This is a genomic window from Bradyrhizobium sp. Arg816 (assembly GCF_029989365.1).
Classification (GTDB): Bacteria; Pseudomonadota; Alphaproteobacteria; order Rhizobiales; family Xanthobacteraceae; genus Bradyrhizobium.
Genome location: NZ_JAPRAQ010000002.1, coordinates 1 through 55,644, shown reverse-complemented (window position 1 = coordinate 55,644; position 55,644 = coordinate 1). Strand labels below are relative to the sequence as shown.

Sequence of the window (55,644 nt, the reverse complement as noted above, 5' to 3'; positions counted from 1 at the left end):
GAACAGCTTGAAGTTGGTCTCGGGATCGGGCTCCGCGGCGAACATTGCACCGTCGATGCCGAAAGCCTCGACCTCGAACGGCTCGGCGACAACAGTCTCGTCCGGCAGCATGTGCCCACCGCTTGCCTTGCCGTCCGCCTCCGTCCAGAGCCCGTGGCAATGAAAGAACGGCGCGCCATCGCGCATACCGAGCGTCATGCTGGCGAGTTTCGTCCGCGTCACGCCGCTGGGGCGAAAAGTGTCACTGTAGAACGCTGCGTTCTCACCTGTCTTCGACAGCGCCGGCATCACATATGCGAATGGTCCGAGCGCAGCGCCGCCAAAATTCAGCACGCCACTGGCAAACCCCTCTGCCGCAAAACCACGCCGCGCGGCTTCGAGCAGCGGCAGGCCCGCTTCGAGCCTAAACGAGAACGCGCGCCCCCTCGCCTCGACCCATTGGATGCGTTCGGGGACAGGCGCGCCCGGCTGCTTGATACTTCGCATCGCGTATGCTCAGCCCGCCTGCTTGTTGTCGAGATCGAGCAGCCCGCGCGCCTCGAGCTCTTCGCGCACCATGCGCTTCGGGATCTTGCCATAGCCGGACTTCGGCAAGGCTTCCCAGAAGAAGAACCGCTTCGGCATCTTGTAGCGCGGCACCTTCGGCAGGAGGAACGCAGCCATCTCCGCTTCGCTCACCGGCTTCTCGCCTTCGCGCGCGACGCAGACGGCGACGCCGACCTCGCCCCAGGTCGCATCGGGCACGCCGAGCACGGCGACCTCGCCGACCGCGGGATGCGTCAAGATCTTCTCCTCGATCTCGCGCGGATAGATGTTGGAGCCCCCGGAGATGTACATGTCGGAGGCGCGTCCCGTGATGTAGACGAACCCCTCCTCGTCCATGTGCCCGAGGTCACCGGTGCGGAACCAGCCGTTGCGGAACGCCTTCGCATTGGCCTCGGGGTTGTCGTAGTAGCCGGCAAGCACGGCAGGCCCGATCACGCAGATCTCGCCGCTCTGATTGGCGGCCAGCTCGCGGCCCTCGTCGTCCTGGATCGAGACCTGCATGGCCGTGCGCTCGAAGCCGCAGGTGCCGATCTTCGCATAAGGCCCGTCCTCGGGATCATGCAGCGCCGCCGGCAGCACGGTGATGTTGCCGGTGACCTCGCCGAGGCCAAAATACTGCACGATGACCTTGCCGAGCTTCTTCAGCGCGGCCTTCTGGTCCTCGCGGTACATCGGCGCGCCGGCGTAGATCACGTGACGCAGCGAGGAATGATCGTATTTGCTGGCGGCGGGATGCTCGACCATCATCTTCAGGATCGTCGGCACCGTGAAGAGATTGCTGACCCGATGCGCCTCGATCAGGCGAAACGCCTCGTCGATGTCGAATTTCTCCGTCGGCAGCAGCACGGTGCGCACGCCGCGCGCGGTCTGCACCAGCTGATGGACGCCGGCGCCATGCGACAGCGGCGCCACCACCAGCGATGCGTCGGCTTCCGTGACGCCGGGGGTGAGATCGGCGAGGTGATTGGTGACGACAAAACCCATCTGGCCGTGGGTCAGCACCGCGGCCTTGGAGCGGCCTGTGGTGCCGGAGGTGAAGAAGAACCAGCAGGGATCGTCGTGCTCGACGGCGACGTTCGCAACGCTTGCACCAGCCTGCGAGGCGATGGCTTCCGCCACCGAGCGCTCGCCGAACGAGCCCTTGCCGTCGACGCTCCAGGTGAACTCCAGCGCACCGCCCTTCACGGCTGCAGCGTGCTCGGGAAAATCGACATGGCACAGGAACGCCTTCGCGCCGGAGGCCTGCGCGAGATAGGTGACCTCATCCGGCATCAGGCGGAAATTGGTGGGCACCCAGACCGCAGCGAGTCGGAACGCGGCGAACATCGAGAAGAACATCTCGTCGCCGTTCTTGGAATGGACGAGGATGCGGTCGCCCTTGGCGATGCCGCGCGCGGCGAGTGCAGCGGCCAGCGCCGACACCTGCGCATCAATCTCGCGCCAGGTCCAGGATTTGTCCCCCCAGACGAAGCCGGGACGCGACCCATGCCGCCGCGCATTCTGGGTCAGCATGTGAGCGAGATTCATGACGCGGCGGGACATGCGCAGGGGCTGCATCGGGCTTCCTCTTCGACGGCGGACGGCGCACGAGCCGCCCGCTCCTTGCAGCCCATTTATCGCGATCCGAGCAACCGTCGCAAGGCGGCCCGGCGCAGGTCGTCATGCCGGCTGCTTGTCCCGTTCACGATCCGGTCACGATCAAATCACGGACTGTGGCCGCAAATCATCGTTGTTTCGTCAACAGGAGGATGATTTGCCAGTCAGCAACTCAGTTATCGATCTGTCGCATCACAACGGAACGCGACTTCGCTTCGACAAGGCACAGGCCGACGGGATCATCGGCGTGATCCAGAAGGCGACACAGGGCGAGGCCTATGCCGATCCGACCTTCAAGAAGAACAGGGATGCCGCCCTCGAAGCGCAACTCCTGTTCGGCGCGTATCATTTCGGCACCGGCGCCAACGGCGTCTCGCAGGCCGAGCATTTCCTCGAAGTCGTCGAACCCGACGCCAGCACGGTGGTCGTGCTCGACTTCGAGGACAATCCGACCGGCACCAGCATGACGCTGGAGGAGGCCCGCGCGTTCGTCACCCACGTCCACGACAAGCTCGGCCGCTGGCCGGGCTTCTACAGCGGTCATACCATCAAGCGTGCCCTGGGAACGACAGTCGATCCCATTCTCAAGAACTGCTGGTTCTGGCTCGCGCAGTACGGGCCGACGCCGGTCGTCCCGCCATGCTGGAGCACGTGGACGATGTGGCAGTACACTGACGGCGGGGTCGGACCTCAGCCGCACGACGTCGACGGCATCGGTCGTTGCGACCGCGAAAACTACAACGGCACCGCAACCCAATTGAAGAGCTGGTGGGGAAAATAGCGGTAACGCCCGGCTATTGCGGCTGCTTGAACGCAAACGGCGTCGCCGTGATGGCCTTCTGCTTCCAGCAGGCCTGCGCACCGAAACCGCCGCAATACCTGCCGTGCAGATCGAAGCGAATGGTGCGCGCCGCGCCACGCTTCATCGGCGGCGGCAAAATCTTGTAGCTGCGGACATAGCCGTCGAACACGGGGCGCACGCTGCCATCGGGCAGAGTCACCAGGACGTTCATGACGCAGCCGCCGGTTCCGCAATAGGCGGTCTCGCGCTCCCCGCATTTGGTGTCGCGGAAATCGACGATGTAATCCTCACGGCCGTCCCCGGTCAGGTCGATCTTGCGCACGGTGTCCGGGGCGAAGGTCACCAGGCCGCCATCCTGGCTGTCGCATTCCTCATTGGCGTAGCGCAACGCCTTCTGCACGGCGGGCGGATAGTCGGCCGGATTGAACGGTTTTGCATCATCGGCGCGCGCAGCGGCGGCGAGCAGTGTGAGCAGGAGGGCCAGATATCGCATTCGCGTTTGTCGCCGGCGTAGCCGCAACCGTTCAGGGAATTTTAAACATGATCGGCGCAACTTCGCTCAGTTCTCGCGTACAGAGTGCCGCATCATGGTCAAAGCGCCCGCCTTCCTCCTGTTGTCGCTGGCGCTCGCCGGATGTGCCGTGGCGCCTCAGGCGCACCTCTCCGCAGACCCCGCCTTCAAGCCTGCGCGCTATGCCTGGGATGGCGCCGGCGAGGATCCCAACCAGCCACGTTCCGGGGCTCCGCGTGCCACGCGCGCCGACGCTGGCTCCGAGCGCAACAGGTCGCAAGCCGGACTTCAGCCCTATTCGAAGGAATGGTGGCAGGCCCAGGACGGCATCGAGGCCGAGCAGGACGCCAGGGTCACCCGCTCCCTCGTCATCTGCCAGGGTTGCCTCCGCCCGCAGCCGCAATCTGAAGATTCCAGGCTCGCCAAAGCGACCGATTGAACCGAACGGCCGCTCCATCGGTCTACAGAGATACGCGCTGACGCCGGCCGGTCCGGCCCTGCGGTCGCACATCATTATCTCAGAGACATTTCATGTTCACCCGTCGGACCTTCGTCGCCGCCTCTCTGCTTGCCGCCGCCTCCCCGGCATTCGCCGTGATGCCTGTCTCCAGCGATCCCGTCGCGATCCTGACCGCCATCTACACCCGCGCAGCCAAGGGCAAAGGCGATGGCGGCGGCGCCTTCATCATCGAGAACAAGGCGGCCAAGACAAAATATCTCTCCAAGGCGCTGGTCGCGCTGTGGGCCAAGGCGGATGCGCATACGCCGAAGGGCGATGTCGGACCGGTCGATTTCGATCCCGTCACCAACTCGCAGGAACCGGACGTGAAATCCTTCAAGGTTGACGCGGAGAAGATGGAGGCCGACAAGGCGACGATCGCGGTGACCATCAACGGCCACCGCAACGACCGCAAACCCGCCGACCAGATCGTGCGTTATGACTTCGTGCGCGAGGCCAATAGCTGGCGGATCGACGACATCAAGGGCTCGTCCGACGGCGAGGCTTGGTCGATCCGCAAGATGCTGACGGACTCGTTGAAGACCTGACGGGAGATACCATGAGCGACGTCATCGATAACAAGGCCGATCATCGCTTCGAGCTGGAGGCGGAGGGCCATCTCGCGACCGAACACTACAAGCTCGACGGCAACGTCATCACCTTCGAGCATACCGACGTGCCGAAGGAGCTCGGCGGCAAGGGCGTCGGCTCGAAGCTGGTGCAAGGCGCGCTCGATCAGGTCCGCGCGGCCGGCTTGAAGCTGATCCCGCAATGTCCGTTCGTGAAGGCATGGATCGAAAAACATCCTGAGTATGCGGATTTGGTGAAGAGTTAGGCGAGCGCAGGCCCACCGAGCGCGCGGCGGGCCTGCTCAAATCTACCGCCTATTGCCCATGCTTCAGCATATCCTGGTCACTCAGATCCCAGTCCTGCCACAGCTGGAGCACGCCGAGGATTACCGCCACCGCTCCCAGAGTCGTGTGGTAGATCCGGAGAAAACCTTCGCCGGAATAACCGAACACATAGGGCGAGACGATGAGCCAGAGCCCGACCAGGATCGTCGCCACCTCCTGCCAGCGCTGCAACGCGACATATTCGAGCTGGCTGAGGCCGAATACGACGAGGCCGATCGCGACGGTGTTCAGGACCATCACCTGGTATTCGACGACCGGCGCGTGATCCTGGATGGGGAACCACGGCGACGCGACGATCAGCGCGCCGAGCAGCATCCCGCACCAATCTTCCCACGTTCGATGAGTATTGAAGAAACTAAAGTCCGACATCGTACCCTCCTACAAAAGAGGCATACGTCGGCGGCTGGCAATCATCATACTCCGAACGTCTAGCGACCCTGCCGGCCGCATTCGGGCGTATGTCCTGAAACAACACCTGGGGAACCGGGTGCACGATTGCAAGACTGACCAATGTTTTTTGCAAGCGAAACAACGAGCCAATCATGGCTCACGCGTTAGCGCCCCGAGCTTCTGCAGTGCATCATGGGCGGACGGCAGCCCTGGACGCAATTCCAGCGCCTTCCGGAAATCAGCAATCGCGCCCTGCCTGTCGCCGAGGCGCAGCCTGGCCTGGCCGCGGTTGTTCCAGGAGAACACGTCGGAGGGATCGTATTGCAGCGCCTTGTCGTGGTCGGCGATGGCACGATCATAGTCGCGCTTGAAGCTGTAGACGCGGCCGCGATTGTTGCAGGCGCAGGCATAGCCGGGATCGAGCAGAACCGACTCATCGAGATCGGACAATGCGGCGTCGAGTTCGCGTTTCTCGGTGAGCCCATGGCCGCGATTGCAATAGGCGCCGGCGAGCCTCTGCCCGCTTTCGCTCCTGGTATCAATCACGTTCGAGCAGGCTTTGATGCGCGCGTCCGGCGTGCTGGCCAGCCCGACGCAGGCCTCCAGGCCGGACCGCCTTCGGCCGCAGCCGATACCGGCGCGGTCGAGGCGAGCGCCGCAAGCAGCGCATCAAGGCTGAGCGGGACACGCATTTTCCGGATATCTCCCCTGCGACAACCTCCCTTGGTCGCACCTTGGCAAGGGCCGGTTCAGGCGCCTAGATCAGAGAACACGCAGCGCTTCGAAGGGATCTGGCATGGCGGTACGGGACAACAAGGACAGGAGTCGCTTCGAGCTCGATGCGGGCAACGAAATCGCCTTCGCCAATTACCGGCTGACGCCGTCGGCCGTGATCATCACCCATACCGAGACGCCGCGCGCGCTACGCGGCCGCGGCATTGCATCCGAGTTGGTCAAGGGCGCGCTGGACTTGATCCGCCGTGACGGCAAGAAGGTGATCGCCGGCTGCGGCTTCGTCGTCGACTATCTCGACAGGCATCCGGAGGAGGCAGACCTCGTCGCCTGAACGCAAAAGGGGCCCGCGAGATCGCGGGCCCCTGGCTTACGACCGAGCAATCGGTCAGTGCTTGATCTCCGGCGGCAGCTTGCCGCCATTGGCGGCGAGCTTGGACATCACCTGCTTGTGCAGCCAGACGTTCATGCTCGCGGAATCGTTGGTGTCGCCGCTGTAGCCTAGCTCCTTGGCGAGATCCTTGCGCGCAGCGAGGCTGGAATCGATGTCGAGCGCCTTCATCAGGTCGACGATCGAGGTGCGCCACTCGAGCTTCTCGCCCTTGTGGGCGGCGACCGCCGCATCGACGATCGAAGCAACGTCCACTGTCGACGCGGGCGCGGCAGCAGGCGCCGATCCGCCCGGCGCGGCGCCGGCGGGCGCGCTGCCCGACGGTGCGCTGCCCGACGGTGCACTGCCTGCGGGCGCGGCTGAAGCCGGATGGCTGCCGAAGATCGCGCCCATGATTTTCCCGAAAATGCTCATGTCTTCTCCCCGAAAAGGATCCGTTGGAAGGGCCTTGAGTGCCACTTATAGACGAAGTTACTGCGTTGCGCCCGCGAAGTTCTGCGAACTGACAACCAGCATCAGCTTATCTGCGGCGAAATGACGACCGAATGACATCGTTGAAGTTGCGGTGCGGCATCGAATCTCAACCAAGCGTGTGGGACAGGACTCGGAAATGGGCGTAGGCTCCAGCTTCAGCTCGCGATGACGTCCGGAATTCGCGTCTGGCCGGAATCGCGAAACTCAGAAAAGCGGCCGCTTGCGCCGTTGCCGGCGCCGAATTCGGCCGCATGGCAAGGGAGCTAGCGACCATGGCCACACTCTACCCGGGCAATGTCCCCACTGTGGCCCAGACCGCGGATGCGGCTGGACCGGTGATCCGAACCATCCAACTGTCCGATCTGCACGACGCGCTCAGGCGCGGCTGGGAAGATTTCAAGGCGGTGCCGAGCCACGCCATCATCCTCTGCGTGATCTATCCTGTGCTGGGCCTCGTGCTCGCCCGCGCGGTGATGGGCTATTCGGTGCTGCCGCTGTTGTTCCCGCTGGCGGCAGGCTTCGCGCTGATCGGCCCGTTCGCCGCGCTCGGTCTCTATGAGCTCTCCAGCCGGCGCGAACGTTATGAGGAGGCCAGCGCCTGGGATGCCATGGAGGTGCTGCGCTCGCCTTCGTTCGGCGCCATGCTCGGTCTCGGCACACTGCTGCTCGCTCTGTTCGTGACCTGGGTTGCGACCGCTCAGGCGATCTATGTCGCGGCGTTCGGCTATGAGGGCGCGACCGGGATCTCGGATTTCATGACGCGCGTGCTGACAACCCAGCAAGGCTGGTGGCTGATCGTGGTTGGCTGCGGCACCGGCTTCCTGTTTGCGCTTGCCGCGCTCTGCATCAGCGCGGTGTCGTTCCCCTTGATGCTCGACCGCCATGCCGGCGCGTTCGAGGCGATGGTGACGTCGCTGCGCGTCGTCGCCAAGAACCCGGTGCCGATGGCGGCCTGGGGCCTGATCGTCGCGGTGCTGCTGGCGCTCGGCACGATCCCGGCGTTCATTGGCCTTGCCGTGGTGATCCCCCTGCTCGGCCATGCCACATGGCACCTCTACCGCAAGGTGATCGTCTCGGAGCCCGGTGCACGTCCGGTGCCGCCCCCACCGCATCGCCCGCGCAAGCCGGCCGCCGACTTCCCCGCCAACCTCTTCCCTTGGCGGAATCGGACGGACGCCTGACGATATCGTGACATGCGATCCTGCCCGGGCTCGGCTCGGGCAGGATTCCATGCTGTCATACGCCTTGCTTTGGCCGCGGTTACAATCGAAATTGCGCCCGCCGGTCAGATCACTTCACGGAATCCATTTCATCTGATGACCCCGACGATTTCTCGTCTCGCTCTCGCAGCCTTCGCCCTCTCCGCGTCAATCCTAACCGCCCAGCCAGCCCTCGCCGCTGTTGCCTGCGGCTCGGGCAATTTCGACGCCTGGCTCGCGGACTTCAAAGCCGACGCCACGGCCAAGGGCGTCTCGCAGCAGGCCGTTGCCGCCGGGCTTGCCGGCGTGACGCTCGATCAGAGCGTGCTTAACCGGGACCGCTCGCAAAAAGTCTTCACCCAGACCTTCGAGGAGTTCTCCGGCCGCATGGTGCCGCCGCGCATGCAGCGCGGCTCCAACATGATGAAGCAGTACGGCTCGGTGCTGTCCCGCATCGAACAGACCTACGGCGTGCCGGGCGAGGTGCTGGTCGCGATCTGGGGTCTCGAGACCGATTTCGGCGTCAACATCGGCAAGTTCGCCACCATCCGCTCGCTGGCAACGCTGGCCTATGATTGCCGCCGCTCCGACCAGTTTCGTGCCGAGCTCTTGGATGCGCTGCGCATCGTCCAGCGCGGCGACCTCGCCCCCGCCGACATGAAGGGCGCATGGGCCGGCGAGCTCGGCCAGACCCAGTTCATGCCGTCGTCCTGGATGAAATACGCCGTCGATTTCGACGGCAATGGCAAGCGCGACCTCTTGCACAACGCACCCGACGTGCTCGCCTCCACCGCCAATTATCTCGCCGGCTACGGCTGGCAGCGCGGCAAGGATTGGCAGCCGGGCAGTCCGAATTTTGCGGTGTTGCAGCAGTGGAACAAGAGCGAAGTCTACTCCAAGACCGTCGCCTATTTCGCAACCCAGCTCGCACGCGCCCCTTAAATAGCGCCCGCCAGGACGCGTAGGGCCGATCGCCCGGCGATCGGCCCTCTCTTGGTGCGTTTACTTACCCATCGTGGCGTTCATCGCCTTGTTCAGGTGCGCGCCGCACACACCCATTTTGCCGTTGAGCAGCGCGTCCTGCGCAGCCGCGATTTCCTTCTGCGCCACGAACTTGCTGTCGCCGTCGGCCATGGCCTCGATCGCGGTCTCCGTCTTCTCCAGATTGGCCGAGCTGCAGCCGCCCATGGCATGCTTGGCGGCCTGGGCCGGCGCGACGGCGAACGCGACGGCGGCAATTGCGATAACCCCGAGTAACTTCGTCATGATGTTACTTTCCTTCTCTTTTTCTTGGGACAGAACCAGCGACATTGCCGGAATCTGCGGCATGACTTTCCTCCGGGCGCGGCAACTTGCCGCAATAAATTCCTCGCGAGAATTGCGTGATGTTGCGTGCGGCGCAGAGGCACCATGCGAAATTTCTGATTTTCATTACACCCTTGTAATGAACGCCACACGTTCGGCGTGTGTGCGCCGCACCAAAGAGGCGGTTGCGGTCTGGAACGAGGCAGGATGAGTTTCGGCAGGGCTCCTCGCCCGGTCTGGTGATCCGCCAACCAGAGCGAGTCGGAGCCGTCGCCCGGTATCTTCAAAAGTATGAACTAACATTCATCTTTATGATTCCATCACCATGCGATTCGTGCATGCGAGACTTGGGTACAGGCGCTGACTGATCGCCTTGCGAGCGCTTGGAACGCGACCTATTTCCACCTTGCCGCAAACGCGAATGCTTGCAGTAAACCCGTGAATTCACGGTGATTTATGGCAAACAATTCCCCATTCCGCCTACCCTTTGGGCGGGAGTGCTCTCGGGTTAATCGTCCGTTACCAACGCTATGCACCACGCGCTTAGCTGCATCGCAACATCGGAACTTTCGCACTGCACCACTCTCACCTATATTCATTTCAACGATGAGGCTCGGGCAAGGGCTGAATCGAACTACAGGAGACTACCAATGCTGCTCTCGCTCATCCGCATGATCCAGGCTTTCCGGGACTATCAGCGCAATGTTGCCGAGCTGTCCCAGCTCAGCGATCGCGAACTGGCCGACATCGGCCTCGATCGCTCGGACATCCCGCGCGTTGCCGCCGGTCAGTATCAGGGCTGATATCGTTCAGCCCTTCACCGGACGAACCGATAGCGCCCGCCTCGTGCGGGCGTTGTCGTTTCTGATGGCAGAAAACTCCATTTCGGCGATTCCACTGACCGCCGAAAAGCGCTACCTGTCCGCCCCATGACAGGACCCCAATCCAACATTGTGCACGTGATCGGCGCCGGCCTTGCCGGTTCCGAAGCCGCCTGGCAGGTGGCCAAATCCGGCATGCCCGTGGTGCTGCACGAGATGCGGCCGGACCGCATGACCGAGGCGCACCGCACCGATGGGCTCGCCGAGCTCGTCTGCTCCAATTCGTTCCGCTCGGACGACGCCGCCAACAACGCCGTCGGCCTGCTGCACGCCGAAATGCGCCGGCTCGGCTCGCTAATCATGCGTGCGGCCGATGCCAACCAAGTGCCCGCCGGCGGCGCGCTCGCGGTGGACCGCGATGGCTTCTCGGCGGCCGTCACCAAGGCGCTCAACGACCACCCCCTGATCGAGATCGCCCGCGGCGAGGTTTCAGGCCTGCCGCCGGGCGACTGGAGCAACGTCATCGTTGCGACCGGCCCCCTCACCTCCGCGCCACTCGCCGACGCCATTCGCGAGCTCACCGACGAGAACGCGCTCGCTTTCTTCGACGCGATCGCGCCGATCGTGCATCGCGAGTCCATCGACATGTCAGTGGCCTGGTTCCAGTCGCGCTATGACAAGGTCGGCCCCGGCGGCACCGGCGCCGACTACATCAACTGCCCCATGACCAAGGAGCAGTATGACGGCTTCGTCGCCGCGCTGATCGCAGGCGAGAAGACCGAGTTCAAGGAATGGGAGACCAACACGCCCTATTTCGACGGCTGCCTGCCGATCGAGGTGATGGCGGAGCGCGGCCCCGAGACGTTGCGCCACGGCCCGATGAAGCCGGTCGGCCTCACCAACCCGCACGATCCCGCCACGAAGGCCTACGCGATCGTGCAGCTGCGCCAGGACAACAAGCTCGGCACGCTCTACAACATCGTCGGATTCCAGACGAAGCTGAAATACGGCGAACAGCAGCGCATCTTCCGCAGCATTCCGGGGCTGGAGAAGGCCGAATTCGCCCGCCTCGGCGGCCTGCATCGCAACACCTTCCTCAACTCGCCAAAGCTGCTCGACGGCCAACTGCGCCTGCGCGCGCAGCCGCGGCTGCGCTTCGCCGGTCAGATGACCGGCTGCGAGGGCTATGTGGAATCCGCCAGCGTCGGCCTGATCGCCGGTCTCTATGCGGCAGCGGATGCGCGCGGCGAGACACTGGCGAGCCCGCCGGCTACGACGGCACTGGGATCGCTGCTCGGTCACATCACCGGCGGCCATATCGAAACCATCGAGCCCGGTGCGCGCTCGTTCCAGCCGATGAACATCAATTTCGGCCTGTTCCCGCCGCTTGCGAATGCTCCAACGAAGAAGCCCGACGGCACCCGCCTGCGCGGCAACGAGAAGACGGTGGCCAAGAAGCAGGCGATGAGCGCGCTGGCGCTCGCCGATCTCGATCGCTGGATCGCCGATCACCTGCGCATCGCCGCAGCCGCGTGAGTTTTCGATGAGTCTTCCCAAAGACGACGCCGCGACCCTGTCGGCGCGCTGGACCGAGGGCGTGCTGCTCAAGCGCGACGTGTTCTCAACCGTCGAGCGCGGCCGCTTCCGCGGCGACAGCGGCGAGGTCGATGCCGTGCTGCGCCGGCTCGACGAAGTGCCGTGGTGGTCGTTTCCCCTGGCGCGCCACCTGTTCGCGCGTGAGAAGCACGCGCTGGCGCTGGCCAAAGGCCTCAATGTCGGCCCCGATTTGCTGTGGGCCGGTCGCCGGGCGCTCGTGCGCGGCTTTGTCGACGGCGTCGCGCTGCATCTGGCCAAGCCGCATGGCGACCTCGCCTATTTCCGCTCGGCCAAGGCGGCGCTACGCCGGCTGCGCCGCGCCGGAATCTGCCACAACGATCTCGCCAAGGAGCAGAACTGGCTGGTCGGCCGCGACGGCCGCGCCTACGTGACCGACTTCCAGCTCGCGGCCTGCTTCAACCGACGTGGCCGGCTCTACCGCATCCTCGCCTACGAGGACCTGCGGCATCTGCTCAAGCACAAGCGCTCCTATGCACCCGAGGCGCTGACGCCGCGCGAGCGAAAAATCCTGGCGAAGAAATCATTCGCCGCCAGCCTGTGGCTCGCGACCGGCAAGAAGGTGTACCGTGCGATCACGCGCGGCCTGTTCAACTTCACCGACCGCGAGGGCGGCGGCCGCCGGCTGGTCAACGACGCGCCGGTGCTGGCCGAGCTGATCCGCAAGAACCCGGCCGTGCGCGACACCGCCATCGTCGCCTTCGCCGACCGCCGCTCCGGCGTCGGGCTCTATGCCTTCGTCGAGGCCGATCAGGCCACGCTTGAAGGCGAGCTTCGGAGCGAGCTTTCGGCCGCCAAGGGTCCAAAGCCGCCGGAGCACATTCAGGTCGTACACGCGCTGCCCCGCGATACCAGCGGCAAGCCGCGGACCGAGATCCTGCAACTGGTCGCCATGAACCAGCTCGACCTGATCGAGCCGATGATGAAGAACGACCAGGACCGCGCCTTCCTCAAGGACATCCTGGAACAGCGGAAGAACCTGCGGGACCGTTTCAACTTCGAGGCGGACCTGCCGGCGAGCTGAGGGGTTGCTCGCGCCTTGAAGCGTCCACATTGGCGATAGAGAAGCGATCGGATCATTCGGGCGGCGGGTCATGGGCATTCGGGGGATGATGATGCATCGTGTGATTGGCAGCGTGACCGCTGGCCTTCTGCTGCTCGCAGCCGCGCCCGCGATGGCCGAGTCCCCCGCCGAACAGATCTCCAGCTTCCGCCTCAAGCACGGCGAAGTCCGCGTCGTCCGCGATTCAACCCTCGACCGCATCGCCATGGACCAGGCCCGCGCGATGGCGGCGAAGGACGACCTCAGCCACGACGCGCTCGGCCCGTTCAACCGGCGCGTCGCACCGGCCGGCGCGGGCCGCGCGGCCGAGAACATCGCTTACGGCTACGACAATTTCGAGAAGACGCTCGGACAGTGGATCGACTCGTCCGGGCATCGCAAGAACCTGCTGCTGCACAACGCCTCCCGCGTCGGTATCGCGAGCGCCAGAAATGCCAGCGGCAAGCGGACCTATTGGGCCATGGTGATCGCGGGCGACTACGAGCCGAAGGGCAAGGGCAAAGGCAAGAAGGACGGGGAGCCGTTGGTTGCCGTGAAGCGCGAGGCCGCGCCCGCCAGCAAGCCGAAATCCAGCAGCTGCCACGTCAAGCTGCTCGGCCTCTGTATCTGAGACCTGGCCGGGCCATCTTGCTCGCACTCCTCGACGCGTCTAATTCATCAACGAAGATCGCGGGAAGCGGAGGCGTGGGTGATCGACATCGACAAAATACGTGCCGACACGCCGGGCGCTGACCGGCTCGCGTATCTCCACAATGCCGGCGCGGCCCTCATGCCAACTGCCGTCGTCGCGGCAATGAAGGGGCATATCGACCTGGAGGGCGAGATCGGAGGTTATGCCGCTGCCGACCGCGAGTCCGATCGGCTCGATGCGGTCTATGGCTCCGTGGCGCGCCTGCTCAATGCCGCCCCCGATGAGATCGCCCTCATGGAGAACGCGACAATTGCCTGGCAGATGGCGTTCTACGCGCTTCCGTTTCGCCAGGGCGATCGGATCCTGACCGCCGAAGCGGAATACGCTGCCAACTACGTCGCGTTCCTTCAGGTCGCAAGGCGCACGGGCGCGACCATCGATGTCGTGCCGAGCGATGCCAGCGGCGAGCTCGACGTCCGCGCGCTCGAGCGCATGATCGACGAGCGCGTGAAGCTGATCGCCATCACCTGGGTTCCGACCAATGGCGGATTGGTCAATCCCGCGGCGGCGATCGGCAGAATCGCGCGGGCGCACGGGATTCCCTATCTGCTCGACGCCTGCCAGGCGGTCGGCCAGATGACGGTCGACGTCGACGCCATCGGCTGTGACATGCTGTCGGCGACGGGGCGCAAATTCCTCCGCGGCCCACGCGGCACGGGCTTTCTCTACGTCCGCCGCGAGATGCTGCAACGGCTCGAGCCGCCGATGATCGATCACTTCGCCGCGCCCTGGGTCTCGCGCGATGAATATCGGCTCCGTGACGATGCCCGCCGTTTCGAGACTTGGGAGAACAATTACGCGGCACGTCTCGGTCTCGGCGCTGCCATCGATTATGCCCTCGCCATCGGCCTCGGCCCCATCGAGCAGCGCTGCCGTCTGCTTGCGGACCGTCTTCGCGGCGGCCTCGCCTCCGTTCGCGGCGTGACCATTCGCGACCTCGGACGTGCACCGGGCGCCATCGTCAGCTTCACAATGGACGGGTATGAAGCGGACGCCGTCGTCAGCAGCGCCGCTGCGGCGGGCATCACCATCGGCGCTTCAGATCCGGCGAGCACCCGCATCGATGCCGAAATCCGCTCGCTGCCGCCGGTCGTGCGGGCCTCCCCGCATTACTACAATACGGAAGCCGAGATCGACCGGCTGATCGACCACCTCGCGGGTTTGGCGCCGCGATAGCGGCGCGCGCCACTCAGGTACAGCGCGCGCTCAAGCCGGATGCGCCGAGCTTGGCCATGACCTCGTCGAGATGCGCGCTGTCGCGGGTCTCGATGACGAGCTGAAGCAGCGTCGCCTTGGCCGGCAGGTCGGAGAAGGTCCGCTGATGCGAGACCTCGATGATGTTGGCGCCGGCCTCGGCCAGCAGTGAGGCGACGGCAGCCAACTGCCCGGGCCTGTCGGGGATATCGAGCGACAGCTGAGTCAGCCGTCCTTCGCGTGCCAGCTCGCGCGTCAGGACGGATGCGATCAGCCTGGTGTCAATGTTGCCGCCGCTCAGGACGAGGCCGACCTTCTGGCCGGCAAAGCGGGACGTATCGGACATCAGCGCGGCAAGCCCGGCTGCGCCGGCGCCCTCGACGACGGTCTTCTCGATCGAGATCAGGGTCGCGACGGCACGCTCGAGCTCGGCTTCGTTCACCAGCGCGATGTCGTCGACGAGGCGGCGGACGATCTCGGTCGTGATCTTGCCCGGCGATTTCACCGCGATGCCCTCGGCGAGCGTGTCGCCGCGGGCGGGCAGATTGCCGTCATGGATGGCGTTGTACATTGAGGGGTAGAGCCAGGCCTCGACACCAAGAATCCGCACCGACGGCTTGATCGATTTCGCGGCAATGCCGATGCCGCTGATCAGGCCGCCGCCGCCGATCGGGACCACCAGCGTATCGAGCTCCGGCACCGCCTTCAGCATCTCGAGCCCGACGGTGCCCTGCCCCGCGATGACGAGCGGGTCGTCGTAGGGGTGGACGAAGATCATGCCGCGGGCCTCGCCTTGGCTTCGCGCATAGGCGGCCGCCTCCTCCAGCGTTGCGCCCGTCACCACCACCTCGGCGCCGTGGTGCTTGGTGTTCTCGACCTTCACCATGGGCGTGCCGACCGGCATGACGATGGTGGCGGGAATGCCGAGCCGCTTGGCGTGATAGGCGACGCCCTGCGCGTGGTTGCCCGCCGACATCGCGATGACGCCGCGCGCACGCTCCTCCGGCGTCAGCGCGGTGAGCCGGTTGAGCGCACCCCGCTCCTTGAACGAGGAGGTGAACTGGAGGTTTTCGAATTTCAGCCAGATGTCGCAGCCGCAGATATTGCTCAGCGTGCGGCTGTAGCTGCAGGGCGTCTCGACGACGGCGCCGCGGATGGTGTCGGCGGCGGCATGAATGTCGCCCAGAGCGACCGGAAAGCCGCTGAGATCGGGGGACGTGTTTTGGGACAACTCAGCCATAGGACAGCATAGAGCATTTGGCCGTTTGAGGCGATAAGCCGGCCGCTATTTGGTAAATTCCCGGGAACGTGAAGCCCGCCACAGCGTCCATAGCGTACGCAGCCGCGACGTGGGCTGCGACGCAAACGGATTGCGCCCGGGTTGCGACAGGCGCTTGAGGTCACCCCGCACCTGGCTCAGCAGCAGAAACGCTGGCCGTGTCGGCGCCGGCACCTCCGGCAACAGCGACAATGCCGTCGTCAAATGCTGCTCGGCTTCGCCGACGAGCTGGCCGAGCACCGCATGCAGATTTGGCGTCTCCTTGCCGGCGAACACATCCTCCATCTGGCAGCCATGGGCCGCCAGCAGCTGCTGCGGCAGGAACAGTTGCCGGTGCGCCGAGTCGCGCGGCAGATTCGCAATCACCTGCGCGATGCCCTGGGCGAGCCCGGCATGCCTTGCCACATGCTCGGCCGCCTCCGAAGGTGGCGCCATGACCCGTGCTGCGAGGGAAAACAATGCCGAGCAGGTCGCGTCCAGATAACCCTCCAGAGCCGCCATGGTCGGCATCGGATCGTTGTAGAGATCGAACTGATGCTCGTCGGCGAGCAGCGACAGCGGCTCGACCGGCAGGTCGAAATCGTGGATCGCGCGCAATAGCTCCGCCGCCACCGGATTGCCCTCGGCGCTGCCGTGGACGTGGCCCGACAGCATGTCAGTCCACCATTGCAGGCGGATTTCGCCGGGCAAGGGCTGGCTCACCTGGTCGCGGACGCGGACGATCTCGACATTGAAGGCATAGAGCGCCAGCAGCGCCTGGCGCTCAACGGCCGGCGCAAACAGCGTTGCGGCATAGCGCGGAAAGTCATGGCTGCGCACGAGGCCGGCGCAGAAGGCGACGGAATCGGGCGGAGGCGCAGCGCTGCTCATGGCACGGCGATCAGCGCGGCCGCGACGCGGCGCCGCTCGCCGATCATGATGTTGTAGGTGCGCACGGCGGGACCGGTCTGCATCGTATCCAGCACCACCCTCACCGCCTTCAGCGCCTGCCGCAGGTCCGGCGGCGGCAGCCAGACGCCGGTTCCGGTGCCGATCAGAAGCGTGTCGATGCTGTTGGCCGCCGTGAAGACGCGATCCAGCGAATAGCGGTCGATCTTCGTCGGGTCCGTCACGTCCCAGGCCCAGATCGCGTCGGGCAGGCACAGCAGCGATCCCCGATGCGACATGCCGGCAAAGGCGAAGCCGCCCTTGCCATAGGCTTCGATCGGCGCCGAGCGGGGAAAATGCGGTGCGTTGGGATCGCCGGCCATGTGCTTCGTCCGAATGAGCTTACTGCCCTCGCAAACGCCTGCGAGGGCATGCGGTTCGGATCATGCCTTGTTTTTCTTCGCCGGCGTAGCCGTATCGGGCGCATCTTCGCGATGCTCGCCGACGCCGAGATAGATCAGGATCGGGGCCGCGATGAAGATCGAGGTATAGGTGCCGACCAGCACCACGCCGAACATCATCACCGCCGTGAAGCTGTGGATGGCATGGCCGCCGAACAACAGCAGAGCCAGCAGCGCCAACGTCACGGTGAAGTGGGTGATGATCGAACGCGACAGGGTCGAATTGATCGACTCGTTGAGCAGCTGCGGCATCGGCATCTTCTTGTAGCGGCGCAGCATTTCGCGGATACGGTCGTAGATCACGACGGTGTCGTTGAGCGAGTAGCCCAGAATGGTCAGAAGGGCCGCGATGCTGGTCAGGTCGAAATCGACCTGGCTGATCGACATGAAGCCGATCGTCAGCACGATGTCGTGCACGTTGGCGATCATGGCGCCGAGCGCGAACTGCCATTCGAAGCGGAACCAGAGGTAGATCAGGATCGAGACGATCGCGAGCATCAGGCCGAGCATGCCGAACGCCAGGAGTTCGCCGGAGACGCGCGGGCCGACCACCTCGACGCGGCGATATTCGACGGAATCGCCGAGCGCGGTGCGGACCTTCTGCACGGCCTCCTGCTGGGCGGCATCGCCGCCCGGCTGCTCCGCAACGCGGATCAGGACGTTCTCGGCATCGCCGATTTGCTGGATCTGGACTTCGCCCAGGCGCAGGCCATCCAGTGTCGTGCGCATCGCCGCGATGTCGGCAGCGCCCGACTTCGACCTGACCTCCAGCAGCGTGCCACCTCGGAAGTCGATGCCGAAATTCAGGCCATGGGTGAAGAACAAGGTGATCGCAATGATCGACAGCGCCGCCGAGATCGGGAAGCTGATCCGGCGGAAGCGCGTGAAGTCGAAATGCGTATCGTCGGGGACGATGCGCAGCGACGGCAGCAGCCCGAGTGCTGCGACCACGGTGAGAACGGCAATGAGAATGCCAAGCCCGATGAGAACGTAGTGAGTCACGGTCTTAGCTCCTAGATCGGCACGCTCTGCGGCCGCTTCCACCGCACCCACCAGGCCACGATCAGCCGGGTCAGCGTGAAGGCGGTGAACACCGTGGTGATGATGCCGATGCCGAGCGTCACGGCAAAGCCGCGCACCGGGCCGGTGCCGATGTAGAACAGCACGGCGGCGGCAATGAAGGTGGTGATGTTGGAATCGAGGATGGTCGCAAGCGCCCGCTTGAAGCCGGCGTCGATCGCCGAGATCGCATTGCGGCCACCCCGCAGCTCCTCACGGATGCGCTCGTAGATCAGCACGTTGGAATCGACCGCGATGCCGACGGTGAGCACGATGCCGGCGATGCCGGGCAGCGTCAGCGTGGCGTTGAGCAGCGACAGCAGGCCGAAGATCATGGCGACGTTGATGGCCACCGCGATGTTCGCGAACACGCCGAACAGCCGGTAGGTCAGCAGCATGAAGATGATGACCAGGATCGAGCCGACATAGGCCGCAAGCTCGCCCTTCTCGATCGAGTCCTGGCCGAGGCCCGGACCGACGGTGCGCTCCTCAACCACCGTGAGCGGGGCCGGCAGCGCGCCGGCGCGCAACAGGATCGCGAGATCGTTGGCCGATTGCACCGTGAAATTGCCGGAGATCTGGCCCTGGCCGCCGGTGATGGGCTCGCGGATGACCGGCGCCGAGATCACCTTGTTGTCGAGCACGATCGCGAACGGCAGCCCGACGTTTTCCTGCGTGGCCTGCGCGAATTTGCGCGCGCCCGAGGTGTTGAACTTGAAGCTGACGACCGGCTCACCCGTGCGCTGGTCGAAGCTCGCCTGGGCGTCGGTCAGGTCGCCACCGGCGACCAGCACCTGCTTCTTGACCACATAGGGCGTGGGCGGCGGCGAGGCGCTCATCAACAGCTCGGATTCCGGCGGCAACCGTCCCTGCTGCGCCTGATCCGGCGGCACGGACGCATCGACCATGCGGAATTCCATCTTCGCGGTCTTGCCCAGCAGTTCCTTCAGGCGAGTCGGATCCTGAAGACCGGGGACCTGCACCAGGATGCGGTCATTGCCCTGGCGCTGGATGACGGGCTCGACGGTGCCGAGCTCGTTGACGCGGCGCTCGACGATCTGGATCGACTGCTCGATGGTCTTGCGCAATCGGTCGAGCATCGCGGCCTGCGGGATGCTCAGGCGGATCACGCCGCCGCCGGCATCGGTGACCTCAAGGTCGCGCTGACCGCTGGATCCCATCAGTCCGCCCAGCGGCTGGGACAGCTCGCGCAGCTTGGCGAGCGCCGGCTGCACGTCGGATTCCTTGGTGATGCGAACCTCGGCCGCGTCGTTGCGCACGGTCACGCCGCCGGTGAATCCGATCTTGGCATCGCGCAGCGTCCGGCGAACGTCGTCGCGGACCTGGTCCAGCCTCTCCTTCTTCACATAGTTGGAATCGACCTCGAGCAGCAGATAGGAGCCGCCCTGGAGGTCGAGGCCGAGCACGAGCCGACGCTGCGCCCAGGCGGGCCAGGTCTTGACCTGCGCCTCGGGGAAGAAGTTCGGGACCGCGCAGAGGCACACGATCAGCGCCGTCAGGATAATCCCGAGCGCCTTCCACCGCGTGAAATACAACATCGACTGGACCTGTCAGATCAGGAGACTTGGGATGCTCGCGGAAGCGCTCACTTCGACGCGGCGTCGTCCTTGGCGGCTTCCTTGCTATCCTTGGATTCTTTCGCCGGCTCGCCCTTGGCGCGCACGCCGGAGATCATCTGGCGCATCTGCCGCACGCGCACGCCGTCGGAAATCTCGAACTCGATCTGGTCGTCGTCGACGACCTTGGTGACCTTGCCGACGAGGCCGCCCGAGGTCACCACGGTGTCGCCGCGGCGGATGTTCTTCACGAGGTCGGCGTGGTCGCGCACCTTCTTCTGCTGCGGACGCAGAATCAGGAAGTACATGATCACGAAGATCAGGGCGAACGGCAGCAGCGACATCAACATGCTGTTGGTGTCGCCGGCGCCCGCGGCCTGGGCATACGCAGGGGTAATGAACATTCGGACGATCCTCGTGGAAACGGGGGAAAACCGGTCAGGCCCTCAAAGGCGACCGGTTCGGTCAAATTCGCGCGGACTATAGCGGCCATTGCCCCAATTGCAACGCTGCCAGACCGTCGATTTGGCCACCTTGCGGCGCGCCCTCAGGCCCGATAAGGCTGCATTCTCAGGAACTTCGGACATGCCCAAAAAACCAAGCAAAAGCCCGGCCGGCAAAGGCCCCCGTACCCCTGCCAGGATGCCTGCCCGCGTCGCGGCAAAACGTCCCAAGGCCCCCCCTAAGGCAGTCGATAAGGCCGTCGCCAAGGCAGTCCCGGACCTCTCCCAGGATCGTATCGTCCGCGCGCTGGAGACGATCGCGGCGCACCTCGCCGCCCAGGGCAAGCCGGCCGTCGAGCGCGAATCGTTCGAGCGGGCGGACGCCTATGTCTGGCACCCCGACGGCCGCCTCGCTGCGGTGCCGCGGGTCAGCCGCGTCGAGCTGTTCCTGCTGAAGGGCGTCGACCGGATGCGCGACATCCTGATGGAGAACACCGAGCGTTTCGCCAACGGCCTGCCGGCCAACAATGCCCTGCTCTGGGGCGCGCGCGGCATGGGCAAATCGTCGCTGGTGAAGGCGGCGCATGCCAGCATCAACGCGGAGCGCAAACCGTCCGACAAGTTGAAGCTGATCGAGATCCACCGCGAGGACATCGAGAGCCTGCCCGCGCTGATGGAGCAGCTGCGCGCCTCGTCCTTCTACTTCATCGTGTTCTGCGACGACCTGTCCTTCGACGGCAATGATGCGTCCTACAAGTCGCTCAAGGCCGTGCTCGAAGGCGGCATCGAGGGCCGACCCGAGAACGTCATCCTCTACGCCACTTCCAACCGCCGCCATCTGCTGGCGCGCGAGATGATCGAGAACGAGCGTTCGACCGCGATCAATCCCGGCGAAGCGGTCGAGGAGAAGGTCTCGTTGTCGGATCGCTTCGGACTGTGGCTCGGCTTCCACCGCTGCAGCCAGGACGAATATCTCGCGATGGTGCAGGGCTATTGCGGCCATTTCGGCATCAAGGTCGACGACGAGGCGCTGGAGCGCGAGGCGCTGGAATGGTCGACCACGCGCGGCTCCCGCTCAGGCCGGGTCGCCTGGCAGTTCGTGCAGGAGCTAGCGGGACGGCTAGGTGTGAAGCTGACGGTGAAGTAGCGGTCGGATCGTGACCCGGCTACGTACCGCCCTTCACCGAAGGCGGGGGTCAACGCGTGCCTTGCTGCCACCGGTTGCCCGCGTGTTGCAAAGAATGATCAGCAAACTGACAAGCCGCAGCTTGATTGCTGCTAGTATTTTCTGACGATGGGCTTTGTCGTCGGAGGTGCTCCGGGCGCGGGCGGCGAGATAGAGAAGGTGACCCAGGTATTCCAGCCCGATGGCCGGTTTTCCGCAGCGAACTCGCCGTAAGCTTTCAAATTGAGATAGCCCTGCATGTCGCCGACCGGAAACAGGAATCCAATCTGGGGGCCGATGCCGACCACTTGGGACTGGAAGCAGCCGACACGGTCACCTGAACCGCTGTCGCAGCCGAGTTGCCTGTAGACATAGCCCACGAGGCCAACCATGACCTGCTTCGACAGGAATTGCGATGCGCCCCAGTCGAAATGCATGTCGACGCCATTCTGATACTGCGTTGCAGTGTTCTTGAAATTGTAGGTGAAGCCGAGCACGCCGGAGAATTCGTGGCCGGTCTGCGGATTGAAATAGGTGTAGCCGCCGCCGGCGTCGATCGCGCCGTGTCCGATGCCTATATTCGACAGGCGCGTGGATTGGTAAGCGCCAACCGGGATGTCGCCCATGATATAGGTCATGTAGTTGTGGACGCCGGCGTTCCAGCGCAATTGGAATACCGGCGCCACATCCCCAAAGCCCCATGTGGTGTCGCTGATGGTGTCGGACCGCGCGAAGGGAACAGCTGCGAGCGGCGGCGCCGAGATCACACCGGACAAAGTCCCTGCCAAGCTGGTGCCGACGACACCATAGGCTCCCAGGAGGGACACCGACGCCTGACCGCCGAGCACCGGCGTCGCGAATACATAGGTCGGGAGCACAAAGCCAAGATCGCCCGTGGCGTTGACGTTCAAATTCAGATTTGCATTGAGGGTGCCGTTGACCGGAACCCTATTGAGCGTGAATTCACGCGCACGCGCGACGTCGGCGCCGGCGGATACGGAGGTGTGATAGTAGATATTCGTCAGCGACCAACCCGGCTGCAGCGGTGTAGCCGCCAGGCTTCCAAAAAAACCGGGGACCCAGAAGCTGACGCCGCCTTCATCGGCCAACGCGCAATGGGAAAAACCCATGATCGCGGACGTCAAGACGAATGCAGCAACCCCAAGTCTGCGTCGACGTGCTGATTTCGATCGCTCACTCTGCCCCGCCGCCAGTGCAATGCTCACTGTCATGTCGCGCCTCGTAAGATGTGTTACCTCCGAATACAATCCGGCGACAGCGTACCCCCGAGGCGAGCGGGGCTCATCATGCAAAATTCAACGGGGATAGATCTATCGCAAGAAAGATGAATGCTGCGACCAAAGAGCCACATTCGGTAACCCAAGTCCGATCGGGCGCCACGGCAAACCTACTGCAACCCTCTCATAGCTGGAAATGTTGAGTATGCAGTTTGTGCCACCGATTCTATTTTCGGACCCCCACCAACGAGTGAGAAAAAAAGCAAGCTTGCATTGCCGTTCGCTGGCGATGCCAGCCGTTGTTAGGTCGCATATTGAGCCTCACGACTGCTTATTGGTAATCGAGTGTGACCAAGAGCAAAGTTGGCAGACGATGAACCTCAAGCTCACGCTCGTCGGCGTCGTTCTAGCGTCAGTCTTCGCCGCACCTGTGGCCGCTGGCCCATTCGAGGATGCCGTCGATGCTCACGCCAGAGGCGATTACGCCAAGGCCCTGTACGGCCAAGGCGTGGAGACGCCGGCTACGCAGCAACCTCCTCGTTAGCCGAAACTTCTATTGCGGTGCTGATGACCGCCATAGGCACAAATTCCGATGCATCACTGCCAGATCGCCCAGCGCGTTCTCAAACAGGAGACGATCGCAAAGTCAGACAACAATGTTCACTCAAAGAACACGAAGCGGCACGAAGACTCAATTTCGTTGTTGCCGAAATGTCACCTGCATCGACAAAGCAAGCTCGGCTTGATGCAGATCAAACAAGTCGATTGGTCAGAGACCTTCTTGGTCATATGTTTGCGAGTTGTGGCCGACCTTGAGGAGGCGACGGTGCAGAAAGTCTTCCTCATTTGCATCGCCGCAGGATTGTTGAGCGGACCCGCTCTTGCGTCCGACCTGCCTGTCAAAGCTCCAATATACAAAGCACCAATCGCGGCACCATTGTATAATTGGGGAGAGTTTTATGTTGGCGCCAACTTCGGTGGGGGATGGTCCAACGGCAGCCTGAACCTTCCCGGCAACAATCTGTATGGCGGCCTGACCGAATTCGTTGGAGGCGTGCAGGCGGGCTATAACTTCCAGGCTGACGCACAATCAGACTTGCGCCCCGGTGTCCGCACAGGGGCATTTGCGTCGGCTAACCGAACCTCGTTCACGGGCAAACCCAACTTCGATCAAAACGAATAGCCTGCATTTGTGAGCGCAGTGCCGCAGGCGACGAAGATGGTCGGTGTGCAAGTCCGGAATGCGTTGGGTGCCTCTTGCCGGTAACGATGTCCACCGGCTATGGCCGTCCAGATGGCTCTTATGGGTCCTTAGAGGATGTCAGTCGAAGGCAAAGATGCGCTTCCAGTCCTTCTTCATGTCGACCACCGCCCACTTGTTGACGGCCGCGGCGTCGAGCGCGACGTCGAGTTTCCCGAAATGCGAGTCGCGATCGTAGGCATATTCACGCTCCGCATCGGTATGGTGGACGATCAGGCCGAACCGCGCGCCACTGGCGCCGAGCGTCGCCCATTGCAGCATTTCGAGATCGCCGTCGGAGTTGCCGAAGGCGGCAATCGGACGCCGGCCAATGTGGCTATTGATCCCGATTGGCTTGCCGGCCTTGTCGTCGATAAAATTGACATCGGGCAGCCGGAAGAGCGTTGGCGCACCGTCCTTTATCTCAAATCGGGTCTTGATCGACGATCCGACAACCTGCTCCGGCGGTATTCCGTAGATCCGCTCGGTCCAGGGCCGCATGAATTCGATGCCGCCGCCTGACACAATGAAGGTCTTGAAGCCGCTGGCCCGGAGATAGGCGAGCAGTTCGAGCATCGGCTGATAGACGAGCTCAGTATAAGGGCGCTTGAAGCGACGGTCGCGCGCGGTCGCGAGCCAGTCGGTTACGATTTTTTCGAACTCTGCCGTCGTCATGTCGGCATGAGTTACCGCGATGATCTCGACCAATCCCTTTTCGCCGGAAGCCGCCAGCGCCTTCAGATCGTTGTCGAGCACCGCTGCGAATGGCTGCTTGGTCTTCCATTCCGGATGCATGGGCGCCATGGCCTTCACGCGGTCCAGTGCGAAGGCCAGCTGTATGTACATTGGCTGCTCGATCCAGAGCGTGCCGTCATTGTCGAAGGTCGCGATGCGCTGGTCGACCGGGACGAAATAAGGCCCATCTTGCGTCGTGACGCGCGCAACAAAGTCGAGGATCGAGGCCTTGGTCGCGCCGTCGTTCCATGATGGCAGTGGATCGCTCTGCGCTTGTGCCATTGCGGAGTTGGAACGGAGTGAAACGGACAGTACCGGAAGCATCGCCAAGGACGAGAGAAGAACGCGGCGATCGATAGCAGGTAAACGGATGATCGGCTTCATGGTCGACGCCTTTCCATTGCCCAGCGGGCGCACGGAAATTCGGCGCGCCCGCCATAAATCAGTCGAAGCCCTGGCGACTACCTACTCACTGCCGCCCGGGCCGCCTCGATTTTCGCCTTCACGGCATCGAGGTTGAAGCTCGCGCCCTTTTGCATCGGCGGAAACTCGATCGCTGTCATCGCCAGCTTTTCGACCTGCTGCTGAACAAACACAAAGCGCCAGAATTCGTATTTGAACCAGTCGAAGTATTGCTGCGCGCCCTCTTTCGACCCGCTATCGGGCCAGCCCGTGCGCTCGAACGGATCGAGGCGAAGGTTCGTCAAGTAGGGCACGTCAGCCTTGGTTTTTTCACCGAGCCAGCCTCTAGGCTGGTCGATGAAACGATACTTGAAGTCGTCGATGCGCACGGCCCCGAGTTCGCTCTCTCCGAAGTAAAAGATTTCGTGCCGGTTCGACGGCCCCTTGCCGGTAATCATGTCGATCTGGTTATAGCCGTCCAGATAGCACTTATAGGTCGTGTCACCGATCTGTTTGCCCTTCTTCAGCTCCTCTGCAATGTTCGGGTTGCCGGCCGCCGCCAGGAAGGTGGGAAACCAGTCCAGGCCGGAAATGATGCCGTTCTCGACCTTGCCGGCCGGCACCTTGCCCGGCCAACGGATCATGCAGGGGACGCGGAAGCCACCTTCCATGACGGTGCCTTTGCTCTGCGCAAAAGGCGTCTGTCCGCCGTCGGGCCACGTGAAGACCTCGGTGCCGTTGTCGGTGGTGAAGACCACGATGGTGTTGTCGTCCACACCCATATCCTTGAGCTTCTGCATCACGATGCCGATGTCGTCATCGAGCTGCGCCATGCCGGCTTCATGTATCGACCAGCCGTTCTTGGAGTTGCGCGTCGCCTCGTACTTTGGTGAAAGATGCGTTACGATGTGCATCCGGGTTGGATTGAGCCACAGGAAGAACGGCTTGTTGTCGGCCTTGGCCTTCTCGATGAACTTGATCGCCAGGTCGCGGATTTCGTCGTCCACGGTCTCCATTCGCTTGGGATAGAGCGTTCCAGCATCCTCGATCTTCTGCTTTCCAACCTTGCCCCAACGCGGGTCCACCGTGGGGTCATCCACGTTGGTCGCATAAGTATGAAGCATGTTGCGTGGACCGACGACGTTCAGCAGATCCTGCGGGTAGTTTGGGTGCGCGGGGTCTTCCATTGCGTCGAGGTGATAGAGGTAACCGAAGAACTCGTCGAAGCCGTGCACTGTCGGCAAGAATTCATTCTTGTCGCCGAGGTGATTCTTGCCAAACTGGCCGGTGGCGTAACCCATTCCTTTCAACGCCGTGGCGATGGTCACGGCCTGCGCGGGTATGCCGATGGCAGCGCCGGCCTGGCCGACAGTGGTCATGCCGGTGCGGATTGGCAATTCACCGGTGATGAAGTTGGCGCGACCTGCCGTGCAGCTCGCCTCGGCATAGTAATCGGTGAACAGCATGCCTTCGGCGGCGAGCTTGTCGAGATTGGGCGTCCGGCCGGCCATCAGGCCGCGGTGATAAGCGCCGATATTCCACATGCCGATGTCGTCACCCATGATGAAGACGATGTTCGGCCGCTGCCCGGCTGGCGCGGGTGACGGCGTTGGTTGCTGCGCATGCGCAGAACTTGTTAGCCCGACCGCGGTGAGTGCCGAAGCGGCCACAAGCGAACTGCCGCTCAGCAGCAGATCGCGGCGTTTCATTCCGCCGCCCGATTGCGGCGCAACGTCGTGGGATTCTTCTGGCGGAAGCTTGTTACTCATGACGTGCTCCTCTCCGTTGTGATGCAATTTGTTCTGTTCGCTTGATGCATCGGAAGCCGAAATGGCTTGTGGAGGTGCCGACCGGCCCGCGCGGGCCGTTATCACTTTGCTCGCAATTCCGTTGGCGGGCGCCCCCGTCGTGGGGCGCCCGCTTCGTCAGATCCCGTTCGTCTCACGCAGCTAGTCGCTGCGACCGGCAACTTTGGCCTGCTTGACCTGTTGCAGCACCTGATCGAGGTTGTAGCTCGCCGGGTCCTGCAGCGGTGGGTAAGCAATATAGCTCTCGAGTTCCTTCAGCCACAGCGCCTGCCCGATGGGCAGCATGTTCCAGTCATAGATGTAGGCTGTGGAAGGATTGCCGATTGAGCCGCCCACGCCTATGAGTGTCTTGAATTGTGAACCAATGGAGGTCTCGAACGGGTCTCGCTTGATATTGACGACCTGGGCCCAGTGATAGGGAAGCGCGCCGGCAATGAAGCCCTGCGGCGCGTCGGAGACCATCGTAAAGTAGATCTTCCAGTTCTTGTAGCGGACGGCCGACGGGTCCTTGCCCGAATAGTAGAAGAAGGTATCGCGCGCCGACGTTTCCGAACGCCCGGAGAGGTATTCGGTCTGATCGACGCCATCGAGCGTCGTCTTCACGATGCCGGGATATTGGCCGGCCTCGATGCGCTTCTTCAGCGCATCTCCCTTTGCGCCGCCCGCGATGTTGACAAACGTCGGCAGCCAGTCGAGCGAAGCGAAGATGTCGTTCTTGATGGTGCCGGGCTTGATAACCCCGGGCCAGCGAACGAGCGCCGGAGCGCGCATGCCGCCTTCCCAGGTGCTCAGCTTGCCGCCCTTGAACGGAGTTGTGCCGCCGTCCGGGAAGGTGATGGTTTCGGCACCGTTGTCGGTCGTGAACACCACGATCGTGTTGTCGAGCTGGCCCATGTCCTGGAGCTTCTTCAGCACCACGCCGATGTTATCGTCGAGCTGCTTCATGCCGGCCTCGTTGAGGCCCCAGTCCTTGCCGCCGGGCTCGCCGACCATGGCCGCGTACTTGTCATTCAGCACGGTCGTGATGTGCATACGCGCGGGGTTGTACCAGACGAAGAACGGCTTACCCGTCGTCTTCGGATCGTTGCGATCGATGAAGTCGACGACCTTGGCCGAGATTTCCTCGTCGACCCCCTTCGATCGCTCGAGCGTCAGCGGGCCCTGGTCGATACACTGCTGAGTCCTGGATGTGCCATCCGACTTGCACGACAGGACGTTGCGCGGAGGCGTCAGGCAAACCGACGTTTTCGGATCGACCGCGCCCGGTACCTCCGGGATGCCGGGGATCGGCGTATTCTTGCATGGCGGGGCAACTGTCTGCTGGGTGGGGGACTTGTTGATGTCCGGGAAGCTCACGCCCTGCATCGCATCGAGGTGATACAGATAGCCCCAGTATTCCTGGAAGCCATGCGCGGTCGGCAGCGCGTCGGTGTGATCGCCGAGATGGTTCTTGCCGAACTCGCCGGTGTTGTAGCCGAGATCGAGCAGGAACTTGGCGAGCGCCGGGGTGCCGGGCCGCAGATAGGACGGACTGCCGGGCAGTTGTGGGGGGATCATACCGGTGCGCAACGGGTGCATGCCGGTGAAGAAAGCGTTCCGCCCTGCCGTGCAGCTCTGCTCGGCATAATAATGCGTGAATATCGCGCCTTCATTGCCGATGCGATCGATGTTGGGCGTCTCCCCGACCATCAATCCGCGATGGTAGATGCTTGGCTGGTACAGGCCGATGTCGTCACCCATGATGAAGAGGATGTTGGGCTTTTGCGCCGGCTGTGCGGTCGCCGGAGTGCTGGCTGTTCCGGACAGCGACATCAACATCGTCGCGCCAAGCAGCGAGGCGCAGGACCTCTTGTGACAACTGGGCGTCTTGTGCGGCGTTGCGGTCGACAGCTTGTCATCGAATATGCAATTCAACATGACGTCGCTCTCCCGTTATGATGCGTCAGAGGCTCCTCGCCTGATGCACCGAAATCCAAGATGACTCGTGGATGTGTCGACCGGCTCCGCGTGTCGCGCTGCCGGCCGGTAGCGTCGGCAGTAGTTCGGCGCGCACAAATGCGAGCCGCCCTTGATGACCTTGCGTGGAATCTTGACGTTGGTCGTTCTGGGGTCGTAGCTATCGGCCTCGCGGCCGCCGCGCGGGTTCTCTGGAATGCAGCAGGCTTTTGCTGCGTCAGCCTCATGCCGAGGCGAGTACCAGTCGGACGTCCATTCCCAGACGTTGCCGATCAGATCGTGCAGCCCGTAACCGTTCGGCGGAAATGCGGTGACCGGCGATGTCCGTTCGTATCCGTCGTCCCTGGTGTTCTGGCGTGGAAATTCGCCCTGCCAGGTGTTGGCCATGTGACGGCCCCCGGGCGCAAATTCATCCCCCCATGCGAACTCGGCGCCGTCCAGCCCGCCGCGCGCCGCGAATTCCCATTCCGCCTCGGTTGGCAAATCCTTGCCGGCCCATTTTGCGTAGGCGAGCGCATCGCTGAAGGCCACATGCACGACGGGATGATCGTCCAGCCCACGGATGTCGCTGCCCGGCCCGTAGGGATGCCGCCAGTCCGCGCCTTTGGCGAAGGTCCACCACTGGCTGAAGTCCCGGAGACTGACCGGATAAGCGGGCGGAGAGAACATCAGCGAGCCCGCATAGACCATGTGCGGGAGTATTCCCGGATAGTCCTTTGGATCGGGCGTGATCTCGGCAACGGTGACGTGGCCGGTAGCTTTGGCGAACGCCTTGAATTGCCGGTTGGTCACTGGATGGCAATCCATCCAAAACGCATCCACGGTGACGCGGTGGACCGGCGCTTCCTCCGGATAGTGCCGATCCGAACCCATGCGAAACGTGCCGTTTGGCACGTACAGCATCCCCTCACCTGCTGGATGCTGGACCGATTGTCCGGAATCAGGCGACGATTTCGCATCAGCCAGCTTCATGCCGATCTCCGGACCCGAGCGTCATTGGCCTGCGCCGCTACGGATACGGAACGCCAGACTTCCCGGTTGATCTAGATCAAGGGTCCTGATCGGGTCACGACGGCGCTGGGTCGCCAGCAAGCGCTGCCATGTCCGCTGCGCCATCGAAACCGAAGCAGATTCAGAACATTAGGACATGCCACCGGCAGCCATCGGCTACTTTGCATGGGGTTGTTTTTCGATAATTGATTGTCCGGACACAAAAGCCTCAGTACGCCACGGTTCGAGGCAGTTTCTCGGCTTGGCGACCGCCGCCTCTGAAATACTGGATCGCCCGCTCCAGTGCGCAATACGCACAAGGCGGGCGATGACAGCATACGCGTGGTGATCGCGTGCCCTACTCCGGGCCCGCGCCTCACGCCCCGTTCAGGAATTGAAGCGGGTCAACCGGGCTCGATCCCTTACGGATCTCGAAGTGGAGCTGCGGCGACGCCACCTCCCCGGATTGACCCGACTTGGCAATGACCTGACCGCGCTTGATGGTATCGCCGCGCTTCACCATCAGCTCACTCGCATGGGCATATGCGGTGACGTAGCCGTTGGAGTGCCGAACCAGGACCAGATTGCCGTAACCTTTGAGCTCGTTGCCTGAATAGGCGACGACGCCGTCTTCAGCCGCCTTGACCGGCGTCCCCTCGGGCACCGCGAGATTGATGCCGTCATTGGACTTGCCATTGGTCTTGGCGCCGTAGGTCGTGACCACCTTGCCGCGCACCGGCCAGCGGAAGGTCGGCAGCGCGCTGGTGGTCTCCGCAGCTTTCGCCGGAGCCTCCGCGGCCTTCTCTTCGACATTGGCCGTGGCCTGGGCCAGACGCGCGCTTTGCACCGGTGCGGCGACAGCGGCCATCTTGGTGGCGGGTGCGGGAGCAACCGCAACGGGCTGCAGCGTCCCGGCGACGGGAGCAGCGGCAACCGGCACCGCAAGGGCAGCGGTCTTGGCACCGGGTACGGTCAGCCTGGTGCCGAGCTTGAGCTTGGCCGACGGATCGAGGCCGTTGGCACGGGCAAGCTCAGCCGACGAGATATGGTTCTTGCGGGCAATGCTGGCGAGCGTGTCGCCGTGATTGACGAAGTGCGTGCTCGGCGGCGCTGCGACTGCAACCGGCTTCGCAGCAGGCGCCATCGCGGGAGCCGCCGCGACAGGAGCCATCGCCGGTGCGGGCGCAGCGGCTGTGGCCGGATGCGGGATGATCAGTTGCTGACCGGGCGAGAGCGCGCGCGGGCCCTTGTAGCCGTTGGCGGCGAGGATCGCCTGCGGCGTGACGCGATAGCGCTTGGCGAGCACGTCGAGCGTGTCGCTGGTGCCGACGATGATTTTGGTCCCGCCGGCCGCCTGGGCGGCGGCGACCGAGCGCGGCGGCACGGTGGCCGTGGTCTCCAGATGCGGCTGCGCCGGGGACGCGTAGGAGCTGACGCCACGGCCGCCTCCGGACACGCCACCACCTCCCGCAACGGGATAGGATTGCGGCGCGGAGACCGCCGGCGGCGGCAAGGGCTGCGACTGATAATAACCGGGCTGCGTCTGCGGCCGCGAATATTGCGGCAGCTCACGCTGCTGCGGCGGCGCCTGCTGCACCGTACCGGTCTGATCAGACGAGAAGGGGTTGGAGAAGTTCGACTGGGACAGCCGCGACTGCATGTCGGCGCTGCACCCTGCAAAGCTGAACGAGATCAGCGCCAAGACCGCAACCTGCGGCACGCGGCGCGAGTAAAGCAACTCGGCGACAACAGACATGGTTACTCACTCGTACGCAACAGAACTGATCTTTTAAGTAAACACGTCGCGAGTAAATAACGGCTTAACCCTCCCATAAGATGTTGGCAGCACAGCCGATCCGGAAATCTAGAGTTCCCGCGCCACCCCGGGCAGCGCCGGCACGAAGCGGACCTCGACGAGTTCCTTGCGCTCGATCCCGGCTTCGGTCCGGCTGAGACGGACCAGCGTCTGCACACCATGGTGCGGGCCGATGGGCGCGATCAGGATGCCGCCGACCTCCAACCGCTCGACCAGGTTCTCCGGAAGCTGCTCGATCGCGGCGGTCACGATGATGCGGTCGAACGGGCCGATATTGGCCGGCAGGTTGAGGCCGTCGCCGAGCATCACCTCGACATTGTGACAGCCGAGCTTTTCAAGCCGGGCGCGTGCCGCCTCCGCAAGCTTGCGGTAGCGCTCGACGGTCAGCACCTGGCCCGCGAGCCGCGACAGCACGGCGGCCTGATAGCCCGAGCCGGCGCCAATCTCGAGCACGCGGTGCTTCTTCTGGAGCTGGAGCTGCTCGGTCATGTAGGCGACGACGAAGGGTTGGCTGATGGTCTGCCCGCAGGCGATCGGCAGCGCGCTGTCACGATAGGCGGCGTCGCGATCGGTCTCCTCGACGAACAGATCGCGCGGCACCTCCTCCATGGTCCGCAGCACCGCCTGATCGCTGATGCCGCGGCGCCTCAGCGAGAGCTGAAACATCATCTTTTCCGGCGGGTGCTGATCGGAGGTCATTGCTGCTTATCGTTTCGTCGGGTCCGGGGCCACTTGTCTCGTTAAGACCCGGGGCGGGAATCCTGTTCCTACCCAGGAACCCATGATAGCCTTTCGGGCGCGGTATTGGACCATAAATCGGCTTGCAACGGGTTGGCTGCAAAGACCATTTTCAGGTGTCCGCTCGCCGAAACGCGCATTGCGTCGATTCGCGTTATCTGCGAACGTTTTCCGCAAATGGGCAAGGACTCAACGACTATGACCGCGACCGGGCCATCGGGCCGCTCCGTATTCCTCGTCGAGGACGAGGTGATGATCAGGATGATGGTCGCGGATATGCTCGAAGAGCTCGGCTACCAGGTGGCTGCCGAGGCCGGCGATATCACCGAGGCCCTGCGGCTCGCCCAGGCGACCGAGTTCGACATCGCCATCCTCGACGTCAACGTCAACGGCAAGGTCATCTCTCCGGTCGCCGATGTCATCAAGGCGAAGGGGTGCCCGTTCATCTTCGCCACCGGCTACGGCTCCTCCGGTCTGCCCGAGCAGTACCGCGACCGGCCGGCGCTGCAGAAGCCGTTCCAGCTCGACGCGCTCAGCAAGACCATCGAAGCCGCCCTTCGCGGCGGCTAGCGATTACTTCAGCGTCGCGCTCAGCGCTTCGGAAAACGCCTCATTGGTGCGGTCGAGCCGGAGCGGCGTAACGGAGACATAACGCTCGCGCAGCGCCGCCAGATCGGTGCCTTCGGCAGGCGTATCCATCATCGCGGCACGCTCGAAGCCGATCCAGAAATAGGGATTGTTGCGGCCGTCCCTGCGCTCGTCGATCCTGAGGAAGCCGAGATTGCGCTTGCCCTGGCGCGTGACGCGAATGCCGAGCACCTCTTCCGGCGTACAGGCCGGGAAATTGACGTTGATGACGGTGTCCTTCGGGATGCCGGCGGCGATCACCTTGCGCAGGATGTCGGGTCCGAATTTGAGCGCGGTGTCCCAAAGCGGGTGCTCGCGCGTCTCGACGCTGAACTCCTGCGACAGGGCGAAAGACGGCAGCCCCAGGATGGTGCCCTCCAGCGCGCCGGCGATGGTGCCGGAATAGACCACGTCCTCGGCGACGTTGCGGCCCTTGTTGACGCCGGACAGTACGAGGTCCGGTGGCTTGGTGCCGAGGATATGGCGCGCGCCCATGATGACGCAGTCGGTCGGCGTGCCGCGCACCGCGAAGTGGTTTCGTCCGACCTCGCGCAGGCGCAGCGGATCGTTCAGCGAGAGCGAATGCGACACGCCGGACTGGTCGAGTTCGGGCGCCACGACCCAGACGTCGTCGGACAATGCACGTGCGATCTCCTCCACGACCTTGAGGCCGGGGGCGTGAATGCCGTCGTCATTGGTGCAGAGAATGCGCATGCCGGGGGTCGATTCCTGAAGCGGGTCTGAACCGTCTTATCCGGCCGGGGCCGATCAGGCAAACCGGCCGACTGGGGCCGGCGGCGGGTTCCCGGCCTGGTCCTGCTACCTGCGGATCCGCCATTGCGGCAGGAAGCGCGCGAGCCTGCCTTCCGCACGCAGCTTCATCGCCGGCACCACCAGGCTCACGACCGGGGCCTCGATCACCCCGAGCGCCTTCATATGCGCGAGGATCGGGTCCGGCTCCGGCGTCTGCGGAAAGCGTTCGCGCGCCACGGTCAGCGCCTTGTCGAAATCCGCAGCATTCACGCCGGGCTTGGCCCGCCGGCTGCACACGAGATCGTCATCCCAGAGCCGCGCGATCGCGATGTCGAGCACACCACGCAGACGCTGATCGACAGCCTGGATACCGGCACCTGTCACCGCCCATTGTCTGCCGACCCAGAAGATGTCGCGGTGCAAGGCCATGAACAGTGAGTTCGTGTTGTCGGGTGGCCGGCAGAATAACCAGCCGCCCGATCTTCGCAACCAAACGTTTCTGCGTGACAGCCGGGCAGCACGCCCTGAACTCCCGTTCCGATAGAATCGGAACGTGAGTCCAGATTTTTATCTTGTTTGAGGTGTTTTCTTGACGCGAACCGGTATCGACTTCGCTCGAAAACGCGCTACTCGCGCGCGACCACCTTCAGCCCGCCCATATAGGGCTGGAGCACGTCGGGGACTGCGATCGAGCCGTCCTCCTGTTGATAAGTCTCCATCACGGCGATCAGTGCGCGGCCGAGCGCGGTGCCGGAGCCGTTCAGCGTGTGCACGAATCGTGGCTTGCCGTCCGGACCGCGCGAGCGGGCGTCCATGCGGCGGGCCTGGAAGTCACCGCAGACCGAGCAACTCGAGATCTCGCGGAACGCGCCGCCCTCGCCCTGCCCGGGCATCCAGACCTCGATGTCATAGGTCTTTTGCGACGAAAAGCCCATGTCTCCGGTGCAAAGCGTCATCACACGGTAATGCAGATCGAGCCGGCGCAGCACTTCCTCGGCACATGCCAGCATCCGCTCATGCTCGTCCTTGCTGGTCTCCGGCGTCGTGATCGACACCAGCTCCACCTTGGTGAACTGGTGCTGGCGGATCATGCCTCGGGTATCACGTCCTGCGGCGCCCGCCTCCGCGCGAAAACACGGCGTCAGCGCAGTCAACCGCATCGGCAGCTGCTTCTCATCGAGGATGGATTCTCGAACGAGGTTGGTGAGCGCCACCTCCGCTGTCGGAATGATGCCGAGACGCTCGGTCCGCAGCCGCTCCAGATCGGGTGCGGCGAGCAATTCGCCCTTGATCGCCCAGAACTGGTCGTCCTCGAATTTCGGCAATTGTCCCGTACCGAACATGATCTCGTTGCGGACCAGCAGTGGCGGATTGATCTCGGTATAGCCGTGCTCGTCGATGTGCAGATTCAGCATGAACTGGCCGAGCGCGCGTTCGAGCCGCGCCAGCCCCTTCTTCAGCACGACGAAGCGCGCGCCGGAGAGCTTTGCCGCCGTCTCGAAATCCATGTCACCGAGCGCGCCGCCGAGATCATCATGGGGCTTGGGCGCAAACGCGTAGTTGCGCCGGTTGCCGAAGACATGGCGTTGCACATTGCCGTGCTCGTCGACGCCGTCGGGCACTTCGCCGAGCGGCAGATTGGGGATCGCCGACAGCGCCGTGGCGAGCTCCTCGTCGGCGGCTTTCGCAACGGCTTCGAGCTGCGGCATCGTGGTCTTGAGCTCGGCGACCTCCGCCATGAGCTTGGCGGCGCGCGCGTCATCCTTGGCCTTCTTGGCGTCGCCGATCTCCTTGGAGGCCGCATTGCGCCGCGCCTGCGCCTGCTCCGAGGCCAGGATTGCCGCCCGCCGCTTCTCGTCGATCGCGAGCAGCGAGCCCGACAACGGCTTCAGGCCCCGGCGGGCAAGGCCGGTGTCGAAGGCTTGCGGATTGTCGCGGATCGATTTGATGTCGTGCATGGCCGTGGTCCTGGGGCTTGTTGCAAGCTTGCAAATTGAAGGTTTGCAAGATTGCAAATGGCTGGCTCCCCCTAGCACAGCTGTCATCGCCCGCGAAAGCCGGCGATCCAGTATTCCAGAGACTGCGGTGATTCCTCGATAGGCCACGGCGTACTGGATTCCCCGCCTTCGCGGGGAATGACAGCGAACCCTAGCCCTACTCCGCCGGATTGGGCGGCGTCGACACGTCGGTCCCGGTTGCGGCCTGCGACGCCGCCGCCTTCTTCTCCACCATCCCGACCGCGATGATCGAGCCCTCGTAGAGCGCCAGCAACGGAATCGCCAGCGAGCACTGGCTGAGCACGTCCGGCGGGGTCAGCACGGCTGCGATGACGAAGGCGATGACGATGAAGTAGCGGCGCTTCTCGCGCAGCATTTTCGAGGTGACGATTCCAATGCGGCCAAGCAGCGTCAGGATCACCGGAAGCTGGAAGGCGATGCCGAAGGCGAAGATCAGCGACATCATCAACGACAGATATTCGCCGACCTTGGGCAGCAGCTGGATCTGCGCGGTCTCGTCACTGCCGGCCTGCTGCATGCCGAGCGAGAAGCGGACCAGCATCGGCAGCACCACAAAATAGACCAGCGCCGCGCCCAGCACGAAGAAGAACGGGGTCGCGACCAGATACGGCAGGAAGGCCTGCTTCTCGTGCTTGTAGAGCCCGGGCGCGACGAACTTGTAGATCTGCGTCGCGACGATCGGGAACGAGATGAAGCCGGCGCCGAACAACGCGAGCTTGAGCTGGGTGATGAAATATTCCAGCAGCGCCGTGTAGATGAACTTCGAATTCTCGGGACCCGCGACCCACACGAACGGCCAGACCAGCACGTTGTAGATCTGCTTGGCGAAGAAGAAGCAGAAGATGAAGGCCACGCCGAAGCCAAGCAGCGCCTTGATCAGCCGCGACCGCAGCTCGATCAGGTGGTCCATCAGAGGGGCTTTGCTGGCCTCGATATCGGCGTCGCTCATGACGCTTTGACGTCCTTGATCGCCTCGGATGGCGCAGTGTCTTGCATGACCTGAGCCTGCTCGACCTCGCGGGTGATCGCGAGCGGCTCGTTCACGGCCGCATGCGCCTCGGCCTCCACGAAGGTCTCGGGCGTCGGCGCCTCCGGCGTGGTCGGTGTCGCCGGCGTTTCGCTTGAAATCGCCAGCGCTTCACTTGCAATCGCCGGCGTTTCGCTTGAAGTCGCCGGCGTTTCGACGGCCGAGGTCGTGGAGGTTTCGGCCGGCTTGTCCAGCGCATCGACGCGGAGCGCGTCGCTGACATCCTTCTGGAGCGAGGTCATCAGGTTGTTGCCGGCAAAGCCGGAAGCGGCTTCCTTGACCTCGTCGAAGCTCTTCTTGAGGTCGGCCATTTCGGCCTCGCGCATCGCTTCCTGGAATTGGCCCTGGAATTCGGCAGCCATCTTGCGGGCCTTGCCCATCCACTGCCCGACCATGCGCAGCACGCCCGGCAGCTCTTTCGGGCCGATGGCGACCAGGGCCACGACCCCGATCAGGACCAGTTCACTCCACCCGATGTCGAACATGAGGTCTTCCGTTCACGCCAGCCGCGACCGGCCCAATCCTTCGCGCTTAGGATCGGCGCCGTCACCCGCGTCTCGCGTACGCCTGCTCAGACGGCCTTGCTGCCGACGTCGGACCGGGCCGCGGTCGGCGGCGCGGTGTTGTGCTCTATCGACTTGGCCGGCTCAGGCTTGTCGGCGACCTTGTCGTCGTCCTGCATGCCCTTCTTGAAGGCCTTGATGCCCTGCGCCACGTCGCCCATCAGATCCGAAATCTTGCCGCGGCCGAACAGCAGCAGGACGACTGCGATCACCAGGATCCAGTGCCAAATGCTAAGCGAACCCATCCTGCAACCCTCCAAACACACTTGGCCGGGGACCCGGCCGATCTTCCCGAAACCTAGGCGCGGCAGGCCTCAAAAACAAGGACCAAGGCAGCGCCAATTCGCTGTTGGCGCTACGTAATCTTGCCAGTGTTAACTGGTCGCAGGGGGCCTCTCTTAACGGCCGGGACGTCAGTCCTCGCTGCCACCCTCGCCGCCCTCATTGCCGCCTTCCGGCGTCTCGGGCTCGACCGCAGGCGCCAGCGCCAGATCCAGGTCCTCGCCCGGTTCCAGCGGATCCTCGTCCTCGCGCAGCTGCGGGTCATCCGACGGGGTCGGCACGCTGAATCCAGTCGGCAGGCGCGAATCCAGCAGGCCCGTGCCCTTCAGCTCTTCCAGGCCCGGCAGATCGCCAAGCTGTTCCAGGGTGAACTGCGACAGGAAGTCCTCGGTGGTTCCGAAGGTCAAGGGGCGGCCGGGCGTCTTGCGACGACCGCGCGGCTTGATCCAGCCGGTTTCCAGCAGCACGTCGAGCGTGCCTTTCGAGGTGACGACGCCGCGGATCTCTTCGATCTCGGCGCGCGTCACCGGCTGGTGATAGGCAATGATCGCCAGTACCTCGATCGCGGCACGCGACAGGCGGCGGGTCTCGGTGCTCTCCCGCGTCATCAGCCAGGCGAGATCGCCGGCGGTGCGGAAGGTCCATTTGTTGGCGACACGCACGAGATTGACGCCGCGCAAGGCATAGTCTGCCTGGAGCTGTTCGAGCGCGGCCTTGACGTCAACGCCATCAGGCATGCGCTTGGCCAGCGTCGCGGTGTCCAGCGGTTCATTCGAAGCAAACAGCAGCGCTTCCAGCAGCCGCAGCTCTTCAGGACGTGCCTGGGACTCGTTCTCCATCGGCTCGGCCTCTTCTACCCGCACTTCAGCCAGGCTTGCCATGGCAGCTTCTCCTTCTTGCACTTAACCGACCGGCGCATCAGGCGCAGGAGCTGCGTCCACGACCGGTTTCGGGCGCCCCTTCCGGAAATAGATCGGCGCGAACGCCTCTTTCTGGTTCAGCTCGAGCTGACCTTCGCGCACCAGCTCGAGCGCGGCGGCAAAGCTCGAAGCGAACACCGTCGCGCGCTGCGTCGGATCGGCGACGTGGCGGACCAGGAAGTCGTCGAGAACGCCCCAGTCGTCCTGTTCGCTGATGCTGCCGACCAGCCGCTCCAGCGTGGCGCGCGCCTCGGCGAGCGACCACACCGTGCGCTTGGCCAGATGCACGCTCGCCAGCACGCGCGACTGGCGCTGCGCGGCATAGGCAGTGAGCAGGTCGTACAGCGTCGCGGTGTATTTCGGGTGCTTGATCTCGGCGATCTGCTCGGGCTCGCCGCGCGGGAAGATGTCGCGCAGCAATTGCTGCCGGTTCATCAGCCGGTTGGCGGCTTCGCGAATGGCTTCCAGCCGGCGCAGGCGGTTGGCGAGTGCGGTCGCCATCTCTTCGGCGCTCGGGCCTTCCGCACTCGGCGGCTCCGGCAGCAATAGGCGCGACTTCAGGAAGGCGAGCCAAGCCGCCATCACGAGGTAATCGGCGGCAAGCTCAAGCCGGATCTTTCGCGCGGCTTCGATGAAGTGGAGGTACTGGTCGGCCAACGCCAGGATCGAGATCTTGGCGAGATCGACCTTCTGCTGCCGCGCCAGCGCGAGCAGCAGGTCGAGCGGGCCCTCATAGCCCTCGACGTCCACGACCAGCGCCGGCTCACCCTCGGCGAGCTCTGCAGGCCGCCCGGTTTCAAACGATAGGATTTCTGCGGTCATGCGGATGCCGTGTTTGCCCGTGCGATCAATGCGTCCAGTTCGGCGCGTGCGGCCGCCCGGTCGAACCGCTGCGGTGCCTTGCGCGACGCAAGTGCGGCCTTCGCCCGCGCCAGCGCCGTGCCGGACAGCTCAGGTGTCTGGCCGGCGACCTCGCGCATCTCCTCGATGTTGCCGTTGCAATGCAGGGCCATGTCGCAGCCGGCCGCGAAGATGGCGCGGGTCCGTTCGGCGATATTCCCCGACAGCGCGTTCATCGACACGTCATCACTCATTAACAAACCCTGGAACCCGATCACGCCGCGAATCACCTGAGTGATCATTGTCGCAGAAGTCGTCGCCGGATGGGCGGGGTCGACCGCGCTAAACACAACATGTGCAGTCATGGCCATCGGCAGGTCGGCCAACGGCTTGAACGCCGCAAAGTCGGTCCGGTCGAGTTCGTCCCTCGGGGCATCGACCGTCGGCAGCTTGAAATGGGTGTCGGCGGTGGCGCGTCCATGACCGGGAATGTGCTTGAGAACGGGCAGCACGCCGCCCTGCTCCAGGCCCTCGGTGACCGCGCGCGCGATCGCGGCGACCTTGCCCGGCTCAGTGCCGTAAGCCCTGTTCCCAATGACGCCATCGGCCCCCGGCACCGGCACGTCAGCCAGCGGCAGGCAATCCACGGTAATGCCGAGATCGGTGAGATCCGACGCAATCAGCCGGGCGCTGAGGCGCGCAGCCGCCAATCCAAGGACCGAATCAGCGTCGTACAAGGTCGAGAAAATCGCGCCCGGCGGATAGACCGGCCAGTGCGGCGGGCCCAGCCGCTGCACCCGGCCCCCCTCCTGGTCAATCAGGACAGGCGCGTCAGCCGCGTCCGCAACCGACCGCAATTCCGCAACCAGCGCAGCGACTTGAGCCGGCGTCGCGACATTGCGCTTGAAGAGGATGAAGCCCCATGGGCGTTCGGCACGGATAAACTCCCGCTCGGCGGCGGTTAGTTCCGTTCCGGATACACCGGTAATGAAGGCCCGCGTGCTCATAACGGCCGATTAACCCTGCCCCGCGAGGGGGTCAAGGAAACGGCCGTTAATTCCTCTGGACGAAGCAGGCGGACAGGCCAGCGGACTTCAGGCTGTTGCAAGCCTGCGTCGCTTCCTCGGCCGAACCATAGGGTCCGGCGAAGGCGCGATAGACGACCCCCTTGCCCTTGTCGGTCAGATCGACCCGCTTGATCACCGGCGAGCGCGATCCAAGCACGCTGCCATATTTGCTCTGAAGCACCCGGTAGGACGCGGCCGCGCTGTCCTCGCTCTGCTGCGAGGAGACCTGCACGACGTAGCCGCCACCACCATTGGTGGCGGGCGTGAGTTGCGTCGGGTTGGTCGCAGCCATCCGCTGCGGCACCTCCGCAACCGGCGTCGATTGCGGTGCAAGCGAGAGCGGCTGGTTGGCACTGGCATTGGCCGAAGACGGCGGATTGCGCGGCGCAGGCGGCGCGGCGGGCACGGCAACGGGCTTCGGCGCGGCTGCCGTCGGCTTGGCGGCTGCGGATTGCGGCGTGGTGCTATCGGTCTGATCGCCCCTCACGGCCACAGTCCTGATCGAGCGCGGCGTGTTGGCCGGCAGCGTGCCGTTGCTCGGGATTGGACCCGCGCTTGGCGGCGGGATCGTGGAAGGCGCGACGCTCGCCACCGACGGCGGGTTCGCGTTCTGATTCAGCGGCGGGAAGACCACGCGCGGGCCGCCCGCCTTGGCAGCGACGTCGACAGGCGCCTCTTCGCGCGGCACGATCTTCTCGGAGCCGTCGCCGCTCGCCATGCGATCCGGCACCTTGGCCGAGGAGTCGGTCGGCGCCGGCACGATCTTGGTCGGCGTGTTGTCAGCCTTGATGATCGGCGGCTCGCCGCTGCGGGGCGAACCGACATAGGTCTTGTAGGCGAAGGCCGCGCCAGTGCCGACCACGGCAAGCGCGAGGATCGCCGCGACCGTCATCATGCCGCCGCGCGGCTTCTTCGGCTCGTCGAGATCGGCCTCGGGATAGTCGCTCTGGAACGCGTAAGGATCGTCCGGATAGGCGGGATCGCGCTGATAATCCTGCTCGCCACCCTCCAGCCGTCCATAGAGCGCGTCGTCGTAGCGCGCCGGATCGGGTGGCTGATGCGGCTCCTGATAGGCTTGCTCCTGGTAGGCCTGATCATGCTGCTGCTGAGCGCGGCCCTGATGGGCCTGATCCTGATGGGCCTGCGCTTGATGGGCCTGATCCTGGTAAGCGTGGTCCTGATAGGCCTGCGGCTGATGGAAATCAGGCTCGGGCGCGGTCGGCTGGGCTGAATAGCGGTGCAATGGATGAACCGGGTTCACGGAAACGGGATAGTCGGGCTCGGGCGCCGGCTGCGGCTGCACGTTGGCGCGCCGCATCCATGAGGGCGGTCCGGGCGGAACCGCCGGCGGAGCCTGCTCGGCATAGTCCTGCGGATAGTCGTGGTCCTGATAGCTCTGGGCTGGCGGTGCCGGCGGCTGCGTGCTCGGTCGCCCCTGCGCAGCGAATGGATCGGTCTGTCCGATCAGGCGGGCGAGTTCGGCCAAGGGATCGTTGTCCGCCTTCCCATGCTGATCGCTAGCGCGACCATAGCCATCGGAAGGAAACGTTCTGTCCTGATATCGTTCGGCCATCGTGATGATGCGTCCCTTCGGGAAAGCCGCGCGCCCCTCGACCAAGGCGCGGCTTTCGACCCACAAGGCATTCAACCAAGTCTAAGCGGTCCGGCTTCTGCCGGTTCCCCCCAAAATTCCCCTTAAGTAGTTCGCCCCAAACTACCGCATCTCGTCCGGAGCATGGACGCCGAGGATGGCGAGGCCCGATGCCAGGACAGAGACGACGCCCTGGACCATGGCCAGTCGCGCCTTTGTAAGATCTGCATCATTATTGATAATGAAGCGTAAATAGGGCAAATCGCGCCCCTTCGTCCAAAGCGCGTGAAATTCGCTCGCTAAGTCATAGAGATAGAAGGCAATTCGGTGCGGCTCATGGGCTGCTGCGGCGGCCTCCAGCATGCGAGGAAAAATTGCGAGGCGCTTGAGCAGCTCGAGCTCGACCGGGTCCGACAGTCGTTCCACGGCCGACTCGCCGAGCCACGCGATGCGCTTGCCGGTATCCTCCGGCAGTTCCGGGAACACCTCGGCCCGGGCGTTGCGGAAGATCGAGTGGCCGCGGGCATGGCCGTACTGGACGTAGAACACCGGGTTGTCGCGCGACTGCTCGATAACCTTGGCGAGGTCGAAATCCAGCACCGCGTCGTTCTTGCGGTAGAGCATCATGAAGCGAACAGCGTCCTGGCCGACTTCGTCCACCACCTCACGAAGGGTGACGAAGTTACCGGCTCGCTTACCCATTTTCACCGGCTCGCCATTGCGCAGAAGCTTGACGAGCTGGACGATCTTGACGTCGAGCGCCCCCTTACCGGAGGTGGTTGCCTTCACCGCCGCCTGCATGCGCTTGATGTAGCCGCCATGGTCGGCGCCCCACACGTCGATCATCTCGGCAAAGCCGCGGTCGAACTTGTTCTTGTGATAGGCAATGTCGGAGGCGAAGTAGGTGTAGGAATTGTCCGACTTGATCAGCGGACGATCGACGTCGTCGCCGTAAGCCGTCGCCTTGAACAGCAGTTGCTCGCGGTCTTCCCAGTCCTCGACCGGCGCGCCTTTCGGCGGAGGCAGGCGGCCCTCGTAGATATCACCCTTGGCGCGCAGGAAATCGATGGTCTCGGCAACCTTATTGTTGCCGCTCTCGATCAGCGAGCGCTCTGAGAAGAACACGTCGTGGCGGATGTTGAGGGCAGCAAGATCGTCCCTGATCTCGTCCATCATCATCGCGATCGCCTTGGCACGCGCGATCGGCAACCACTCGGCTTCACTCATCGCGCGCAGTTTGTCGCCGTGCTCCTTCGCAAGCGCCTGCCCGACCGGCTTCAGATAGTCGCCGGGATAAAATCCCTCGGGAATCGCGCCGATATCCTCGCCAAGCGCCTCGCGATACCGCAGGAAGGCGGAACGCGCGAGCACGTCGACCTGGGCGCCAGCATCGTTGATGTAATATTCGCGGGTGACGTCGTGGCCACCGAACTGGAGCAGGCTTGCCAGCGCGTCGCCGAACACGGCGCCGCGGCAATGGCCAACATGCATCGGTCCGGTCGGGTTCGCCGAGACGTATTCGACATTGACCTTGGTGCCACCGCGGACGCGGCCGTAGTCAGCCCCCTCGCGCAGCACCGTCCGCAGCGCCTCGGCCCAGGCGGCCGGCTTCAGCGTCAGATTGATGAAGCCGGGACCGGCGACGTCGACCTTGGCAATCAGCGCGTCGGCTCGGAGCCGCTCGGCGATCTGCTCGGCGAGGTCGCGGGGCTTTGCCTTTGCCTCTTTCGCAAGCACCATGGCGGCGTTGGTCGCCATGTCGCCATGGGAGGCATCGCGCGGCGGCTCGACCACCACGCGCGAGAAATCGATACCCTCGGGCCAGTTGGCGTCCGCTGCGAGCGCGCGGCAGGCGGCGTGCACGCGTGCGAGCACGTCGGCGAACAGGTGCAGTGCTGAGGATGTGTCGGGCATGGCCGCCGCCTAACGCAAATCCGGGGTCGAGTCAAAGAGCCGCTGGTGCTCGGTCAGGGCGAAACGGTCGGTCATTCCGGCAATGAAATTGCCGATCCGGCGGGCCCGGTCGCCCTCATTGTCCGCCTCCGCCCCCAGCAGCCATTCCGGTGGCAGCTCACCGGGCGATGTCAGGTATTTTGCGAACAGGTCGAACAGGATCTGTTCCGCCTCCCCCATCACCCGCATCACCCGCTTGTGGCGGTACATGTGCTGATAGAGAAACCGCTTGATGGCGGCCTCCTCCTCGGCAACCGCGGCCGGGAACGTGACCAGCGCCCGGCTCTGCTGGCGCACATCCTGGGCCGATTGCGGTCTCACGGAGGCGAGGTTCTTCTGCGCCTCCGCAAACACTGCACCGATGAGGTGCGAGATCAGCTCGCGCACCAGCTCGGCGCCCCGCCTGACGTCTTCGAGATCTGGATAATGCGCTGAGGTCTCGGCGATGATCTCCGCCGTCAGCGGCATCACCTTGAGATCATCGAGATGGAACAGGCCGGCGCGCAGACCGTCATCGATGTCGTGGGCGTCATAGGCGATGTCGTCGGCGATCGCGGCGACCTGTGCCTCCAGCGAGGCGAAGCTCCACAATTCGAGATCGTAGGTCTTGATGTAGTCGGCGATGCCGACCGGAATGCCATGCTCACGATAGGGCCCGACCGGCGCGCCGCTGCGATCCGTCAGCGGGCCATTGTGCTTGACGATGCCCTCCAGCGACTCCCAGGTCAGGTTGAGACCGTCGAACTCCGGGTAGCGATGCTCGAGCGAAGCGACGACGCGCAAGGTCTGGGCGTTGTGGTCGAAGCCGCCGAAATCCTTCAGGCAGGCATCCAGCGCCCGCTCGCCGGCGTGCCCGAACGGCGGATGGCCGAGATCATGAGCCAGCGCCAACGTTTCCGTGAGGTCCTCGTCCAGTCCGAGCTGCCGGGCCAGGGCGCGAGCGATCTGCGCCACCTCCAGCGAATGGGTCAGCCGGGTGCGGTAGTGGTCGCCCTCGTGGAACACGAAGACCTGGGTCTTGTACTTCAGGCGGCGGAACGCGGTGGAGTGGATCACCCGGTCGCAATCCCGCCGGAACGGGCTGCGGGTCCGGCTCGGCGGCTCCGCGACCAGCCGGCCGCGGCTGCGGTCGGGGTCGCAGGCATAGGGCGCATGAGGGGCTGCCATTCCGACGGACACGACGAATTTAGTCCCTATCCATTTGATTCTGCGTATGCTTGCACTTAACTATGCCGGACCCGGGATACCAAATGAATTGGGCAAGTGAACTTGGTATGACCGCGGGACTATCGGAGACGAGCTATGACGACTGACGTGACCATCAGTGACCGCGCCGCACGCCGGATTGGGGAGATCCTCAAGGGCGAAGGTTCTGGCGCGATGCTGCGCATCTCCGTCGAGGGCGGCGGCTGCTCGGGCTTCCAGTACAAGTTCGACATCGACCGCGACCGCACCGACGACGATCTCGTGATCGAGCAGGAGAATGCGGTCGTGCTGGTCGATTCCGCCTCTCAGCCGTTCCTGGCGGGCTCGCAGGTCGATTTCGTCGATGATCTGATCGGCGCCTCGTTCCGCGTCAACAATCCCAACGCGACGGCGTCCTGCGGCTGCGGGACCAGCTTCTCGATCTAGCCCGACTTAAAATCTGAAAAACAACCCCATGCACAGTAGCCGGGAGTCGGCACGATGCATTTCGGACTTTACGAAAACCGTTTGACGCGTCGGGCAAATCAGGGGTAACTTGTGATCATCGCGAGGTCCCCAAGGGGGCTCGGCGGGTCCGATACAGTCTGACGCCGAAGCGGCCCCTGCCGCAGTCCAATCATTCTCGCGCCATTTTACGACGGGCACGCTCCTACGCCCTTCCCGCGGTGGCGCCCGCGTCACGAATGATTCCGGCGTCGTGCGGCTCGCCAGGGCGTGAGCCGCGGAATCCAGCGCGGGACATTGGCCCGGAAATCCTCGTACTCCGTTCCGAAGCTACGAACGAGCGCCGGCTCCTCGTACCCCACGACAAACGCGTGGAAGGCAAGCCACACCAACACACCGTACCCAAGAAGGCGCTGGTCGCCGAACAAGACCGCTTGGCCCAAAATGACGGCGACAAGGGCAACGTAAATAGGATTGCGCACATAGCGATAGAGACCCGTCACCACGAGGTTCTGCGTCGGTGCGATCGGCGCCGGCGTGCCCAATCCTTGCAGCGCAAAGCGTGCAAACGAGTCGACAAGCCCGGGTAGACCGGCAACGATCAACAGGATCCCGATGGCGCGTGTCGCGTCGAGATCGAAGAAGGGCGGCCGAAACTCCCAACGCGTAATCCACCAGGGAACGAGCCCCGCCACCGAGCTAGGCGCAACCGCAAAGAAGAGGGCAGAGCCCAATACCGCGATCGTTTTCCGCACGGCACCTCCTTCCCGTCCTGTCGCAATGTTAATGCAGCCATGTCCGGTCAGCGCGTTCAGCGGAAGTAGGCGGTGGCCCCATCCAAAATCCGGTTGATCATCATAGCAGCATCGGCGGCTCACGTCCGCCCTGGGCAGCAGCCGAGCAAAATTGAACGTTGCATCATACCGCCACGACGAAGCAAGTAGTGCCCATCTTCATCTGCCGTGGCGTGCCAACAGCGGTATTAAATTATCCAATGCGTATTATTGATCGTCTGTTCTCTTGCCTCGCTCTATTCCTTGCAATGGCAGCCGTCCCGGTGTTTTCCGTGAGCGCTGCCGAAACCTGCCGATTCATCAGCGCCCAGGAGCTCGCCGGCGCGATGCCGGCGCTCAAATGGTCACTGATTTCAAATCAGGACGGCCGCGGCTGCATCTATCAGGGCGGACGCGGCGACACGATGATGTTGACCGTATTCCGCAATCCCGACAAGGACCGCGCCAGGGAATTGTACGTGACCTTCGTCAAGACGCTTGGCGAGCGCTTGCCGCTTAACGCAGTCGCTGACATCGGCGACGAAGGACGGGTCGGAACGAGCGTCGCCGGCGCAGAGCGCCAGGAGGCCTCGGTCGTCGCCTTGTCCGGCGATTACATTCTGCAGATCAGCGTCTATCCGATCGGCCGGCGCGCCGATGGCGCGCTGCTCGGGCCGATCGCCGAAGCCGCGCGCGTTGCCATCGCCAACGTGAGCAAGAGCAGCGAACGGTTCGGCAATTGCGAGTGGCTCACTGCCGCCGATGCCGACGGCTTTCTCGACAAGGGCACGCTGACGGTCCAGCGGACCGGCGCGGGTAGCTGCATGATGTTCGATCGCGAGGCCAACACCATGACCGTCGCGGTGATCGCGATCTCGCGCGACACGGTCATCGGCATGATGAAACGCCCCGGCCCGTGCAAACACGTGACGATACCCGAGCTCGGCAGTGAAGCGTTCGGCGAGCATTCCTGCACCAAGGGCAACGGCAACGCCGTCAACATCTATGTCTGGAAGAGCGGCCGGCAGGCTTCGATCCTGTTTGCGCCGGTCAAGCCGCATCCCGAGTCCGGCTCGGTCGAGCGCCTGAGGGCGGTCGCCGGGCGCGTCTATGGAAAACTGTAACGGCGCAGCGTTACATTGCCGGCGTACGCGCTCGTAGCCATCCTGCGGCTGCGGGACCAGCTTCTCGATCTGAGCGCTTACGCGCCGGTCATCTGCCTTTCCTCGTCCGTCCACGCGACCTCAATCGGCGTCAGCTCCGGTTGCAGCGGCACGTCCTCCGACATGGCGTGGCCGTCGAGCGCGCGCAGCAAGGCGGCGGCGAGCGCGGGCTTACGCAGCGGCTTTGCCAAAAAATCCGACATGCCGGCCTCGCGGCAAATCGTGACGTCCTCGGGGAAGGCGTTGGCGGTCAGCGCGACGATCGGCAAGGCTTCGAAGCGCCCGCCCTGTGCGCGGATCGCACGGGTCGCGGCAAGGCCGTCCATGTCCGGCATGCGCACATCCATCAGCACGACATCGTAATCGCTCTCCGAGGCAGCCTCGACCGCCTGGACGCCGTCGGTGACGACGCGCAGCTCGACGTCGAACGCCCCCAACATCTTGGTCACGACCATGCGGTTGACGGCATCGTCCTCGGCAACCAGCACCTTCAGCGGCCGGTCGAGCCCCGCAATCCGCGCCTTGAGCTCGTCGGCTTCATCGCTGCCCGCCGCCTGGTCGGAGGCCTGCGCCTGGCTCCAGGGCAGCACCAGCGTGAAGCGGAAGGTCGAGCCCTCGCCTGGCGTCGAGGTGACGCCGATGGTGCCGCCCATCTGCTCGATGATGCGCCGTGAGATCGCAAGCCCAAGCCCGGTGCCGCCGAAGCGGCGGCTGATCGAGGCGTCGGCCTGCGCGAAGTCGGAGAACAGCTCCCCGAGCTTCTCCGGCGCGATGCCGATGCCGCTGTCGGTCACGGTCCATTCCACGGTCGCAAGCAGATCGCGGCGCGCCTGGCAGGTGGCCTTGATCGTCACCTCGCCTTCGTCGGTGAACTTTACCGCGTTGGAGGCGAGGTTGAGCAGCACTTGCCGGATCCGCGCGACATCACCGCGCAGCGTCGGCGGCAGGTTCGGATCGAACTCGACCTTGACGGCGAGCCCCTTGCTCTTGGCGCCTGCGCGCACGACGGTCGCAACCGTCTCGACCAGCGCCTGCGGCGCAAAGTCGATCGCCTCGAACGCGAAGCGTCCGGCCTCGAGCTTTGACAGATCGAGGATATCGTTGAGGATGCGCTGCAGATTGTCGCCGGACTCGCGGATCGAGGTGACGGCCTCGTGCTGCTCCGGATCGAGCTTGGTTTCCAGCAGCATGCTGGCAAGCCCGAGCACGCCGTTCATGGGCGTGCGGATCTCGTGGCTCATCACCGCGAGGAAGTTGGATTTGGCGCGGCTCTCGGCCTCCGCCTTTTCCGCGCGCCAGCGCTCGGTGACGTCGCGGCCGAAGCCGCGATAGCCGAGGAACTGGCCGTCGCGGTCGTAGGCCGGCTTCGCGGTGAGCGACCACAGCCGCGCCTCGCCGCCGGCGACGACCTTGAGGTTCATCTCGTGCAGCGGCTCGCTCTGCTCCATCAGGCCGACGACGTTGTAGGCTGCGCTCTTGTCGTCGGGACAGAGCATGTCGAGCACGTCGATGAAATGCGAGCCCTTCAGCAGCGGAAGCGGAAGCTGTGCCACGTCGGCGAAGCGTTGGGGCACGTCGATGAGATGCCCCTCGGCGTCGGTCTGCCACAACCAGTCGCTGGCGTTCTCCTGAAAGTCCTTCAGCAGCAGCGAGATGATCTCGGTCTGACGTTCAAGCTCGAGCCGGGCCTTGAGATTGCCGAGGAACAGATTGCCCTGCGAGACGATGTTGCGCGCCATGAAGAACGCGAACAGCAGCAGGAACACCGCGGTCAGCAGATATGGCCCGGTGCCGCACAGGAACAGCGCGCCGGCACAGGCCATCGTCACGGTCGCGAGATAGACGAGGCCCGCGCGCGGGAAGGTCGACAGCGTGAAGGCGCCGCCGGACATCATGCCGACCATCAGGCAGGCCAGGATGAGCTGACTGGTCGGCTCGACCCGGCTGAACAGTGCGAGCGGCAGCGTGCCCCAGATCGCCGCGAGGAAGAACGCCTGCCGCAGCATCTGCCGCGCGGCGCGCGATGACGCTTCCTGCGGCGGGTTTTGATGCGACCGCCGCCACGCGCGCACGGCAAGCGAGGCGGTGACGGCGAGGGTCATGCCCCAGATCGCGAGGAAATCGTTCCAGCCCCTGCCCCAGAACAGGATCAGCACGATGGCGACGTTGAGCATGGTGACGGCCATCGTCACCGGGATTGCGCGCATCACCGCGTCGATCTGCTTGGCGCGAATCCGGCGCAGCTCGCGCTCGCTGAGATCGGCGGTCAGGCCGTCCTCGATCTCGAAGCCGCCGAGCCAGTACAGGAACGCGCCGATCAGGCCGTCGCGCGGCTCAGCTTGCTTCATGGATTTGTCCGGCCATCCCATTCGAAAAACCTTTTCGGTATCAATGGCCCGAGCCCGGCTTAAGCCGGGTTAATTTTGTGGGAGATTTTGCGGCGTCCTTGACGGGCGCGTTTGCAGTTTGTTCTAACCATGGCCCCTGCCCGGAGCCCCACCAATGCCCATCAGAGTTGCTACCTGGAACGTGAACTCGGTCCGGCAGCGGATCGACCTGCTGTTGACCTGGCTGAAGGAGTGCCAGCCGGACATCGTCTGCCTGCAGGAGATCAAATGCGTCGACGAGGCCTTTCCGCGGCTGGAGATCGAGGCGCTGGGCTACAACGTGGTCACCCACGGTCAGAAGACCTTCAACGGCGTCGCTTTGCTCTCGAAGCTCCGCTTCGACGAGACCAAGTCGGGGCTCGCCGGCGACGACGAGGACGCTCACGCCCGTTTCCTCGAGGGCGTGGTCACGCTCAAGCACGGTGTGATGCGCATCGCCTGCCTCTATCTGCCCAACGGCAATCCGGTCGGGACCGAGAAATATCCCTACAAGCTCAAATGGATGTCGCGGCTTCTTGAGTATTCGAGGGAGCGCCTCAAGGCCGAGGAGCCGCTGATCCTCGCAGGCGACTTCAACGTCATCCCGCATGCCCGCGACGTCCACAACCCGGCCGCCTGGACCGAGGACGCCCTGTTCAAGGCCGAGACGCGGGAGAGCTTTCAGTCCCTGCTGGGCCTCGGCCTCACCGACGCCCTGCGCGCAGTCACCGACGAACCCGGGCTCTACACCTTCTGGGACTACCAGGCCGGCGCCTGGCAGAAGAACCATGGCTTGAGGATCGACCATCTGCTGCTGTCGCCGCAGGCCAGCGACCGGCTCGCCAATGTCGGCATCGACAGCTATGTGCGGGCTTGGGAGAAGCCGTCGGACCACGTGCCGGTATGGGCGGATCTGGATCTGGAGGCGGCTTGAGCTGATGCCTGGAGGCGCTGGATGGCGCCGGCGGACTGCGCTTCGCGCAGCCGGCGGACTGCGCTTTGCGCAGCCGCGGGCTAACCTACCCGGCGGGGGTACCTACTACCGGCGGCCCTGAACGCCCTGCACCCACTGTTCCAGCATTTGCAGGCACATGGCGCGGTCGTCATCCGAGGCCTTTGCGAAAGCGCGGTTGTAGCTTTCCTTGATCCAGGTTTCCTCGATACCGGCGCTGTCACGCGCCAGCGTCAGCCACATCAGGCCGCGCGCGGCCTGCCGCGGCAGGCGGTCGCCATTGAACAACATCTGGCCGAGCAGCGCCTGCGCCTCGTGCTGCCCCTTCTGGGCGGCAAGGCCGAGCCAGCGCGCGCCATAGCGGAAATCCTCGCGCGAGGCGTCCGGGGTCTTCAGATACAGCCGGGCGAGATCGTACTGCGCATCCGCGTTGCCGAAATAGGAGGCCGCATAGGAGAACATCTCCCGCGCCCGGTCCGTATCCGGCTTGATTTTCGAGTTCGGGATACCGCTCAGATAATAGCGGCCGAGCGCGACGAAGGCGTTGGCCACGACCTGCGCCTGCGGCGCCGACGGGCTGTCCTCGGCATGCGCATTGGCGATGCGGCTGAAATATTCGAAGGCGCGCACGTCGTCCTGGGCGACGCCGTCGCCGTTGGCATACATGCGGCCAAGCTTGAACTGAGCGCCGGGATGACCGCCTTCGGCGGCATATTGCAGGGCGCTGAGCGAGGTTTCCTGGGGCGTGGTCGCCGGTGCCGCCACCTTGCTGCGCACGGCACCCGCGGCGCCCGGCAAGGTGGTCACGACCGGAAGGGCCGCATCCTTGCTGGCCGAGCCGTCAAAGGCGAGCGCCGGCGCGGCCAGCGCTCCGGCCCCCAACACAAACGCAACTATGGCACGCCTAGATGTCCGCATAGCACTGTTTCTCGTGCGCGCCGCCCGGATGGGTTACTGCCCCACCGACCGCTGGTCCAACCTGCTGAGCATACTTCCAGAGCGCACCCGACGTGTGGTTAGTCGCGCGAGCGCTCCATTTGGTCTTGCGCTGGGCGAGCTCCTGGTCGCTCAATTTTACGTTAAGGGTACCTGCGACCGCGTCGATCTCGATGATGTCGCCATCCTCGAGCAGCCCGATCGGGCCGCCGATGGCGGCTTCCGGCCCGACATGGCCGATGCAGAAGCCGCGGGTGGCGCCGGAGAAGCGGCCGTCGGTGATGAGCGCGATCTTGCCGCCCATGCCCTGGCCGGTCAGCGCCGCGGTGGTCTGGAGCATTTCCCGCATGCCGGGACCGCCCTTGGGGCCCTCGTAGCGGATCACGATGACTTCGCCTTCCCTGTAGGTGCGGTTCTGGACGGCCTCGAAGGCGTCCTCCTCCCGGTCGAAGCATCGCGCCGGACCGGTGAACCTCAGGTTAGACATTCCCGCGACTTTCACGATCGCACCTTCTGGCGCCAGATTGCCCTTCAGACCGACCACACCACCTGTGACGGTGATCGGCTTGTCTGCCGGGTGCACCACATCCTGGTGCGGATTCCACTTCACGCTTTTGAGGTTTTCGGCGATCGTTCGACCGGTGACCGTAATGCAGTCGCCGTGGAGAAATCCGTTGTCGAGCAGCGTCTTCATCAGAAGCGGTATGCCACCTACTTCAAACATGTCTTTGGCGACATAACGGCCACCCGGCTTCAAATCCGCGACATATGGTGTCTTTTTGAAGATTTCGGCGACGTCGAACAGGTCGAACTTGATGCCGCACTCATGCGCGATTGCCGGCAGGTGCAGTGCAGCATTGGTCGAGCCGCCGGACGCCGCGACCACGGCGGCGGCGTTCTCCAGCGCCTTCCGTGTCACGATGTCGCGCGGCCGGAGATTGGAGGCGATCAAGTCCATGACCTTCTCGCCCGCGGTCATGCAGAAGGCGTCGCGGATTTCATACGGTGCCGGGGCGCCGGCCGAGTACGGCAGCGCCAGCCCGATCGCCTCGGAGACGGTCGCCATGGTGTTGGCGGTGAACTGCGCGCCGCAGGCGCCCGCCGAGGGGCACGCTACGCGCTCGATCTCGTCGAGGTCCTCGTCCGACATGGCGCCGACCGAGTGCTTGCCGACCGCCTCGAACATGTCCTGGACGGTGACCTGCTGGCCGCGGAAATTGCCGGGCAGAATCGAGCCGCCGTAGATGAAGATCGAGGGCACGTTGAGACGGACCATCGCCATCATCATGCCCGGCAGCGACTTGTCGCAACCGGCAAGGCCCACGAGCGCATCATAGGCGTGGCCGCGCACGGTCAGCTCGACGGAATCGGCGATGCACTCGCGCGACGGCAGCGACGAGCGCATGCCGTCATGGCCCATGGCGATGCCGTCGGTGACGGTGATGGTGCAGAATTCACGGGGCGTGCCACCGGCGGATGCCACGCCCTTCTTCACCGCCTGAGCCTGGCGCATCAGGGAGATGTTGCAGGGGGCGGCCTCGTTCCAGCAGGAGGCGACGCCGACGAAGGGCTGGTGGATCTGCTCGGTGGTCAGACCCATGGCGTAGAAGTAGGACCGGTGCGGCGCGCGCGTCGGGCCTTCCGTCACATGACGGCTCGGCAGCCTCTGCTTGATGTCGGTCTTCGCGTCCATCGCAAACCAGTTTCCCCGGCCAACCCTTTCAGACCCGAAAAATCAGAGCCAAGATTTGAATCGACCTTGGGATTTCCCGTCCTTCGAAGACCGCCGATGCCCTTCAAACTTTAGAGCGATTTTATTCATGTTCGGGTGTGGCTAAAAAGCGGCGCTGATGCGAACGGACGGAGATAAGGGTTTAATCCAAGATGAGTGTTGCAGAGACGGCACAATCGTGGCTCGAAGGACACGCGCGGGACTACTGAGATACCCTCGTGAAGATGACGATCCACAACTCAAGATCGCTTCCTAGGCTTGGCGCACCTGACTTCGACTCGATGACGAAGCGCACTAAGGTGAGTCGGTGCCGCCCTCCTTTGTCGGCGATACCCCACCCTCTCCGGACCGTAACAATAGCCCACCCGCAAATGCGCCGCAGGCGAAGGCAGTTCAATCCGTCAGGTCGAGCCTCATGAACTGGTTGTGTGGGCTTGCCTCATAGTCGGCGAACGGCGCGCAGGAGACGAAACCGGCGCTGCGGTAGAGCGAGATGGCGGGCGCATGCAGTGCTGCCGTGCCGGTCTCCAGGCTGAGGTGCACGTAACCCCGCCTGCGGGCTTCAGCGACGATATGGCTCAGCAGTGCGCGCCCTACCCCGGTGCCCCGCGCAGCCGGCGCGGCACGCATCGACTTCACCTCGCCATGGGTATGATCCAGCTCCTTCAGCGCACCGAACCCGCGCAGGATATCGTCCTGCCAAGCCGTCCAGAAGGTCACGGTGGCAGCCGAAAGGCCGGTGGCATCGAGAGCGAAGGCGCGCTCGGCCATGACGCTGCGCAGCTCCTCGAGATGATGTGCCAACAGGTCGGCGACATAGGGCGCCGTCGGATCGTCTCGTCTGATCTCCACCTCATCCCCCTGCTGTCGCACGCGTGCCACCGCTTAAGCGCAGGTGACACGCCCGCGGCATAGCCATTATCGGCGCTATTCCCAAGTCAGCGCACCACCATTCTGGTATTCGATGACGCGGGTCTCGAAGAAGTTCTTCTCCTTCTTCAGGTCCATTGCCTCGGACATCCACGGGAATGGGTTCTCGACCTCGGCGAACACCGGAGCGAGCCCGATCTGCGCACAGCGCCGGTTGGCGATGAAGTGCATGTACTGCTCGCAGAGCGCAGCATTCAGGCCGAGGAAGCCGCGCGGCATCGTATCGCGTCCGTAAGCGGCTTCCAGCTCGGCTGCGTCGCGGATCATGCCGCGAACCTCATCCTGGAACGCCGCCGTCCACAGATGCGGGTTCTCGATCTTGATCTGGTTGATCACGTCGATGCCGAAGTTGAGATGGATGCTCTCGTCGCGCAGGATGTATTGATACTGCTCGGCGATGCCGACCATCTTGTTGCGGCGGCCAAGCGACAGTATCTGCGCGAAGCCGGTGTAGAACCACATCCCCTCGAACACGACATAGAAGGCGACGAGATCGCGCAGGAAGGCGCGGTCGCTATCCGGCGTCCCCGTCTGGAACGACGGATCGTCCAGGTGCTGCGTGTGCTTGAGCGCCCAGGCCGCCTTGTCCGTGATCGACGGCACCTCGCGGTACATGTTGAACAGCTCGCCTTCGTCGAGGCCGAGGCTTTCGACGATATACTGGAAGGTGTGGGTGTGCACCGCCTCCTCGAAGGCCTGCCGAAGGAGGTACTGCCGGCACTCCGGATTGGTGAGGTGACGGTAGATCGCCAGCACGATGTTGTTGGCAACGAGCGATTCCGAGGCTGCGAAGAAGCCGAGATTGCGCTTGATCGCGCGCCGCTCGTCCTCCGTCAGCCCGTCCCGCGACTTCCATAACGCGATGTCGGCCTGCATCGAGACTTCGGTCGGCATCCAGTGATTGTTGCAGCCTGAGAGATACTTCTCCCAGGCCCATTTGTACTTCAGCGGAAGCAGCTGGTTGACGTCGGCGCGGCAGTTGATC

56 protein-coding genes (1 of these 56 only partly in view) are annotated in these 55,644 nt (G+C 64.0%); 18 read left to right on the top strand and 38 right to left on the bottom strand.

Features of this window, described 5'->3' with window-relative positions:
- Together OWC48_RS05280 and OWC48_RS05275 are read right to left on the bottom strand one after the other, a co-directional pair.
- Window positions 1–486 carry the 5' portion of a PCC domain-containing protein gene (locus OWC48_RS05280; RefSeq protein WP_282519015.1) on the bottom strand. The gene continues 375 nt to the left of window position 1, outside the view, so only the first 486 of its 861 coding nucleotides appear in the window; the start codon lies at window positions 484–486; the stop codon falls past the left edge of the window.
- 9 nt (window positions 487–495) lie between these two features.
- Window positions 496–2,103 (bottom strand): acyl-CoA synthetase, encoded by a 1,608-nt coding sequence (locus OWC48_RS05275; protein ID WP_282519014.1) that lies wholly within the window; start codon window positions 2,101–2,103, stop codon window positions 496–498.
- A 196-nt stretch (window positions 2,104–2,299) separates the two neighbouring features.
- Between OWC48_RS05275 and OWC48_RS05270 the strand changes: the two genes are divergently transcribed.
- Window positions 2,300–2,923, top strand: coding sequence for a glycoside hydrolase family 25 protein (locus tag OWC48_RS05270; RefSeq protein ID WP_282519013.1), 624 nt, complete (start codon window positions 2,300–2,302; stop codon window positions 2,921–2,923).
- A 13-nt stretch (window positions 2,924–2,936) separates the two neighbouring features.
- On the opposite strand, the gene OWC48_RS05265 is transcribed toward OWC48_RS05270, so the two are convergent.
- Window positions 2,937–3,437 carry a hypothetical protein gene (locus tag OWC48_RS05265; protein ID WP_282519012.1) on the bottom strand — a complete coding sequence of 167 codons (501 nt, stop codon included), beginning with the start codon at window positions 3,435–3,437 and terminating at the stop codon, window positions 2,937–2,939.
- Window positions 3,438–3,531: 94 nt separating this feature from the next.
- Between OWC48_RS05265 and OWC48_RS05260 the strand changes: the two genes are divergently transcribed.
- The 3 genes from OWC48_RS05260 (at window position 3,532) to OWC48_RS05250 (ending at window position 4,789) form a co-directional block, all read left to right on the top strand.
- The gene (locus OWC48_RS05260; RefSeq protein ID WP_282519011.1) at window positions 3,532–3,894 is read left to right on the top strand and encodes a hypothetical protein; all 363 of its coding nucleotides are present in this window, start codon (window positions 3,532–3,534) and stop codon (window positions 3,892–3,894) included.
- A gap of 92 nt (window positions 3,895–3,986) precedes the next feature.
- A complete protein-coding gene (locus OWC48_RS05255) occupies window positions 3,987–4,502 on the top strand; it encodes a DUF3828 domain-containing protein (protein WP_282519010.1) in 516 nt (171 codons plus the stop codon).
- Between the two features lie 11 nt (window positions 4,503–4,513).
- Window positions 4,514–4,789, top strand: coding sequence for a GNAT family N-acetyltransferase (locus OWC48_RS05250; RefSeq protein WP_282519009.1), 276 nt, complete (start codon window positions 4,514–4,516; stop codon window positions 4,787–4,789).
- A 49-nt stretch (window positions 4,790–4,838) separates the two neighbouring features.
- Here the strand turns inward: OWC48_RS05250 and OWC48_RS05245 are convergent, their stop codons facing one another.
- Both OWC48_RS05245 and OWC48_RS05240 read right to left on the bottom strand, forming a co-directional pair.
- The gene (locus OWC48_RS05245; protein WP_282519008.1) at window positions 4,839–5,237 is read right to left on the bottom strand and encodes an SPW repeat protein; all 399 of its coding nucleotides are present in this window, start codon (window positions 5,235–5,237) and stop codon (window positions 4,839–4,841) included.
- A 171-nt stretch (window positions 5,238–5,408) separates the two neighbouring features.
- Window positions 5,409–5,804 carry a tetratricopeptide repeat protein gene (locus tag OWC48_RS05240; RefSeq protein WP_282519007.1) on the bottom strand — a complete coding sequence of 132 codons (396 nt, stop codon included), beginning with the start codon at window positions 5,802–5,804 and terminating at the stop codon, window positions 5,409–5,411.
- A gap of 250 nt (window positions 5,805–6,054) precedes the next feature.
- Between OWC48_RS05240 and OWC48_RS05235 the strand changes: the two genes are divergently transcribed.
- Window positions 6,055–6,324 (top strand): GNAT family N-acetyltransferase, encoded by a 270-nt coding sequence (locus OWC48_RS05235; protein WP_014495087.1) that lies wholly within the window; start codon window positions 6,055–6,057, stop codon window positions 6,322–6,324.
- Window positions 6,325–6,378: 54 nt separating this feature from the next.
- Here OWC48_RS05235 and OWC48_RS05230 read toward each other — a convergent pair whose 3' ends face one another.
- Window positions 6,379–6,795: a DUF3597 domain-containing protein gene (locus tag OWC48_RS05230; RefSeq protein ID WP_282519006.1), complete on the bottom strand. Its 417-nt coding sequence runs from the start codon at window positions 6,793–6,795 to the stop codon at window positions 6,379–6,381.
- A 332-nt stretch (window positions 6,796–7,127) separates the two neighbouring features.
- On the opposite strand from OWC48_RS05230, the gene OWC48_RS05225 reads away from it, so the two are divergent.
- Both OWC48_RS05225 and OWC48_RS05220 read left to right on the top strand, forming a co-directional pair.
- Entirely contained in the window at window positions 7,128–8,036 is a 909-nt protein-coding gene (locus tag OWC48_RS05225; RefSeq protein ID WP_282519005.1) for a DUF2189 domain-containing protein, read from the top strand.
- A gap of 135 nt (window positions 8,037–8,171) precedes the next feature.
- Window positions 8,172–8,996 carry a lytic murein transglycosylase gene (locus OWC48_RS05220; RefSeq protein ID WP_282519004.1) on the top strand — a complete coding sequence of 275 codons (825 nt, stop codon included), beginning with the start codon at window positions 8,172–8,174 and terminating at the stop codon, window positions 8,994–8,996.
- Between the two features lie 60 nt (window positions 8,997–9,056).
- Here the strand turns inward: OWC48_RS05220 and OWC48_RS05215 are convergent, their stop codons facing one another.
- The gene (locus OWC48_RS05215) at window positions 9,057–9,383 is read right to left on the bottom strand and encodes a hypothetical protein (protein ID WP_282519003.1); all 327 of its coding nucleotides are present in this window, start codon (window positions 9,381–9,383) and stop codon (window positions 9,057–9,059) included.
- 626 nt (window positions 9,384–10,009) lie between these two features.
- Between OWC48_RS05215 and OWC48_RS05210 the strand changes: the two genes are divergently transcribed.
- From OWC48_RS05210 to OWC48_RS05190, 5 genes are all read left to right on the top strand, one after another.
- Complete coding sequence (locus OWC48_RS05210) at window positions 10,010–10,162, top strand: DUF1127 domain-containing protein (RefSeq protein WP_007590701.1); 153 nt, start codon at window positions 10,010–10,012, stop codon at window positions 10,160–10,162.
- Between the two features lie 126 nt (window positions 10,163–10,288).
- Complete coding sequence (trmFO, locus tag OWC48_RS05205; RefSeq protein ID WP_282519002.1) at window positions 10,289–11,716, top strand: methylenetetrahydrofolate--tRNA-(uracil(54)-C(5))-methyltransferase (FADH(2)-oxidizing) TrmFO; 1,428 nt, start codon at window positions 10,289–10,291, stop codon at window positions 11,714–11,716.
- Window positions 11,717–11,723: 7 nt separating this feature from the next.
- Window positions 11,724–12,818, top strand: a complete 1,095-nt coding sequence (locus OWC48_RS05200) for an AMP-binding enzyme (RefSeq protein ID WP_063983138.1) — start codon at window positions 11,724–11,726, stop codon at window positions 12,816–12,818.
- A 91-nt stretch (window positions 12,819–12,909) separates the two neighbouring features.
- Entirely contained in the window at window positions 12,910–13,467 is a 558-nt protein-coding gene (locus OWC48_RS05195) for a CAP domain-containing protein (RefSeq protein ID WP_282519001.1), read from the top strand.
- A gap of 78 nt (window positions 13,468–13,545) precedes the next feature.
- Window positions 13,546–14,724 carry an aminotransferase class V-fold PLP-dependent enzyme gene (locus OWC48_RS05190; protein WP_282519000.1) on the top strand — a complete coding sequence of 393 codons (1,179 nt, stop codon included), beginning with the start codon at window positions 13,546–13,548 and terminating at the stop codon, window positions 14,722–14,724.
- A gap of 13 nt (window positions 14,725–14,737) precedes the next feature.
- Here OWC48_RS05190 and OWC48_RS05185 read toward each other — a convergent pair whose 3' ends face one another.
- The 6 genes from OWC48_RS05185 to yajC are packed head-to-tail and all read right to left on the bottom strand — an operon-like array spanning window position 14,738 to window position 20,389.
- Window positions 14,738–15,982, bottom strand: a complete 1,245-nt coding sequence (locus OWC48_RS05185; protein ID WP_282518999.1) for a threonine ammonia-lyase — start codon at window positions 15,980–15,982, stop codon at window positions 14,738–14,740.
- Between the two features lie 45 nt (window positions 15,983–16,027).
- Complete coding sequence (locus tag OWC48_RS05180) at window positions 16,028–16,891, bottom strand: phytoene/squalene synthase family protein (protein WP_282518998.1); 864 nt, start codon at window positions 16,889–16,891, stop codon at window positions 16,028–16,030.
- Complete coding sequence (locus OWC48_RS05175) at window positions 16,888–17,271, bottom strand: Mth938-like domain-containing protein (RefSeq protein ID WP_028152342.1); 384 nt, start codon at window positions 17,269–17,271, stop codon at window positions 16,888–16,890. The genes OWC48_RS05180 and OWC48_RS05175 overlap by 4 nt, the downstream gene beginning before the upstream one ends.
- Before the next feature lie 60 nt (window positions 17,272–17,331).
- Window positions 17,332–18,351 (bottom strand): protein translocase subunit SecF, encoded by a 1,020-nt coding sequence (gene secF / locus OWC48_RS05170; RefSeq protein ID WP_282518997.1) that lies wholly within the window; start codon window positions 18,349–18,351, stop codon window positions 17,332–17,334.
- 11 nt (window positions 18,352–18,362) lie between these two features.
- On the bottom strand, window positions 18,363–19,967 hold the full coding sequence (secD, locus tag OWC48_RS05165; protein ID WP_282518996.1) for a protein translocase subunit SecD: 1,605 nt from the start codon (window positions 19,965–19,967) through the stop codon (window positions 18,363–18,365).
- A 47-nt stretch (window positions 19,968–20,014) separates the two neighbouring features.
- A complete protein-coding gene (yajC, locus tag OWC48_RS05160; RefSeq protein ID WP_071913636.1) occupies window positions 20,015–20,389 on the bottom strand; it encodes a preprotein translocase subunit YajC in 375 nt (124 codons plus the stop codon).
- Window positions 20,390–20,570: 181 nt separating this feature from the next.
- Here yajC and OWC48_RS05155 point away from each other — a divergent pair, with 181 nt between their 5' ends.
- Entirely contained in the window at window positions 20,571–21,575 is a 1,005-nt protein-coding gene (locus OWC48_RS05155; RefSeq protein WP_282518995.1) for an ATP-binding protein, read from the top strand.
- 131 nt (window positions 21,576–21,706) lie between these two features.
- On the opposite strand, the gene OWC48_RS05150 is transcribed toward OWC48_RS05155, so the two are convergent.
- Window positions 21,707–22,723 (bottom strand): transporter, encoded by a 1,017-nt coding sequence (locus OWC48_RS05150; protein ID WP_282519575.1) that lies wholly within the window; start codon window positions 22,721–22,723, stop codon window positions 21,707–21,709.
- A 700-nt stretch (window positions 22,724–23,423) separates the two neighbouring features.
- Between OWC48_RS05150 and OWC48_RS05145 the strand changes: the two genes are divergently transcribed.
- Window positions 23,424–24,014 carry a hypothetical protein gene (locus OWC48_RS05145; protein WP_282518994.1) on the top strand — a complete coding sequence of 197 codons (591 nt, stop codon included), beginning with the start codon at window positions 23,424–23,426 and terminating at the stop codon, window positions 24,012–24,014.
- Between the two features lie 138 nt (window positions 24,015–24,152).
- On the opposite strand, the gene OWC48_RS05140 is transcribed toward OWC48_RS05145, so the two are convergent.
- From OWC48_RS05140 to OWC48_RS05115, 6 genes are all read right to left on the bottom strand, one after another.
- Entirely contained in the window at window positions 24,153–25,130 is a 978-nt protein-coding gene (locus tag OWC48_RS05140; RefSeq protein ID WP_282519574.1) for an HAD family phosphatase, read from the bottom strand.
- A gap of 137 nt (window positions 25,131–25,267) precedes the next feature.
- On the bottom strand, window positions 25,268–26,917 hold the full coding sequence (locus OWC48_RS05135; RefSeq protein ID WP_282519573.1) for an arylsulfatase: 1,650 nt from the start codon (window positions 26,915–26,917) through the stop codon (window positions 25,268–25,270).
- A 240-nt stretch (window positions 26,918–27,157) separates the two neighbouring features.
- Window positions 27,158–28,828, bottom strand: a complete 1,671-nt coding sequence (locus OWC48_RS05130; RefSeq protein ID WP_282519572.1) for an arylsulfatase — start codon at window positions 28,826–28,828, stop codon at window positions 27,158–27,160.
- A gap of 120 nt (window positions 28,829–28,948) precedes the next feature.
- Window positions 28,949–29,944, bottom strand: coding sequence for a formylglycine-generating enzyme family protein (locus tag OWC48_RS05125; protein ID WP_282518993.1), 996 nt, complete (start codon window positions 29,942–29,944; stop codon window positions 28,949–28,951).
- A gap of 394 nt (window positions 29,945–30,338) precedes the next feature.
- A complete protein-coding gene (locus OWC48_RS05120) occupies window positions 30,339–31,718 on the bottom strand; it encodes a LysM peptidoglycan-binding domain-containing M23 family metallopeptidase (RefSeq protein WP_282518992.1) in 1,380 nt (459 codons plus the stop codon).
- A gap of 108 nt (window positions 31,719–31,826) precedes the next feature.
- Window positions 31,827–32,477, bottom strand: coding sequence for a protein-L-isoaspartate(D-aspartate) O-methyltransferase (locus OWC48_RS05115; RefSeq protein WP_282518991.1), 651 nt, complete (start codon window positions 32,475–32,477; stop codon window positions 31,827–31,829).
- Window positions 32,478–32,714: 237 nt separating this feature from the next.
- Here OWC48_RS05115 and OWC48_RS05110 point away from each other — a divergent pair, with 237 nt between their 5' ends.
- A complete protein-coding gene (locus tag OWC48_RS05110; RefSeq protein ID WP_282518990.1) occupies window positions 32,715–33,086 on the top strand; it encodes a response regulator in 372 nt (123 codons plus the stop codon).
- 3 nt (window positions 33,087–33,089) lie between these two features.
- Here the strand turns inward: OWC48_RS05110 and surE are convergent, their stop codons facing one another.
- From surE to OWC48_RS05050, 12 genes are all read right to left on the bottom strand, one after another.
- Window positions 33,090–33,857 (bottom strand): 5'/3'-nucleotidase SurE, encoded by a 768-nt coding sequence (gene surE, locus OWC48_RS05105; protein ID WP_282518989.1) that lies wholly within the window; start codon window positions 33,855–33,857, stop codon window positions 33,090–33,092.
- A 105-nt stretch (window positions 33,858–33,962) separates the two neighbouring features.
- Complete coding sequence (locus OWC48_RS05100; RefSeq protein ID WP_282518988.1) at window positions 33,963–34,325, bottom strand: hypothetical protein; 363 nt, start codon at window positions 34,323–34,325, stop codon at window positions 33,963–33,965.
- A gap of 197 nt (window positions 34,326–34,522) precedes the next feature.
- On the bottom strand, window positions 34,523–35,854 hold the full coding sequence (gene serS / locus OWC48_RS05095; RefSeq protein ID WP_282518987.1) for a serine--tRNA ligase: 1,332 nt from the start codon (window positions 35,852–35,854) through the stop codon (window positions 34,523–34,525).
- 196 nt (window positions 35,855–36,050) lie between these two features.
- Window positions 36,051–36,863 carry a twin-arginine translocase subunit TatC gene (gene tatC / locus OWC48_RS05090; RefSeq protein WP_014495053.1) on the bottom strand — a complete coding sequence of 271 codons (813 nt, stop codon included), beginning with the start codon at window positions 36,861–36,863 and terminating at the stop codon, window positions 36,051–36,053.
- The gene (gene tatB / locus OWC48_RS05085; RefSeq protein ID WP_282518986.1) at window positions 36,860–37,426 is read right to left on the bottom strand and encodes a Sec-independent protein translocase protein TatB; all 567 of its coding nucleotides are present in this window, start codon (window positions 37,424–37,426) and stop codon (window positions 36,860–36,862) included. Before tatB ends, tatC begins: the two co-directional genes overlap by 4 nt.
- Window positions 37,427–37,512: 86 nt before the next feature.
- Window positions 37,513–37,749: a twin-arginine translocase TatA/TatE family subunit gene (locus tag OWC48_RS05080; RefSeq protein ID WP_282518985.1), complete on the bottom strand. Its 237-nt coding sequence runs from the start codon at window positions 37,747–37,749 to the stop codon at window positions 37,513–37,515.
- Between the two features lie 168 nt (window positions 37,750–37,917).
- Window positions 37,918–38,667, bottom strand: coding sequence for an SMC-Scp complex subunit ScpB (gene scpB, locus OWC48_RS05075; protein WP_063983111.1), 750 nt, complete (start codon window positions 38,665–38,667; stop codon window positions 37,918–37,920).
- Between the two features lie 21 nt (window positions 38,668–38,688).
- Window positions 38,689–39,528, bottom strand: coding sequence for a ScpA family protein (locus OWC48_RS05070; protein ID WP_028152462.1), 840 nt, complete (start codon window positions 39,526–39,528; stop codon window positions 38,689–38,691).
- Entirely contained in the window at window positions 39,525–40,553 is a 1,029-nt protein-coding gene (nagZ, locus tag OWC48_RS05065; protein ID WP_282518984.1) for a beta-N-acetylhexosaminidase, read from the bottom strand. The genes OWC48_RS05070 and nagZ overlap by 4 nt, the downstream gene beginning before the upstream one ends.
- A gap of 46 nt (window positions 40,554–40,599) precedes the next feature.
- Entirely contained in the window at window positions 40,600–42,186 is a 1,587-nt protein-coding gene (locus OWC48_RS05060) for an SPOR domain-containing protein (protein WP_282519571.1), read from the bottom strand.
- 141 nt (window positions 42,187–42,327) lie between these two features.
- Complete coding sequence (argS, locus tag OWC48_RS05055; protein ID WP_282518983.1) at window positions 42,328–44,118, bottom strand: arginine--tRNA ligase; 1,791 nt, start codon at window positions 44,116–44,118, stop codon at window positions 42,328–42,330.
- A gap of 9 nt (window positions 44,119–44,127) precedes the next feature.
- Window positions 44,128–45,336 carry a deoxyguanosinetriphosphate triphosphohydrolase gene (locus OWC48_RS05050; protein WP_282518982.1) on the bottom strand — a complete coding sequence of 403 codons (1,209 nt, stop codon included), beginning with the start codon at window positions 45,334–45,336 and terminating at the stop codon, window positions 44,128–44,130.
- 123 nt (window positions 45,337–45,459) lie between these two features.
- Between OWC48_RS05050 and erpA the strand changes: the two genes are divergently transcribed.
- A complete protein-coding gene (erpA, locus tag OWC48_RS05045; protein WP_014495044.1) occupies window positions 45,460–45,789 on the top strand; it encodes an iron-sulfur cluster insertion protein ErpA in 330 nt (109 codons plus the stop codon).
- A 251-nt stretch (window positions 45,790–46,040) separates the two neighbouring features.
- Here the strand turns inward: erpA and OWC48_RS05040 are convergent, their stop codons facing one another.
- Entirely contained in the window at window positions 46,041–46,562 is a 522-nt protein-coding gene (locus OWC48_RS05040) for an isoprenylcysteine carboxylmethyltransferase family protein (protein ID WP_282518981.1), read from the bottom strand.
- A gap of 239 nt (window positions 46,563–46,801) precedes the next feature.
- Here OWC48_RS05040 and OWC48_RS05035 point away from each other — a divergent pair, with 239 nt between their 5' ends.
- Window positions 46,802–47,704: a hypothetical protein gene (locus OWC48_RS05035; protein WP_306664204.1), complete on the top strand. Its 903-nt coding sequence runs from the start codon at window positions 46,802–46,804 to the stop codon at window positions 47,702–47,704.
- A 77-nt stretch (window positions 47,705–47,781) separates the two neighbouring features.
- On the opposite strand, the gene OWC48_RS05030 is transcribed toward OWC48_RS05035, so the two are convergent.
- A complete protein-coding gene (locus tag OWC48_RS05030) occupies window positions 47,782–50,112 on the bottom strand; it encodes an ATP-binding protein (RefSeq protein WP_282518979.1) in 2,331 nt (776 codons plus the stop codon).
- Between the two features lie 133 nt (window positions 50,113–50,245).
- Between OWC48_RS05030 and xth the strand changes: the two genes are divergently transcribed.
- Window positions 50,246–51,043 carry an exodeoxyribonuclease III gene (gene xth, locus OWC48_RS05025; RefSeq protein ID WP_282518978.1) on the top strand — a complete coding sequence of 266 codons (798 nt, stop codon included), beginning with the start codon at window positions 50,246–50,248 and terminating at the stop codon, window positions 51,041–51,043.
- Between the two features lie 105 nt (window positions 51,044–51,148).
- Here xth and OWC48_RS05020 read toward each other — a convergent pair whose 3' ends face one another.
- From OWC48_RS05020 to OWC48_RS05005, 4 genes are all read right to left on the bottom strand, one after another.
- On the bottom strand, window positions 51,149–51,979 hold the full coding sequence (locus tag OWC48_RS05020) for a tetratricopeptide repeat protein (RefSeq protein ID WP_282518977.1): 831 nt from the start codon (window positions 51,977–51,979) through the stop codon (window positions 51,149–51,151).
- Window positions 51,966–53,690, bottom strand: a complete 1,725-nt coding sequence (gene ilvD / locus OWC48_RS05015; protein WP_038976266.1) for a dihydroxy-acid dehydratase — start codon at window positions 53,688–53,690, stop codon at window positions 51,966–51,968. Before ilvD ends, OWC48_RS05020 begins: the two co-directional genes overlap by 14 nt.
- A 432-nt stretch (window positions 53,691–54,122) precedes the next feature.
- A complete protein-coding gene (locus tag OWC48_RS05010; protein ID WP_282518976.1) occupies window positions 54,123–54,581 on the bottom strand; it encodes a GNAT family N-acetyltransferase in 459 nt (152 codons plus the stop codon).
- 75 nt (window positions 54,582–54,656) lie between these two features.
- A partial coding sequence (locus tag OWC48_RS05005; RefSeq protein ID WP_282518975.1) for a ribonucleotide-diphosphate reductase subunit beta occupies window positions 54,657–55,644 on the bottom strand: 988 nt, incomplete at its 5' end.

Excerpts from the sequence above, each read along its gene's own strand:
- OWC48_RS05275 (WP_282519014.1), bottom strand. The coding sequence starts at position 2,103 with ATGCAGCCCCTGCGCATGTCCCGCCGCGTCATGAATCTCGCTCACATG.
- OWC48_RS05265 (WP_282519012.1), bottom strand. The coding sequence starts at position 3,437 with ATGCGATATCTGGCCCTCCTGCTCACACTGCTCGCCGCCGCTGCGCGC.
- OWC48_RS05260 (WP_282519011.1), top strand. The coding sequence starts at position 3,532 with ATGGTCAAAGCGCCCGCCTTCCTCCTGTTGTCGCTGGCGCTCGCCGGA.
- OWC48_RS05255 (WP_282519010.1), top strand. The coding sequence starts at position 3,987 with ATGTTCACCCGTCGGACCTTCGTCGCCGCCTCTCTGCTTGCCGCCGCC.
- OWC48_RS05250 (WP_282519009.1), top strand. The coding sequence starts at position 4,514 with ATGAGCGACGTCATCGATAACAAGGCCGATCATCGCTTCGAGCTGGAG.
- OWC48_RS05245 (WP_282519008.1), bottom strand. The coding sequence starts at position 5,237 with ATGTCGGACTTTAGTTTCTTCAATACTCATCGAACGTGGGAAGATTGG.
- OWC48_RS05235 (WP_014495087.1), top strand. The coding sequence starts at position 6,055 with ATGGCGGTACGGGACAACAAGGACAGGAGTCGCTTCGAGCTCGATGCG.
- OWC48_RS05230 (WP_282519006.1), bottom strand. The coding sequence starts at position 6,795 with ATGAGCATTTTCGGGAAAATCATGGGCGCGATCTTCGGCAGCCATCCG.
- OWC48_RS05225 (WP_282519005.1), top strand. The coding sequence starts at position 7,128 with ATGGCCACACTCTACCCGGGCAATGTCCCCACTGTGGCCCAGACCGCG.
- OWC48_RS05220 (WP_282519004.1), top strand. The coding sequence starts at position 8,172 with ATGACCCCGACGATTTCTCGTCTCGCTCTCGCAGCCTTCGCCCTCTCC.
- OWC48_RS05215 (WP_282519003.1), bottom strand. The coding sequence starts at position 9,383 with ATGCCGCAGATTCCGGCAATGTCGCTGGTTCTGTCCCAAGAAAAAGAG.
- OWC48_RS05210 (WP_007590701.1), top strand. The coding sequence starts at position 10,010 with ATGCTGCTCTCGCTCATCCGCATGATCCAGGCTTTCCGGGACTATCAG.
- trmFO (WP_282519002.1), top strand. The coding sequence starts at position 10,289 with ATGACAGGACCCCAATCCAACATTGTGCACGTGATCGGCGCCGGCCTT.
- OWC48_RS05200 (WP_063983138.1), top strand. The coding sequence starts at position 11,724 with ATGAGTCTTCCCAAAGACGACGCCGCGACCCTGTCGGCGCGCTGGACC.
- OWC48_RS05195 (WP_282519001.1), top strand. The coding sequence starts at position 12,910 with ATGCATCGTGTGATTGGCAGCGTGACCGCTGGCCTTCTGCTGCTCGCA.
- OWC48_RS05185 (WP_282518999.1), bottom strand. The coding sequence starts at position 15,982 with ATGGCTGAGTTGTCCCAAAACACGTCCCCCGATCTCAGCGGCTTTCCG.
- OWC48_RS05180 (WP_282518998.1), bottom strand. The coding sequence starts at position 16,891 with ATGAGCAGCGCTGCGCCTCCGCCCGATTCCGTCGCCTTCTGCGCCGGC.
- OWC48_RS05175 (WP_028152342.1), bottom strand. The coding sequence starts at position 17,271 with ATGGCCGGCGATCCCAACGCACCGCATTTTCCCCGCTCGGCGCCGATC.
- secD (WP_282518996.1), bottom strand. The coding sequence starts at position 19,967 with ATGTTGTATTTCACGCGGTGGAAGGCGCTCGGGATTATCCTGACGGCG.
- yajC (WP_071913636.1), bottom strand. The coding sequence starts at position 20,389 with ATGTTCATTACCCCTGCGTATGCCCAGGCCGCGGGCGCCGGCGACACC.
- OWC48_RS05155 (WP_282518995.1), top strand. The coding sequence starts at position 20,571 with ATGCCCAAAAAACCAAGCAAAAGCCCGGCCGGCAAAGGCCCCCGTACC.
- OWC48_RS05150 (WP_282519575.1), bottom strand. The coding sequence starts at position 22,723 with ATGGGTTTTTCCCATTGCGCGTTGGCCGATGAAGGCGGCGTCAGCTTC.
- OWC48_RS05145 (WP_282518994.1), top strand. The coding sequence starts at position 23,424 with ATGCATCACTGCCAGATCGCCCAGCGCGTTCTCAAACAGGAGACGATC.
- OWC48_RS05140 (WP_282519574.1), bottom strand. The coding sequence starts at position 25,130 with ATGCTTCCGGTACTGTCCGTTTCACTCCGTTCCAACTCCGCAATGGCA.
- OWC48_RS05135 (WP_282519573.1), bottom strand. The coding sequence starts at position 26,917 with ATGAAACGCCGCGATCTGCTGCTGAGCGGCAGTTCGCTTGTGGCCGCT.
- OWC48_RS05130 (WP_282519572.1), bottom strand. The coding sequence starts at position 28,828 with ATGTCGCTGTCCGGAACAGCCAGCACTCCGGCGACCGCACAGCCGGCG.
- OWC48_RS05125 (WP_282518993.1), bottom strand. The coding sequence starts at position 29,944 with ATGAAGCTGGCTGATGCGAAATCGTCGCCTGATTCCGGACAATCGGTC.
- OWC48_RS05120 (WP_282518992.1), bottom strand. The coding sequence starts at position 31,718 with ATGTCTGTTGTCGCCGAGTTGCTTTACTCGCGCCGCGTGCCGCAGGTT.
- OWC48_RS05115 (WP_282518991.1), bottom strand. The coding sequence starts at position 32,477 with ATGACCTCCGATCAGCACCCGCCGGAAAAGATGATGTTTCAGCTCTCG.
- OWC48_RS05110 (WP_282518990.1), top strand. The coding sequence starts at position 32,715 with ATGACCGCGACCGGGCCATCGGGCCGCTCCGTATTCCTCGTCGAGGAC.
- surE (WP_282518989.1), bottom strand. The coding sequence starts at position 33,857 with ATGCGCATTCTCTGCACCAATGACGACGGCATTCACGCCCCCGGCCTC.
- OWC48_RS05100 (WP_282518988.1), bottom strand. The coding sequence starts at position 34,325 with ATGGCCTTGCACCGCGACATCTTCTGGGTCGGCAGACAATGGGCGGTG.
- serS (WP_282518987.1), bottom strand. The coding sequence starts at position 35,854 with ATGCACGACATCAAATCGATCCGCGACAATCCGCAAGCCTTCGACACC.
- tatC (WP_014495053.1), bottom strand. The coding sequence starts at position 36,863 with ATGAGCGACGCCGATATCGAGGCCAGCAAAGCCCCTCTGATGGACCAC.
- tatB (WP_282518986.1), bottom strand. The coding sequence starts at position 37,426 with ATGTTCGACATCGGGTGGAGTGAACTGGTCCTGATCGGGGTCGTGGCC.
- OWC48_RS05080 (WP_282518985.1), bottom strand. The coding sequence starts at position 37,749 with ATGGGTTCGCTTAGCATTTGGCACTGGATCCTGGTGATCGCAGTCGTC.
- scpB (WP_063983111.1), bottom strand. The coding sequence starts at position 38,667 with ATGGCAAGCCTGGCTGAAGTGCGGGTAGAAGAGGCCGAGCCGATGGAG.
- OWC48_RS05070 (WP_028152462.1), bottom strand. The coding sequence starts at position 39,528 with ATGACCGCAGAAATCCTATCGTTTGAAACCGGGCGGCCTGCAGAGCTC.
- nagZ (WP_282518984.1), bottom strand. The coding sequence starts at position 40,553 with ATGAGCACGCGGGCCTTCATTACCGGTGTATCCGGAACGGAACTAACC.
- OWC48_RS05060 (WP_282519571.1), bottom strand. The coding sequence starts at position 42,186 with ATGGCCGAACGATATCAGGACAGAACGTTTCCTTCCGATGGCTATGGT.
- argS (WP_282518983.1), bottom strand. The coding sequence starts at position 44,118 with ATGCCCGACACATCCTCAGCACTGCACCTGTTCGCCGACGTGCTCGCA.
- erpA (WP_014495044.1), top strand. The coding sequence starts at position 45,460 with ATGACGACTGACGTGACCATCAGTGACCGCGCCGCACGCCGGATTGGG.
- OWC48_RS05035 (WP_306664204.1), top strand. The coding sequence starts at position 46,802 with ATGCGTATTATTGATCGTCTGTTCTCTTGCCTCGCTCTATTCCTTGCA.
- OWC48_RS05030 (WP_282518979.1), bottom strand. The coding sequence starts at position 50,112 with ATGGGATGGCCGGACAAATCCATGAAGCAAGCTGAGCCGCGCGACGGC.
- xth (WP_282518978.1), top strand. The coding sequence starts at position 50,246 with ATGCCCATCAGAGTTGCTACCTGGAACGTGAACTCGGTCCGGCAGCGG.
- OWC48_RS05020 (WP_282518977.1), bottom strand. The coding sequence starts at position 51,979 with ATGCGGACATCTAGGCGTGCCATAGTTGCGTTTGTGTTGGGGGCCGGA.
- ilvD (WP_038976266.1), bottom strand. The coding sequence starts at position 53,690 with ATGGACGCGAAGACCGACATCAAGCAGAGGCTGCCGAGCCGTCATGTG.